41 protein-coding genes and 1 pseudogene are annotated in these 41,508 nt (G+C 33.6%); 14 read left to right on the top strand and 28 right to left on the bottom strand.

The window, feature by feature from the left end:
- Together C8N41_RS16920 and uvrB are read left to right on the top strand one after the other, a co-directional pair.
- Positions 1–687: T9SS type B sorting domain-containing protein (locus C8N41_RS16920; protein ID WP_170137102.1), on the top strand; the 687-nt coding region annotated here is incomplete at its 5' end.
- Positions 688–824: 137 nt separating this feature from the next.
- Positions 825–2,828 (top strand): excinuclease ABC subunit UvrB, encoded by a 2,004-nt coding sequence (uvrB, locus tag C8N41_RS07565; protein WP_115838839.1) that lies wholly within the window; start codon positions 825–827, stop codon positions 2,826–2,828.
- 89 nt (positions 2,829–2,917) lie between these two features.
- On the opposite strand, the gene C8N41_RS07560 is transcribed toward uvrB, so the two are convergent.
- On the bottom strand, positions 2,918–3,319 hold the full coding sequence (locus C8N41_RS07560; RefSeq protein WP_092444216.1) for a hypothetical protein: 402 nt from the start codon (positions 3,317–3,319) through the stop codon (positions 2,918–2,920).
- Between the two features lie 148 nt (positions 3,320–3,467).
- On the opposite strand from C8N41_RS07560, the gene C8N41_RS07555 reads away from it, so the two are divergent.
- Both C8N41_RS07555 and C8N41_RS07550 read left to right on the top strand, forming a co-directional pair.
- Positions 3,468–4,271 carry an alpha/beta hydrolase gene (locus C8N41_RS07555; RefSeq protein ID WP_317124571.1) on the top strand — a complete coding sequence of 268 codons (804 nt, stop codon included), beginning with the start codon at positions 3,468–3,470 and terminating at the stop codon, positions 4,269–4,271.
- Between the two features lie 57 nt (positions 4,272–4,328).
- A complete protein-coding gene (locus tag C8N41_RS07550) occupies positions 4,329–4,583 on the top strand; it encodes a DUF1456 family protein (protein ID WP_092444220.1) in 255 nt (84 codons plus the stop codon).
- A gap of 86 nt (positions 4,584–4,669) precedes the next feature.
- Here the strand turns inward: C8N41_RS07550 and sucC are convergent, their stop codons facing one another.
- Positions 4,670–5,860: an ADP-forming succinate--CoA ligase subunit beta gene (sucC, locus tag C8N41_RS07545; RefSeq protein ID WP_115838837.1), complete on the bottom strand. Its 1,191-nt coding sequence runs from the start codon at positions 5,858–5,860 to the stop codon at positions 4,670–4,672.
- Positions 5,861–6,000: 140 nt separating this feature from the next.
- The gene (locus C8N41_RS07540; RefSeq protein WP_115838836.1) at positions 6,001–6,657 is read right to left on the bottom strand and encodes a hypothetical protein; all 657 of its coding nucleotides are present in this window, start codon (positions 6,655–6,657) and stop codon (positions 6,001–6,003) included.
- Positions 6,658–6,861: 204 nt separating this feature from the next.
- Between C8N41_RS07540 and lysA the strand changes: the two genes are divergently transcribed.
- Together lysA and C8N41_RS07530 are read left to right on the top strand one after the other, a co-directional pair.
- Complete coding sequence (gene lysA, locus C8N41_RS07535; protein ID WP_115838835.1) at positions 6,862–8,067, top strand: diaminopimelate decarboxylase; 1,206 nt, start codon at positions 6,862–6,864, stop codon at positions 8,065–8,067.
- A 90-nt stretch (positions 8,068–8,157) separates the two neighbouring features.
- A complete protein-coding gene (locus tag C8N41_RS07530) occupies positions 8,158–9,168 on the top strand; it encodes an AI-2E family transporter (RefSeq protein ID WP_115838834.1) in 1,011 nt (336 codons plus the stop codon).
- Positions 9,169–9,442: 274 nt separating this feature from the next.
- Here the strand turns inward: C8N41_RS07530 and C8N41_RS07525 are convergent, their stop codons facing one another.
- From C8N41_RS07525 to C8N41_RS07495, 7 genes are all read right to left on the bottom strand, one after another.
- On the bottom strand, positions 9,443–10,321 hold the full coding sequence (locus C8N41_RS07525; protein WP_092444230.1) for a PPK2 family polyphosphate kinase: 879 nt from the start codon (positions 10,319–10,321) through the stop codon (positions 9,443–9,445).
- A gap of 11 nt (positions 10,322–10,332) precedes the next feature.
- Positions 10,333–11,496: a sigma-54-dependent transcriptional regulator gene (locus C8N41_RS07520; RefSeq protein ID WP_115838833.1), complete on the bottom strand. Its 1,164-nt coding sequence runs from the start codon at positions 11,494–11,496 to the stop codon at positions 10,333–10,335.
- Between the two features lie 82 nt (positions 11,497–11,578).
- On the bottom strand, positions 11,579–12,457 hold the full coding sequence (locus tag C8N41_RS07515) for a mechanosensitive ion channel family protein (protein ID WP_115838832.1): 879 nt from the start codon (positions 12,455–12,457) through the stop codon (positions 11,579–11,581).
- A 3-nt stretch (positions 12,458–12,460) separates the two neighbouring features.
- Positions 12,461–13,774, bottom strand: coding sequence for an ABC transporter permease (locus C8N41_RS07510; RefSeq protein WP_115838831.1), 1,314 nt, complete (start codon positions 13,772–13,774; stop codon positions 12,461–12,463).
- Positions 13,775–13,776: 2 nt separating this feature from the next.
- Entirely contained in the window at positions 13,777–14,703 is a 927-nt protein-coding gene (locus C8N41_RS07505) for an ABC transporter ATP-binding protein (protein WP_092444238.1), read from the bottom strand.
- A 394-nt stretch (positions 14,704–15,097) separates the two neighbouring features.
- Positions 15,098–16,219, bottom strand: coding sequence for a molecular chaperone DnaJ (gene dnaJ, locus C8N41_RS07500; RefSeq protein ID WP_092444240.1), 1,122 nt, complete (start codon positions 16,217–16,219; stop codon positions 15,098–15,100).
- A gap of 52 nt (positions 16,220–16,271) precedes the next feature.
- Positions 16,272–16,829 (bottom strand): nucleotide exchange factor GrpE, encoded by a 558-nt coding sequence (locus tag C8N41_RS07495; RefSeq protein WP_092444242.1) that lies wholly within the window; start codon positions 16,827–16,829, stop codon positions 16,272–16,274.
- A 148-nt stretch (positions 16,830–16,977) separates the two neighbouring features.
- Here C8N41_RS07495 and C8N41_RS07490 point away from each other — a divergent pair, with 148 nt between their 5' ends.
- Positions 16,978–17,634 (top strand): YceI family protein, encoded by a 657-nt coding sequence (locus C8N41_RS07490; protein WP_092444244.1) that lies wholly within the window; start codon positions 16,978–16,980, stop codon positions 17,632–17,634.
- Positions 17,635–17,735: 101 nt separating this feature from the next.
- Here C8N41_RS07490 and C8N41_RS07485 read toward each other — a convergent pair whose 3' ends face one another.
- The gene (locus C8N41_RS07485) at positions 17,736–19,058 is read right to left on the bottom strand and encodes a DUF5723 family protein (protein ID WP_115838830.1); all 1,323 of its coding nucleotides are present in this window, start codon (positions 19,056–19,058) and stop codon (positions 17,736–17,738) included.
- A 194-nt stretch (positions 19,059–19,252) separates the two neighbouring features.
- Positions 19,253–19,438: a hypothetical protein gene (locus C8N41_RS07480; protein WP_092444249.1), complete on the bottom strand. Its 186-nt coding sequence runs from the start codon at positions 19,436–19,438 to the stop codon at positions 19,253–19,255.
- A gap of 51 nt (positions 19,439–19,489) precedes the next feature.
- On the opposite strand from C8N41_RS07480, the gene C8N41_RS07475 reads away from it, so the two are divergent.
- A complete protein-coding gene (locus C8N41_RS07475) occupies positions 19,490–19,876 on the top strand; it encodes a pyrophosphohydrolase domain-containing protein (protein WP_092444251.1) in 387 nt (128 codons plus the stop codon).
- A 42-nt stretch (positions 19,877–19,918) separates the two neighbouring features.
- Here C8N41_RS07475 and C8N41_RS07470 read toward each other — a convergent pair whose 3' ends face one another.
- The gene (locus tag C8N41_RS07470; RefSeq protein WP_115838829.1) at positions 19,919–20,992 is read right to left on the bottom strand and encodes a branched-chain amino acid aminotransferase; all 1,074 of its coding nucleotides are present in this window, start codon (positions 20,990–20,992) and stop codon (positions 19,919–19,921) included.
- Positions 20,993–21,109: 117 nt separating this feature from the next.
- Between C8N41_RS07470 and C8N41_RS07465 the strand changes: the two genes are divergently transcribed.
- From C8N41_RS07465 to C8N41_RS07450, 4 genes are all read left to right on the top strand, one after another.
- A complete protein-coding gene (locus C8N41_RS07465; RefSeq protein WP_115838828.1) occupies positions 21,110–21,613 on the top strand; it encodes a DUF4920 domain-containing protein in 504 nt (167 codons plus the stop codon).
- Positions 21,591–22,049, top strand: coding sequence for a hypothetical protein (locus C8N41_RS07460; RefSeq protein ID WP_115838827.1), 459 nt, complete (start codon positions 21,591–21,593; stop codon positions 22,047–22,049). Before C8N41_RS07465 ends, C8N41_RS07460 begins: the two co-directional genes overlap by 23 nt.
- Before the next feature lie 4 nt (positions 22,050–22,053).
- Entirely contained in the window at positions 22,054–22,773 is a 720-nt protein-coding gene (gene mnmD / locus C8N41_RS07455; protein WP_115838826.1) for a tRNA (5-methylaminomethyl-2-thiouridine)(34)-methyltransferase MnmD, read from the top strand.
- A gap of 214 nt (positions 22,774–22,987) precedes the next feature.
- Positions 22,988–23,893, top strand: coding sequence for a TIGR01777 family oxidoreductase (locus C8N41_RS07450; protein ID WP_092444261.1), 906 nt, complete (start codon positions 22,988–22,990; stop codon positions 23,891–23,893).
- A 339-nt stretch (positions 23,894–24,232) separates the two neighbouring features.
- On the opposite strand, the gene C8N41_RS07445 is transcribed toward C8N41_RS07450, so the two are convergent.
- The 5 genes from C8N41_RS07445 to nfsB form a co-directional block, all read right to left on the bottom strand.
- Positions 24,233–28,426, bottom strand: coding sequence for a phosphodiester glycosidase family protein (locus C8N41_RS07445; protein ID WP_115838825.1), 4,194 nt, complete (start codon positions 28,424–28,426; stop codon positions 24,233–24,235).
- A gap of 11 nt (positions 28,427–28,437) precedes the next feature.
- Positions 28,438–29,682, bottom strand: coding sequence for a glycosyltransferase family 4 protein (locus C8N41_RS07440; protein WP_115838824.1), 1,245 nt, complete (start codon positions 29,680–29,682; stop codon positions 28,438–28,440).
- Between the two features lie 347 nt (positions 29,683–30,029).
- Positions 30,030–30,983: a 2OG-Fe(II) oxygenase gene (locus C8N41_RS07435; protein ID WP_115838823.1), complete on the bottom strand. Its 954-nt coding sequence runs from the start codon at positions 30,981–30,983 to the stop codon at positions 30,030–30,032.
- Positions 30,980–31,777: an SDR family NAD(P)-dependent oxidoreductase gene (locus C8N41_RS07430; protein ID WP_115838822.1), complete on the bottom strand. Its 798-nt coding sequence runs from the start codon at positions 31,775–31,777 to the stop codon at positions 30,980–30,982. Before C8N41_RS07430 ends, C8N41_RS07435 begins: the two co-directional genes overlap by 4 nt.
- Before the next feature lie 171 nt (positions 31,778–31,948).
- Positions 31,949–32,608, bottom strand: coding sequence for an oxygen-insensitive NAD(P)H nitroreductase (gene nfsB / locus C8N41_RS07425; protein WP_115838821.1), 660 nt, complete (start codon positions 32,606–32,608; stop codon positions 31,949–31,951).
- 166 nt (positions 32,609–32,774) lie between these two features.
- Here nfsB and C8N41_RS07420 point away from each other — a divergent pair.
- A pseudogene (locus tag C8N41_RS07420) lies at positions 32,775–33,067 on the top strand (winged helix-turn-helix transcriptional regulator).
- Positions 33,068–33,212: 145 nt separating this feature from the next.
- Here the strand turns inward: C8N41_RS07420 and C8N41_RS07415 are convergent.
- The 7 genes from C8N41_RS07415 to C8N41_RS07385 form a co-directional block, all read right to left on the bottom strand.
- A complete protein-coding gene (locus C8N41_RS07415) occupies positions 33,213–33,731 on the bottom strand; it encodes a hypothetical protein (protein WP_092444275.1) in 519 nt (172 codons plus the stop codon).
- A gap of 4 nt (positions 33,732–33,735) precedes the next feature.
- A complete protein-coding gene (locus C8N41_RS07410; RefSeq protein ID WP_115839519.1) occupies positions 33,736–34,647 on the bottom strand; it encodes a helix-turn-helix domain-containing protein in 912 nt (303 codons plus the stop codon).
- Between the two features lie 5 nt (positions 34,648–34,652).
- A complete protein-coding gene (locus tag C8N41_RS07405; RefSeq protein WP_249033252.1) occupies positions 34,653–35,777 on the bottom strand; it encodes an MBL fold metallo-hydrolase in 1,125 nt (374 codons plus the stop codon).
- Positions 35,778–35,785: 8 nt separating this feature from the next.
- The gene (locus C8N41_RS07400) at positions 35,786–36,736 is read right to left on the bottom strand and encodes an SDR family oxidoreductase (protein ID WP_115838819.1); all 951 of its coding nucleotides are present in this window, start codon (positions 36,734–36,736) and stop codon (positions 35,786–35,788) included.
- 133 nt (positions 36,737–36,869) lie between these two features.
- The gene (locus C8N41_RS07395) at positions 36,870–37,730 is read right to left on the bottom strand and encodes an SDR family oxidoreductase (RefSeq protein ID WP_115839518.1); all 861 of its coding nucleotides are present in this window, start codon (positions 37,728–37,730) and stop codon (positions 36,870–36,872) included.
- A gap of 52 nt (positions 37,731–37,782) precedes the next feature.
- A complete protein-coding gene (locus C8N41_RS17190) occupies positions 37,783–38,334 on the bottom strand; it encodes a TetR/AcrR family transcriptional regulator (protein ID WP_115839517.1) in 552 nt (183 codons plus the stop codon).
- Positions 38,335–38,485: 151 nt separating this feature from the next.
- The gene (locus C8N41_RS07385) at positions 38,486–39,358 is read right to left on the bottom strand and encodes an AraC family transcriptional regulator (RefSeq protein ID WP_092444283.1); all 873 of its coding nucleotides are present in this window, start codon (positions 39,356–39,358) and stop codon (positions 38,486–38,488) included.
- Between the two features lie 92 nt (positions 39,359–39,450).
- Here C8N41_RS07385 and C8N41_RS07380 point away from each other — a divergent pair, with 92 nt between their 5' ends.
- A complete protein-coding gene (locus C8N41_RS07380; protein WP_115838818.1) occupies positions 39,451–39,807 on the top strand; it encodes a DUF983 domain-containing protein in 357 nt (118 codons plus the stop codon).
- Between the two features lie 119 nt (positions 39,808–39,926).
- Here C8N41_RS07380 and C8N41_RS07375 read toward each other — a convergent pair whose 3' ends face one another.
- Genes C8N41_RS07375 through C8N41_RS07365 form a run of 3 tightly spaced genes read right to left on the bottom strand, consistent with a single transcriptional unit; the run spans position 39,927 to position 41,157 of the window.
- Positions 39,927–40,529, bottom strand: coding sequence for a short chain dehydrogenase (locus C8N41_RS07375; protein ID WP_092444287.1), 603 nt, complete (start codon positions 40,527–40,529; stop codon positions 39,927–39,929).
- A gap of 5 nt (positions 40,530–40,534) precedes the next feature.
- Positions 40,535–40,810 (bottom strand): hypothetical protein, encoded by a 276-nt coding sequence (locus C8N41_RS07370; protein ID WP_092444290.1) that lies wholly within the window; start codon positions 40,808–40,810, stop codon positions 40,535–40,537.
- Between the two features lie 44 nt (positions 40,811–40,854).
- Positions 40,855–41,157: an ArsR/SmtB family transcription factor gene (locus tag C8N41_RS07365; RefSeq protein WP_092444293.1), complete on the bottom strand. Its 303-nt coding sequence runs from the start codon at positions 41,155–41,157 to the stop codon at positions 40,855–40,857.
- Positions 41,158–41,508 lie beyond the last annotated feature (351 nt).

The following is a 41,508-nucleotide window of genomic DNA, read 5'->3' as shown; positions in this document are numbered from 1 at the left end:
GATACTTTAGCCAATCAAACCGTTTGTTCAGAATATACTTTACCGACACTAACCGATGGCAATTATTTTACAGGACCTAATGGCACTGGTAGTCCGTTGAGTGTTGGTGATGTAATTACAACTACACAAACCATTTATATTTATAATGAAACTGGAACAGCGCCTAATACATGTACTAACGAAAGTAGTTTTGAAGTTAATGTTAACGATGCTTTTGATTTTACTTTAGACGCTTCAAATATTTCTATCACGAACAATACTGTTACTGTAACAATGTCAGATCTAAGCATAGATTATGTTTATGCTGTTGACTTTTCAAGTGTGCAGAGCTCTAACATTTTTACTAATCTTTCTGAGGGCATTCACACCTTATATGTTAGTGATGCCAATAATTGTGTTATTAAGTCGCTCACTTTCGAAATTGAATTTGACCTTTTCATTCCAGTGTTTTTTACACCTAATAATGATACTTATAATGATTATTGGACCGTAATTGACCGCAACCACATTGTAAAAGAAATCCTAATTTTTAATAGATACGGAAAGTTGATTAAACAATTAATCCCTTCAAATTACTCTTGGGATGGCTATTACAACGGAAAAATGCTTGAGTCGAATGATTTCTGGTATCTTATTACATTAGTAAATGGTGAGGAACTTAGAGGTCATTTTGCTTTAAAGCACTAAACATCTAAAAAAATCACCTTAAAATTAATCTGTATAAATCGGACTTCAAAACTTAAATCTTGAAGTCCTTTTTATTTTAACGGAATTGTAACTTTCCACACAATTAAATTATAATCGCTTTATTGTAACTTTGCATTATGCGATTTAAAATTGAGTCCGAATTTAAACCTACTGGCGATCAGCCTCAAGCTATAAAAAAACTAGCTTCTGGAATTGAAAGCGATGAAAAATATCAAACCTTATTAGGTGTTACAGGTTCTGGTAAAACCTTTACTGTGGCCAATGTGATTGAAGAAGTACAACGCCCAACTTTGGTCTTGGCACATAATAAAACGTTGGCTGCACAACTCTATGCTGAGTTTAAACAGTTTTTTCCTGATAATGCGGTTGAGTATTTTGTATCTTATTACGACTATTATCAACCTGAAGCTTATATTCCTGTTTCTGGAGTTTATATAGAGAAAGATTTATCTATTAATGAGGAAATTGAAAAGATGCGTTTAAGCACCACCTCTTCTCTACTCTCTGGTCGTCGTGATGTTATTGTGGTAGCTTCTGTATCGTGTCTATACGGTATTGGAAACCCTGTAGAATTTCAAAAAAATGTAATTTCAATTGAGCGCGATCAGGTGATTTCTCGTACCAAATTATTACATCAATTAGTACAAAGTTTATATTCTAGAACAGAATCTGATTTCAAAAACGGAAACTTCAGAATAAAAGGAGATACCGTTGACATATTTCCTGGATACGCAGATCATGCGTTTCGAATTCACTTCTTTGGCGATGAAATTGAAGAAATTGAAGCCTTTGATGCTAGGACAAATGAAGTTATTGAGCGTTACGATAGGCTAAATATCTATCCTGCAAATATGTTTGTGACCTCACCAGATGTATTAAATGGTGCTATTAAAGATATACAAGATGATTTAGTTAAACAGTACGATTATTTTAAAGACATCGGAAAACATCTTGAAGCCAAAAGACTAAAGGAACGTACGGAATTCGATTTAGAAATGATTCGAGAATTGGGCTACTGCTCTGGTATTGAAAACTACTCAAGGTATTTAGACGGCCGATTACCAGGCACACGACCATTCTGCTTGTTAGATTATTTTCCGGATGATTTTTTAATGGTCGTGGATGAAAGTCACGTCACCATTTCGCAAGTTCACGCCATGTATGGAGGTGATAGGAGCCGAAAAGTAAATTTAGTAGACTATGGGTTTCGTTTGCCTGCAGCTATGGACAATAGGCCTTTAAAATTCGAAGAGTTTGAAGCACTGCAAAATCAAGTCATTTATGTCTCTGCAACTCCTGCTGATTACGAAATGCAAAAAACCGATGGTGTATACGTAGAACAAGTTATTAGGCCTACAGGTTTACTAGATCCTATTATTGAGGTTAGACCAAGTCTTAACCAGATAGATGATTTAATTGAAGAAATTCAAAATCGTGTTGAGAAAGACGAACGTACTTTGGTTACCACGTTAACGAAACGCATGGCTGAAGAACTCACCAAATACCTCACTCGAATTTCTGTAAGAACCCGATATATTCATAGTGATGTAGATACGTTAGAACGTGTTGAAATTATGCAAGATTTACGAAAAGGAGTCTTTGATGTTTTGGTTGGAGTTAACTTACTTAGAGAAGGCTTGGATTTACCAGAAGTTTCTCTGGTTGCCATATTAGATGCCGACAAAGAAGGTTTTTTACGTTCTACCCGCTCTTTAACCCAAACCGTTGGAAGAGCTGCAAGACACCTTAATGGAAAAGCGATTATGTATGCAGATAAAATTACCAAAAGCATGCAACAGACCATAGACGAAACTAATTATCGTCGTGAAAAGCAAATTGCGTACAATACTAAACACAATCTTGTGCCTAAAGCCTTAAATAAAAGTTTGGATAGTGCATTGACTAAAAATTCGGTGAGTACTTACCGTACAGAATTGGATGCTAAAATAGCCGCTGAACCAGAAAACGAATACTTAACAAAAGCGGAGCTTGAAAAGAATATTAGAGAACGAAGAAAATTAATGGAACAAGCTGCCAAAGCGTTAGATTTTTTAGAAGCAGCTCGGTTTAGAGATGAAATTGCAGCTTATCAGAGTAAGTTAGATAAGTTAAAAGTATAAAAATAGTAGTCCGCAAACAGTTTAAAACATAGATTGTGAATTAAATAATTTTTCACTACTAAAATGCATTCGTTACTTTTTTTATGTTACTAATTGTATTGCACCTTAAAAATATCTATTAAGAAATCTGGCGGTACAACTTTATTAGGAAAACTATCCATTAAATCTAATACTCTATTAATCGACTCATGACTTAATCCCATTCTTAATCCGAAGTTATGAATTTTCACCAATTGTTTAGGTGCCACCTTATGATCTAAATTCATTAGTAATACTAATCTATGGAACTGAACAATACGCTCGCTATGCGATTTTAAATGTACATAAGTAACAGGATGCTCAAAAAGGTATTGAAAATCTTCTTTAGAAATTTCTAACTGTTTTGCGATACTGGCCAAAAAGTTATATTCAATAGATTTGATATTTTCATCTGTTTGAGCGAATGCAATCATTTCAGAAAGTAAGCTCAGTTTTTCAACGCGATTAATCATGATTTAATGGGGATTAATTTATAGTGTAAAGTTACAGAGGTAGTTTATTTTATTGTCGTTGATATAATGTATCTTGTCGAAAAATTGACTGTATTTAGTCGAGTTTTTTAAACGTTTATCAAAATATTTTATTTATTACCGCATGAAAATGAAGCATTTACACCTGCTATTTATAGTATTAATTTCATACTATTCTACCGCACAAAGCACTGCTTCTGAACAGGTTACTACATTTAGAATCACAGCACCACAGCTAAAAACTGAAAAAACAATTTGGGTGTATTTACCTACAAATTATAAAAATTCAGAAAAATCATTTCCTGTGATTTATATGCATGATGCACAAAATTTATTTGATGTCGAAACTTCATATGTTGGAGAATGGAAAGTAGATGAATATATGGACACGCTAACGCAAAACGAAAGTATCATTATAGGCATAGCTCACGGAAACGAGAAACGCATAGACGAACTTACGCCTTATAAACATAAAAAATACGGTGGCGGCTATGGAGATGCTTATCTCACCTTTGTAAAAAACACATTAAAACCCTATATTGATGTCACTTATAGAACAAAACCAGAAGCTGAATATACAACCATTTTTGGTTCTTCATTAGGAGGTTTAATTTCGTTTTATGCGGTAATAAAATATCCTGGTACATTTGGTAAAGCAGGAGTATTCTCACCTGCATTTTGGATAAATCCAGAGATTTTTGAGCTTGTAAAAACGACTGATATACCGATGACATCCAAATTCTATTTTCTTGCTGGCACTGCTGAAGGAGAAACCATGGTTCCAAAATTAGAGAAAATGACGACCTTATTAAAATCTAAGGGAGTTCAAACAAATCAATTTAAAAGTCAGATAATAAAAGGTGGTCAACATAACGAAACATTTTGGTCTGCACACTTTGGAGATGCTTACCAATATCTAATAATTCAGAATTAACATAAAGAAAAGTAGACAAACATTAATCGACTATTACATATAAACCTATAATTAATTATGACAAACAACGACATATTTAAAAAGCTTAGAGTAGCACATAAACTAAGAGACCATGATATCGTAAAGATTTTAGAATTGGTAGATTTTAGAATTTCTAAAAGTGAACTGAATGCGATGTTTAGAAATGAAGACCATCCAAAATACATGGAATGTGGTGACCAAATATTACGAAATTTTCTAAATGGCTTAATTATTCATTTAAGAGGCCCAATGCCTAAAAAAGGTGAGAAAAACACCAAACCCTCTCAATAAAAAAAGAGCAACACATTTATGTTGCTCTTTTTTTTATAAGTAAGTTAAACGGTTAAGGTTTTTAAACCTTACACGCTATAGTAGTATTATGCTAAAACTTCTTGCACCTTATCAGCTGCTTCTTGGAATTCAGTAGCACTCATAACATCTAAACCAGAGTTGTCAATAAGTTCTTTTGCGATATCTGCATTAGTTCCTTGTAAGCGCACAATGATTGGTACGTTAATATTACCCATGTTTTTATAAGCATCGATAACACCTTGCGCTACTCTATCGCAACGTACAATACCACCAAATATATTAATTAAAATGGCTTTAACCGCAGGATCTTTTAATATAATTTTAAAAGCTGCTTCTACTCTAGCTGCATCAGCTGTACCACCAACATCTAAAAAGTTTGCTGGCTCACCACCTGCTTGCTTAATTAAATCCATTGTTGCCATTGCTAAACCAGCACCATTAACCATACACCCAACGTTTCCGTCTAAGTCTACATAATTTAAACCTAAAGCTCCCGCTTCAACTTCAATTTGGTTTTCTTCACGTAAGTCACGTAATTCAGCTAAATCTCTATGTCTGTATAAGGCGTTAGCATCTAAAGTTACTTTAGCATCTACAGCCATAATTTTGCTATCACTAGTTTTTAAAACAGGGTTGATTTCAAATAAAGAGGCATCCGATTTATCGTAAGCAGTATATAAGGCTGTAACAAATTTTGTCATTTCTTTAAATGCAGTGCCTGATAAACCTAAATTAAAAGCAATACGACGTGCTTGAAAAGGTAATATCCCTGTAGCAGGATCAATTTCTTCGTTATGTATTAATTCTGGAGTTTCTTCTGCAACAGTTTCAATATCCATTCCACCTTCCGTAGAATACACAATCATATTTCTTCCTGTAGCACGATTTAATAATACAGACATATAATATTCGTCTGGCTCATTTTCACCTGGATAATAAACATCTTCTGCAACTAAAACTTGGTGTACACGTTTACCTTCCGCAGAAGTTTGTGGTGTTACCAAATCCATTCCTATGATTTGTCCTGCAATTTCTTCTACTTCTTTAAGGTTTTTAGCTAATTTAACACCTCCACCTTTTCCACGTCCACCTGCATGAACCTGTGCTTTTATAACATGCCAACCTGTTTCAGTTTCTGCTGTTAATTGCTTTGCTGCCTCAACAGCTTCTTTAGCACTTTGAGCTACAATTCCACGTTGAATTCGTACTCCAAAACTGCTTAATAATTCTTTTCCTTGATATTCGTGTAAATTCATTTTTAATCAGAAATTTATTGGTCCAACAAAAATAAGCATACTAATAGTTTCTACCAATAGTTTTTAAAATTGATTTGAGCATAATAAATTATCATTCACAAATGAACTCACCGTAGTTTAGAATGCATTTTTAATTTTAATTAATCTATTAATCGTTTTATAGCTGAAAACGCCCTATCTACCAAATAATCTTCTACCACAATTGTAAATTCATTGGTTGTTGAAACCACTTCGTATAATGTAATATTTTCCCATGCTAAGCGTTTAAAAATCTGATAATACAGTCCTACAATTTTAGAATTACCCTTAGGTAAATAAATACTTATAGCCGATAATTTTTCTTGTAATCCTATCTGATTTTCATTCTTAAATGCTTTGAGAACATGCGCTTTTTCAGACGTTGATATAATGATGTTACTTTCAAACATACCACGTGTAAAGGCGTAAAACGTTTGATGATTTTTACTAATTTTCTCGAGAATTTGCGAATGACTATGTATTAAGGTTTTAGAATTCTCAAAAGTAAAATCACTAAGATTAGAGCGTACCGTAATATCGCCTAATGCGTTAAAAGCTTTTTTTAAACTTTTTGAATTTTCAAGATTTAAAGGCTGTTGGTAACGTCTTAAAGCCATCATTATCGCACCATCCTTTACAGGCTTGCGTAACATTTTTGAAATCGGTGCATTTAAATCTTTCGCTAAAGCTGAAAAGTTAATAATTTCTCTCGATAAGCCTTCTTCTAAAAAAGGACTTGCTACAATAATTTCTTGAACACAAGAAGCAATGGTTTTCACAAATAATAGTTTTAATTAGTTTCTAAAAGTATGCTCATAAAAGTCCTTATATAAATATTTATATAACGCTTATAGAGAGGATTAAATTTTGAAACACGTATTGTTAATTATTTAACATTTTGTGTAAATATAACAATATTTTGTCATTTTTATGTTTATCATTTGGAATACATATATTTTCGTCATCTAATTTATAACTATAAAATGAAAGAGCATACCTTATTAAAAATTGCAAAGGATTTTGGAAGTCCGGTTTATGTATACGACGCTGATAAAATAGAATTTCAGTACAAACGATTAACAAAAGCATTTAGTAAGGTAAAAAAACTAAAACTTAATTATGCCGTTAAAGCGTTATCAAATATCTCTGTTTTGAAACTTTTTAATAAGCTTGGTTCTGGTATTGACACGGTTTCTATCCAAGAATTGCGATTAGGCTTAAAAGCCGGTTTTAAGCCAGAAGACATCATCTTTACTCCTAATGGAGTATCTTTAGAAGAAATTGAAGAAGCGGCAAAATTAGGCGTACAGATTAATATTGATAACCTTTCTATATTAGAGCAATTTGGAACAAAGCATCCCAAAGTACCTGTTTGTATCAGAATTAATCCACATGTTATGGCTGGTGGCAATACTAATATTTCTGTGGGACATATAGATAGTAAATTTGGCATTTCAATTCATCAGATTCCGTTATTACTTCGTATTGTAGAAAACACTAAAATGAATATCAACGGGATTCATATGCATACAGGTAGTGACATTTTAGATATTGATGTTTTCTTGTATGCCAGTGAAATATTATTTGAAACCGCAAAGAACTTTAAAACCCTAGAATTTATAGATTTTGGATCAGGATTTAAAGTACCTTATAAGAAAGGAGATATAGAAACTAATATTGAAGAATTAGGTGAAAAATTAACGCAACGTTTCAACGAATTCTGCAAGGAATATGGCAAAGATTTAACCTTAGCCTTTGAGCCCGGAAAATTTCTAGTGAGTGAAGCTGGTGTGTTTTTGGCAAAAGTGAATGTGGTTAAGCAAACGACCTCAACCGTATTTGCTCAAATTGATTCTGGTTTTAATCATTTAATCCGACCAATGCTTTACGGCTCACAACATGATATTTTAAATATCTCAAACCCAAAAGGTCGCGAACGTTTTTACTCAGTAGTCGGTTATATATGTGAAACAGATACTTTTGCTAACAACAGGCGTATAGCGGAAATTAATGAAAATGATGTTCTGTGTTTTAAAAATGCCGGTGCGTATTGCTACTCTATGGCGAGCAACTACAACTCACGCTACAGACCTGCTGAAGTCTTAATTTATAAAGGTAAAGCGCAATTAATTAGAAAACGTGAAACTTTTGATGATATTCTAAATAACCAAGTAGAAATAGCCATCTAAATCCTTCTTTTAGAGTTAAACTTTTATTTGTTTAGGATACGTTTCCCTGAGGTTTGCGATTACCTTTGAGTTATCATAAAAAGATTATACATGACTCAAATTCCTCCTAAAATAATTCGACAGGTTTTCGTTTTACTTTTAATCTTACTCTTTGGGAGTTTGATTTTTCAAGAAATGTTACCTTACCTAAGCGGTGTTTTAGGAGCTATTACGTTTTACATATTGCTAAGAAAACCAATGAAAAAATTGGTTTTTGACTATAATTGGCGACCAACATTAGCAGCAGCATTGTTAATGTTGGGCTCTTTTATAGTCGTTATGATTCCGCTTACTGGTTTTGGCATTATGCTGGGAAATAAAATTTCGGATGTGGCCAAGAATAGTGAAAAAGTAATTGACGCCTTTAAAGACCAATTGAGTAAAATAAAAGTCGAAACTGGGATTGATGTTAATTCTCAAATTGATACACAAGGTATAACGACATGGCTTTCCGATAGTTTACAAAGCATGGCTGGCAACACATTTAATTTACTTATTGCCTTAGGCTTAATGTACTTTATGCTGTTCTTTATGTTAACCAACAGAAAAGAATTAAGAGAAACGCTACGCGATTACCTACCGCTTAACCACGAAAATTCTAATAAAGTTGGAAAAGAAGTGCAAGCCATGGTAAAATCTAACGCTATTGGAATTCCACTAGTCGCTATAGCCCAAGGTATTATTGCATTAATTGGATTTCTAATATTCGGAATTGAAGAGCCATTCTTTTGGTTTGTTATTGTAACCATAGGATCTATGATTCCTTTTATTGGAACGTTCATAGGAATTATTCCTGTATTTATCTTGTCCTTATCTTCTGGAGATACATTCCAAGCTTGGGGTATTCTAATTTATGGAGTTGTAGTTGTAGGTTTAACCGATAATATAATTAGACTATATGTATTAAAACGATTAGATGATGTACATCCTTTAATTACGCTAATAGGTGTTATGGTCGGTGCTCCATTATTTGGTTTTATCGGATTAATTTTTGGTCCTTTATTAATCAGTATTTTTATGGCTCTAGTTAAAATCTATAAAGAGGAATATACCAAATCCTAAAGTGTAAGCTTAAAGAATAATATCAGAATCTAGCGATGCAAAACGTATAATTTCTACCATTATCATAGAATCTAATCCTTATTTTTCACCAAATAGAAAGTAAATAGCACTTAGCTCTAACCGTAATTGTGCAAACCTCTTTTATATTATGTCTATTGATGAAAGTGAATCACCTCACCTTAGTAGTTCTTCTAAATTAACTTTTGAGATGAATTTTAAAGATATGACCTCAAAATTATAACGAAAGAGAACCTAAAAGCTAGCATCAGTTCTACTACTCATTTTCCAACTGTTCCCTATATAAATCTATATTGGCTTTTTGATGTGCTGGCAATTCTGGTTCTTTTATATCATCATATTTTTTTAGCGTATCATAAAGAATCTTGGCTACAATATATCTAGCGGTTGGTTTATCATCGGCAGGAATATTAAACCAAGGTGCATTCTCGTTAGAGGTTCTATTTATAGCATCTTCATAGCAGCTTTGGTAACTATCCCAATGAGCTCTCTCATCTAAATCATCTGGAGAGAATTTCCAATTTTTATTGGGTTTATTCAAACGTCTCAATAATCTATTTTTTTGTTCGTCCTTTGAGATATTTAAAAAGAACTTAAAGATTATAGTACCATTATCGGCAATGTGTTTTTCAAAGTTATTGATTTCATTAAAACGTCTCTCCCAAAAGGCATCATCAACATCATCTAAGCTATTCACATTTGGCATATTCTCGTACATTAAATATTCAGGATGTACTCTTGTAACCAATACATTTTCATAATGGGTTCTATTGAAGATCCCAAATTTCCCTCTGGCTGGCAGTGCTTTAATATGTCTCCATAAATAGTCGTGTTTTAACTCTAAGTCTGTCGGCTTTTTAAAACTATGAGCCACAATTCCTCTTACATTAAATTCTTTAAACACTTCGCGAATTAAACTATCTTTCCCAGCTGTGTCCATACCTTGAATACAAAAGAGTACAGCATATTTACCGTGAGCATACATCTTGTTTTGAATCTCTGCCAAATCCCGACTCACTTTTCGCAGTTCTTTTTCTATCTTCTTTTCACTTTCATCTAAATCATAAGAGGTTGGTAAATCTTCAATATTGATTTGAGATGAAATTTTAAACGTGTCTACTTTGATATCTTTCATATGCACTATTTTTATTTTGAAGCAAAGGCTTTTACATCTTTTTCACTAACTTCTGTACCTCCTAGAATTATAAGGCGTTCCACTACATTTCGCAATTCGCGAATATTACCTGTCCAATCATAATTTTGAAGTAATTTAATGGCTTTATCTGAAAATGTCTTTTTAGCCGTACCGTGTTCATTAGAAATTTTTTCAGAAAAATAATTAATTAATAAAGGAATATCGACTCTTCGATTATTTAAAGCAGGTACTTCTATTAAAATCACGGCTAATCGATGATATAAATCTTCTCTAAATTTACCGTCTTCAATTTCCTTTTTTAAATTTTTATTGGTTGCTGCCACAACTCTTACGTTCACCTTGATGTCCTTATCACTTCCAACACGCTGAATACGACTTTCTTGTAAAGCACGTAAAACTTTGGCTTGTGCGGATAAACTCATATCTCCAATTTCATCTAAAAATATAGTACCACCATTAGCCGCTTCAAATTTACCAGCACGATCCTTAGCGGCTGAAGTAAAAGCGCCTTTAACATGTCCAAATAATTCACTCTCTATTAATTCTGAAGGAATTGCAGCACAATTCACCTCAATCATAGGGCCTTTAGAGCGCTCACTTTTTTGGTGTAACCAATGTGCAACCAGTTCTTTTCCCGTTCCATTTGGTCCTGTAATTAATACCCGTGCATCAGTTGGCGCAACTTTATCAATCATATCTTTAATACGTTTTACACCATCACTCTCCCCTACCATCTCATAGTTTTTGCTTACTTTCTTCTTAAGCATTTTATTTTCTACCACAAGTTCTTTTCTATCTAGAGCGATACGAACCGTATTTAAAAGTCTATTTAAATCTGGTGGCTTGGATATATAATCGAAAGCTCCCAAACGCATTGTGTTTACTGCTGTATCCAAATCACCGTGACCAGAAATCATAACCATTGGTGTTTCTGGTTTAATTTTTTTAACCGCTTCTAGGACTTCAACACCATCCATTTTAGGCATTTTAATATCACAAAGCACTAAATCATAATCCTCTTTTTTTATTTTTTCAGTGCCGACTAGACCATCTTCTGCTTCATCAACTTGGTAACTATTATTTTCTTCAGAAAGTATTTTTACCAGCACACGTCGTATAGCAGCTTCATCTTCAATAATTAATATTTTTGGCATGATTTTGTTTATTTTTTTTATGTTAACAAGACATTGACCTCTTAAAATTACTTATTTGTAATTAAGACTGAAAATCAAATCTTTATTTATTATTAATGATATGAATATCGCGTTGTGGAAATGGTATGGACACGTTATGTTCTCTAAACAAACGGTCTATTGTAAACCGAATTTCACTTTTAGGAAACTGAGCTTTAAAACTATCAGCCAAGGTAAAAATGACTTTAAAATCTAGCGAGCTATCTCCAAAATTTGTAAAAACTACTGTCGGTTCGGGGTTTGGTAATACATTCTCATTAGAACTAGCAGCTTCTAACAACAGTTTTTTAACGAGCTGCACATCACTACCGTAAGCCACACCAACAGAAACACTCTCTCGTGTTGTAGTCCCATTTTGTGTCCAATTATATAAACTATTTTCTAAATACAAATGGTTGGGTATCACTAACACTTTATTATCTAATGTAACCGCTCTTGTTGTTCTTAACTTAATTTCTTCGACACGTCCAACCTTACCGTCAATTTCTATAATATCTCCAACGTACACAGATTGGTCGATTAAAATAAAAACTCCCGATATAATATCTTGAAATAAGGTCTGTAAAGCTAAACCAACACCAATTAATAATGCTGCGGAAGCGGCAAACACAGCTGTAATATTAACACCAACACTGTCTAGCGTTATTAAAAGTATAATAAGATAAATAAGCCATCTAAAATAACCATATACCACTCCAAATTTCCCTTTGTTATCTTCCGTTAAATTTCGTGTTAGAAATTTTAAGGCCACTCTAAGGATTACTGTAGTAATAAATATTACAATAGAAACAATGATTACATCTAATATAGAAATACTAATACCTTCTCCAATATTAATATGCCAATCTAAGAAGTCACTAGCAGTTTCCCAAGCACTGCTTTCGGTAATTTCATTTTCAATATCCTCTAAGGTTTGGATCATCTTTTAATATTTCAACCATTTAAATAGTTCCTTATACGTTGGTTTTTTACCATACATTAATATACCTACACGGTAAATTTTGGCTGCAAACCATACAGTAAAAATAAATGTTCCGATAAGTAATAACAAAGATAAGCCTTGTTGCCACAAAGGCACACCAAAAGGAATACGCATTAGCATTACCACAGGCGAGGTGAACGGTATAAATGAAAACACTGTAGAGACCGTGCCATGCGGATCTTCGATAACAGTAAATACACCTACATAAACTGCCAAAATTAATGGCATTAAAATAGGCAACATAAATTGTTGTGTATCAGTCTCGTTATCTACTGCTGCACCAATCGCAGCATAAAGTGAACTGTATAACAAATATCCTCCAATAAAAAAGAATAAAAAGGCTATAATAAGATTAGTCATTGGCAAATTACTTATGGCTCCCAATAAGTTTTCGGCCACTGCTTGAGTTCCATCTGCTTGCATAGCTTGGTTCATTATTTCTTGTTGTGGTGATTGTACTTGTGCTAAATCGATACCAAATATGGCAGAAACGATAAACAATAAGACACCTCCTAGAATTACCCAAATCGCAAATTGTGTTACTCCAGCTAATGAAGTTCCTATAATTTTTCCCATCATTAACTGAATCGGTTTTACAGAAGAAATAATAACCTCAATAATTCTACTGGTTTTTTCTTCTATAACACTACGCATTATCATGTTACCGTAGATAATGATAAACATAAACAATAAGTAACCGGCTGCTCCTCCAAAAGCAAGCTTTACCACATTATCTATTTTAGAGCTTTTTTCTCCTTCAAAACTTTCTTGTTCGATTTCAATATTAGTTTGAGAGGCTTCTATTTGCGCTATAGATACTCCGTCTTTTTCAAGCTTCTTTTCTTTTAATCGCTTTTCTATTTGTTGTTCTAATCCAGAAATAACACTTATGGATGGAGAATCTTCAGAATAAAATTTTACATTTCCTGAAACGTCATCTAACGAATTAGCCTTACCAATATACAATAATCCGTAGTCTTCCTTTTCTTTCACTAAAGCAATAGCGTCATCAAGACTTAATCCGTTAAGGTGCGTATAGGTAGTATTTTCTGTATTCTGAAATACACCTTCGAGATAACCTGTTTCATCCAACACAGAAAGCGTGCGTTCCTTATCATTATTTAATTGAGATAAATAAGCCACGACAGCTATAAGTGCAATCATTATTAAAGGACTCAAAAACGTCATTACAATAAATGATTTGTTCTTCACTTTTGTAAAATATTCGCGTTTTATAATTAGGGGTAAATGATTCATTCTTAGTTATTTTTTACAGTTTGAATAAAAATATCACTAGCCGAAGGAATTACTTCTACAAAATGATGCACTTCTGCTTTTGAGGTTAAAAATGACAATAAATCATTAGGTGAATCTTGCTCACGAAGCTTAATATTCAGTTTAATATCATCGTTAAGGTTTTTAAAAGTGGCTGGCAGCACTTCAAATTTATCCTGAATTTCAGAAAATACTTTGTCTTTATTTAAGGATTCTAGTCCTACTTCAAAGGTGTTCGTTTTATACTGACGCTTTATATCATTCAATTTTCCATCTAACACTTTATTCGATTTATGAATTAAAGCAATATGATCGCATAATTCTTCTACGGACTCCATGCGATGGGTAGAAAAAATCACTGTTGCTCCTTCATCTCTTAGTTGTAAAATTTCGTCTTTAATTAAATTTGCGTTAATAGGATCGAAACCTGAAAAAGGTTCATCAAAAATCAATAGTTTAGGTTGGTGAAGTACCGTAACGATAAACTGTATTTTTTGCGCCTGACCTTTACTTAACTCTTGAATTTTCTTGTTCCACCAATCTCCTATTTCTAGTTTATCAAACCAGTACTTTAGTCTTATTTTAGCCTCAGTTTTTGTTAAGCCCTTAAGCTGTGCGAGATACAAACATTGCTCACCGACCTTCATAGACTTGTATAAGCCGCGTTCTTCTGGAAGATAGCCTATATCTCTAATATGCTCTGGTTTTAAAGACTGTCCATCTAAAAGAACAGCACCTTCATCTGGCATTGTAATTTGATTAATTATACGGATTAGGGTGGTTTTACCTGCGCCATTTGGTCCAAGTAAACCAAAGATGCTACCTTTAGGCACAGCAATAGATACTTGATTTAGTGCTTTAAAACTTCCGAATTGTTTTGAAACGGAATTAGCAACTAATAAGTCATTCATATGAAACTAAATTTTTAGGATATGGTTATTACGTAAATATATTAAATGTTATAGATTTTAAAATAAGAATAGTGTACTATTTATATAAATATCAGATTATTTCTATCAGTTACCTCAAAAGGAAGATTATTATACTTTAAAGTTGAGATACATGTTACGGATTTTAGTGGATTTTAAGTTTGTGGTATGGACGTTAAACTGATTTCCCTTTAGTTCTCTTAGAACGCAACAAACACTATAACACACTTATAATAAAAACTTTAATGGCATAAAAAACAAAACCCACCCTTATGGTTAGACAAGGATGGGAAAAAATTGCTATGAAAAAGAAAAATTACCGCTAATAAAATTAGCGATGAATCAAATATACTAAATTTTATTAAATAGGCAGCTTTTATGAAAACATATCTTTTACCTTTTCAAAAAAAGATTTATCCGAACTTTCTGGTTTAGGCTCAAAATGTTCATCATCTTTCATGCTTTCAAAAAATGCTTTTTGCTTTTTACTTAAAGTCTTTGGCGTCCAAACATTTACATGCACTAATAAATCTCCTTTACCGTAACCATTAATACTTGGAATACCTTTACCTCGTAATCTTAAAATCTTACCAGACTGAACTCCTGGCTCTATTTTAATTCTAACTTTACCGGTTACAGTATCTATTTCTTTAGAATTTCCTAAAACGGCATCTGGCAAACTAACATACATATCATAATGTAGATTATCACCTTCGCGTTTTAGAGTAGCATGTTCTTCTTCTTGGATGGCAACTAATAGGTCTCCGGCAATACCATTTCCTGGTGCATCATTACCTTTACCTGTTACTTTTAGTTGCATACCATCAACAACACCTGCAGGTATTTTAACTGTTACAGTTTCTTCAGACACCTTTAATCCGTTAGCATCTGCATCCGCAGGTTTCTTATCAATGGATTGGCCGGCACCTCCGCAAGTCGGACATGCAGAAGCCGTTTGCATACGCCCCAAAATGGTATTTGTTACTCTCGTAACCTGACCAGTACCATTACATGTACTACACGTTTTGTAAGTGGTACCTGGTGCTTGTATTTTTCGTTTTACTTTAATCTTCTTTTCAACACCATTTGCAACATCTTCTAGAGATAAAGTGACACGAATACGCAAGTTACTACCTTTAACAACGCGTTGTCTTCCGCCTCCGCCTCCAAAGCCACTGAATCCGCCTCCGCCTCCAAAGCCTCCGCCAAAGATATCACCAAACTGACTGAATATATCATCCATATTCATGCCGCCTCCGCCAAAACCACCATTGCCATCAAAGGCTTGGTGACCAAATTGATCGTAACGTGCTTTTTTGTCAGCATTGCTTAAAACCTCATAGGCTTCTGCAGCTTTTTTAAACTTCTCCTCGGCAGTGGAATCATCTGGATTTTTATCGGGATGATATTTTAATGCCATTTTACGGTAAGCCTTTTTAATTTCGGCTTCAGACGCTCCTTTACTTAATCCTAATATCTCGTAATAATCTTCTTTCATCAACTAATTAATTCTTGATTTTCACAGAAATGTGCAAATTCGTATTTCAATATTATTGTCCGATAACCACTTTTGGAAAACGAATAACCTTGTCTCCTAACTTGTAACCACGTTCAACAACATCAATGATTTTCCCTTTAAGATCTTCCGATGGTGCAGGAATTTGAGTTACGGCTTCATGGTGATCCGCATCAAAAGGATCCCCTTGACCTACTTCTATTTTAGATAGTCCTTTTTGTTCTAAAGTGTTTACTAATTTATTATAGATTAGCAACACTCCCTTTCTTAATTCTTCGGCTTCTTTGTCATCTTCTATATGCAGTAAAGCACGTTCAAAATCATCTAAAACAGGTAACATTGCGACCATAACATCTTGACTCGCCGTTTTAAATAATTCTATGCGCTCCTTAGTGGTTCGTTTTTTATAGTTTTCAAACTCAGCAAATAAACGCATAAATTTATCCTTTTCAGCAGCCAATTGATCTTGCAATTGTTCTTCTGGAGATTTTTGCTCTTCTTGTTGCGTTTCAACATCAGCTTCTGCAGTCGTTGTTGCTTGATCCTCAACTTGTGGATCTTCAACTTTATTGTTTTTATCTTTCTTACTCATTTTGAGTTCTTTTTTTACTTTCCATTAGATTGGCAAAAGTACTGCCATTATTATTAAAATGTCAAAATGTCATTAACATTTTTTTATCACACTTTATGGGTTCAATTTTATATCTTTGTTTTTAACAATCCAAACAAAAAACACTCTTATGAAATCTAATTTTTTTAAATTTTTTACGCTAATTGCTTTCATTACATTTTCAAGCTGTGGTGATAAAGCCAAAGAAGCTAACACTACGGAAACTAAAGATGCTGCTGTTGCAAAATCTAGTTCTACGAGTTATAATGTAAATACAGAAAAATCTACTATAGAATGGCAAGGTTCTAAACCAACAGGAACGCATAATGGTATCATTAGCTTATCTGCTGGAAAACTAAATACAAGCGATGGATCTATTGTTGGTGGAAAATTTATCATCGATATGTCTAGCATCGTGGTTCAAGATATACCTGCAGAAGAGGAAGGAAATCAAAAATTAACGACGCATCTTAAAAGTGATGATTTTTTTGATGTAGAATCTTTTCCTAATGCTATTTTTGAAGTTACTGATGCGAAAGATGTTGAAGGAAAATTAATGCTTTCTGGTAATTTAACAATTAAAGACAAAACCAATAATATTAGTATTCCTGTAAAATTATCTTCTACGGATGATAGTACAATAACGTTAACTAGTGAAAAATTCACTATAGACCGATCTAAATGGCACGTTAAATACGGTTCTAAATCGTTCTTTGAAGATTTAGGAGATAAATTCATTAGCAATGACATTGAATTAAAAATTAATGTTGTAGCTAATAAAATTTAAAAAATCAATATTTTACTTATTAAGCATTTTATATCTTAACAAAAAAACACCCTAATCGGGTGTTTTTTTTGTTAATAAATGCTATCAATTATAAAATATATCTATCTATATAAAGGTATTTTAAGCCCAAGATAAACATCAGTTGTTTTTGAACTATCCGATAAAAGATTTGTAAAAACGGAACCAGATCCTACAGTTAATGGTCCTAAACGAATACCACCTCCAAAAGAGGTATCTCCGTACTGTCTAAAACTGAGTGGAGCGTAGAAACTAAACCATTTGGTTTCTAATCGTGGAGCCACGGTCACCGTATTTAAAATTGAAGTGCTCATTTCTGAATCATTTTTTACCATCGATAAATTAGCTTGTGCACTTACATACCATTTTTTAGCAAATCTATAATCTACTAATAAATGCATTGCTGTAGGCAATTTAATTTCTGCTGTTTGTTCTGTTTCTACTGCATTATAATTATTCTCTAAAAACTCTTCAATATCCTCTTCTGGATTTGAGGTATCTACCGAAGCATTTAAATCGTAATTACTTACTGTGGCATCATCGTAACTAATAGATCCAATATCGGTAATAGAAACTCCTACTTTTAATTTATATGGTGTATTATAGGTCGGTAAACTGTCATTATCGCGATTAGCATACCATTGGTATGTAAAACCAACATCGAGCCCAAAACCTGCGGTAAGGTTGCTAAATTCTATATCATCAGATTCAAAATCTTGACTTGTACCATAAATCAACCTTCCTTGGGTTGTTAATGTCTCTGTAGGTTCTGAATAATAACCTTGCAACTCAGGGCTACTCATAAACGCACTACCTGCTCCTTGTAAATATTTTAAAGTTACACCACCTTTTAATACGTGATTAGGTTTTTCCATAAGTATTCTGGCATACGCGAGCCCTACTTCTGCCCAAGCATGCATCGTTCCATTGAGGTGTTTAGAATCAAAGTCAAAGCTCTCGTCAGAATCAAAATCGTTTGAAATCGTTTCATAGAGCTCACCATTAATGTTATTAACATTTAAATGAACACGACCTCTAGTTATAACTCCAATACTGCTTTTCTTATTTAAATTAAACATAAAAGAAGGTCCAACTACATCTGCATTGACGAAAAAACTATTTGCATTACTAGGAAATTTTTCAGCATCATCTTCAATATCAAAATCACCATCGGAATTGAGGATATCACTGATATTAATTCCGAAATAATCACTTCCACCAAATACACTGGCAGAAATCAAGTTAACATCTCCTCTTAATTTAGTACCCACAATATAAGAAGGATTATAAATAGCTCCTTGGACACCTGCGTAATTATCGATAGAATGGCCAACATAGCTCTGACCGAAAGCAAGATGTAATGGGATTAAAAAAATAAATAGGTTAAAAAGTTTAGCGGTTTTCATAAAAATAAAATTAGGTTGTAACGAATTTAAAAACAATAAAAAGTTTACACTTTCTTAACTGATAATAACATTTTACAAGATTAAAAAAATAACACTTGTAGGTATTTCTATAAATCTAAAAATATTTTTTAAAGAAAGTTATAAAATTTGAATTGCAAACTAATCTTTAGATAAAAAGACTAAATAACAGACGATTACATAAAAATAAACTTAATTGCGGCAATCATACCAATAAAGGCAATAAATCCGATAAGCACCCAAACGGTACCTTTGTAATATTTCTTATGAAGTTGAAGATCCTTACGATATTGAAAGGCAATAACGATAACGAAGGCAATAAAAAATAATATTCCAAAAATCCATTGACCAGTACTAAACATCTTCTTATTTTTATGCAAAAATAAGGATTAAGCAATTAATATACCACAACTATGCAAGACAAAATTGATGCTGTAAAAGCATTTCATACGGCTTTTAAAATTGGGCATCGCGAAACCCCAAAAGCAGACTTAGGAATTGACAAAAACATGCTACGCTACAAGCTGATGCGCGAAGAAAATGAAGAATACTTAGAAGCAGCCAATGCTAATGATTTAGTAGAAGTTGCAGATGCTTTAGGGGATATGCTTTACATTTTGTGTGGTACCATAATTGAACACGGTATGCAACACAAAATCGAAGAGGTTTTTGAAGAAATACAACGTAGTAACATGAGTAAATTAGGAGATGATGGCGAACCTATTTATCGAGAAGATGGCAAAGTTTTAAAAGGACCAAATTACTTTAAACCAAATATTCTAGATATTTTAGAATCATAAAAAAAGCAGCCAATTGGCTGCTTTATTTATCTAATGTTTACTTTATTTTACTTCGTATCTCCATCCATGCTTATCATCCGATAAGTTATGTTGGATATTTAATAATGCTTGTTTAAATAATTTGGCATAAGAATCTACAGCATCGACTCCAGAGATTTCAAACAACTCGTCTTGATGCTGAAATGCTGAAATTGGACTAATAACAGCGGCTGTTCCAGCTCCAAAAATTTCTTTAAGACTACCATCTTTTGCAGCTTCTTTTATTTCTGCTACAGACACAGGTCTTACGTCGCAAGTAATTCCTAAATCTTCAGCAAGCTGAATAATACTCTTACGTGTAACACCATCTAAAATTCGATCGCTAGTAGGCGCTGTAATTAATTTATCATTAACTCTAAAAAACACATTCATGGTTCCTGCTTCTTCTAAAAGCGTATGCGAATCTGCATCAGTCCAAACCACTTGCTGAAACCCTCTTTCTAAAGCCAAACTCGTTGGATAAAACTGTGCTGCATAATTCCCTGCAGCTTTAGCAGCACCAACTCCACCATTTGCAGAACGACTGTAATGGTCAGCGATTAACACTCTAACAGCAGAGTTATAATAAGATTTGGCCGGTGAACAAATAATCATAAAACGATACGAATTTGCCGGAGACGCTGATATTGCTGGCTCTGTCGCAATGACAAATGGTCTCAAATACAATGAGTTTCCTACACCAGGTTTAATCCAATCATTATCTAATTTTAATAACATCTCTAATCCTTCAAAGAAATAATCTTCAGGGAACGCTGGTATTGCCAAACGCGCAGAAGACTTATTAATTCTTTCAAAATTTAGTTTTGGTCTAAATAGAAAAACCTTTCCCTCGTCATCCTTATAGGCTTTCATGCCTTCAAATACTGCTTGACCATAATGAAAAACACGTGCAGACGGATCAAAAGTCATGGCTTGGTAAGGCATAACTTTAGGGTTTTGCCATTTACCATCTTCATAATCACACACAAACATGTGATCTGTAAACACACGACCAAAGTCTAAGTTATTAAAATCTACAGTATCGATTTTAGACGTTTCAGATGTTTCAACACTGATTTTATCGGTATGTAAAGCCATAATTTAATGCGGTTTTGCAACAAAAATACATAATCGGCACCGTTAAAAAAAGGTTATATTCCGTTAAATTGTTTAAATTCGCAATTCAATACTAATTCAATTCAAAATCTATAAATAATGAAAAAAATCATTCTACTTTTAGCTCTTAACTTTGTTGTTTTTTCGTGTAAAAATGAAACCAAAACAACAGAAGAAAAAGTTGAAGATGTAAAACAAGAGATGGCTTATGCTTCTTTTGGAAAAGAGATTAATGACACGGATGCGCTTAGTTCTGAGCGTATGATGGAAGCATATAAAACATTAAAAGTTGGTGATACCATTACCTCTAAAGTGAAAGGAAAAATTATTGAAGTCTGCTCTAAAAAAGGATGTTGGATGACTTTGGATATGGGTAATGACGAGGAAGTGATGGTAAAATTTAAAGATTATGGTTTTTTTATGCCTTTAAATGCTGAAGGTGAAGTGGTAATGACTGGTAAAGCGTTTGTTTCTGAAACTTCTGTAGAAGAATTAAGACATTATGCCGAAGATGCAGGGAAGACTACGGAAGAAGTTGCTGCGATTACAGATCCTAAGTTTGAATATGGTTTTGAAGCTGATGGAGTTTTACTTAAACAATAAATATTTTGGTATTGCTTTTCTTTTATTCTTAACGGTTTTTAGTTGTAAAGATAAAGAAGACACCTCTAAAGAACCGTTAAAGAAGGCTGTAGTCTACGAGATGTACCAGCCTTCTGAAATGGCAGGTTTTATGAATGCCATGTACGCTTACAACCAACAATTAAAATCACAAATTGTGGCTGGTGGAACACCTACCAGCTTACCCTTAGATTTATTAAAATTACACTCCGCAGAAATGACTGCTGGAAAATCTAGAACTGAAAATTGGCAAAGCTTTGTAAATGTTTTTATTGCATCGCAAAAAGCAATCGTAGACACGCTAGGGAAAACGGAACTAAAAGAGCGTTATAATACAGCCATTAACAATTGCTTAAATTGCCATAAAACAGAATGCACAGGACCAATTCCTAAGATAAAAAAACTACTGATTCAATAATTTTTTGAAACGCAATATAATTACCACATCAGATGGTTCTAAAACCATCCAAATAGAAGACTGGAACGAGCAATACCATTCCATTCATGGTGCTATACAAGAAGCAAATCACGTTTTTATGAAACATGGTTTGCTTTTTTATTATGAAAACAAACTTGCCCATTTAACTGAAGATCGTAAAAGTACCTCTGCAAAAACTACTATAAACATTTTAGAAATAGGATTTGGCACTGGTCTCAATGCTTTTTTAACGGTTATTGAAGGGGAAAAGCACAATTTAAACCTCAATTATACAGGTATTGAAGCGTACCCAGTACAACCAGAAGAAATCAATCAATTAAATTATGTTGAACTCATTTCGGACTCCCATAAAACTGTTTTCAAAAAGCTACATGAGACTCCATGGGAAGGCGCATTTGCTATCACACCTAATTTTCAACTAGAAAAACAAGAAAAATTCTTTAAAGATATTCGTTCTAAAAACACCTATAATATTATTTATTTTGATGCATTTGGTGCTCGAGTTCAACCTGACTTATGGACTGAGGATATTTTCAAAATTATGTTCAACGCACTTAAGCCCAATGGTATTTTAGTAACGTATTCAGCAAAAGGCAGTGTGAGACGCGCTATGCAAGCTGTTGGCTTTACAGTAGAGCGATTACCAGGACCACCAGGAAAACGTGAAATGTTGAGAGCAACAAAACATTCAGCCACCGTATAGTGTAGTAAATGTTGAGAGTTTAAATATTTTATATAAGCTCTTGTACAACGTAGACTTCATATGCGTTTATCTTTTACTTCAAACAATTTCTATATTGTAATATTCTAATTTTAAAATGATAACTGAATAAAGGCCTATATTCCCAAACGTTAAATCATATCTAAATCTCATACGCACACTTTATACCTTTCGTATCTTTACATAAAAAAGAAAAATGACCGTTTTAATAACTGGCGCGACTGGATTAATAGGACAAGAAATTGTAAAAAAATGTCATGCTGAAGGCATCAACGTACATTATTTAACAACATCGAAATCCAAATTGAGTACGGCACCAAATTATAAAGGATTTTATTGGAACCCAAATACGAAAGCAATAGATCACAACTGCTTTGAAGGAGTATCTGCCATTATCAATATGGTTGGAGCTACGATTTCTAAACGCTGGACAGACACTTATAAAGAGGTCATTTTAAAAAGCAGAACTGAAACAGCACAACTTTTACAAGACACCATAAAAAAGCATAATTATAAGATAAACCAAATAGTGTCTGCGAGTGCAATTGGTATTTATCCAACGAGTTTAATAAACTATTACGAAGAGACGAACAACGAAATTTCAGAAACATTTTTAGGAAAAGTTGTACACCAATGGGAAGCTGCCGTAGATGGTTTTAGTGCCTTAGAGATTAAGGTTGCAAAAATTAGAATTGGGTTAGTATTAGCTAAAGATGGTGGTGCATTGCCAGAAATAGCAAAACCTATAAAATATGGTGCAGGTGCCGCTTTTGGAACTGGTAAACAATGGCAAAGCTGGATTCATGTTAAAGATTTAGCGTCGCTATTTGTCTTTGCTGTTCAAAATGATTTTGAAGGGATTTACAATGGTGTGGCTCCAAATCCGGTAACTAATAAAGAGCTCACCAAAGCTGCAGCAAAGATTTTACATAGACCGTTGATTTTACCAAACATTCCAAAATTTGCTATGAAACTCGTGTTAGGCGACATGCATATCCTTTTGTTTGAGAGTCAACGCGTCAGTTCTCAGAAGGTAGAAGCTGAAGGTTTTAATTTTCAGTTTGTGAATTTAAAACCTGCTTTAGAGGATTTGTTGGGCTAAGTCTTTCTAAGTGAATAGAGTTCTTAAAATTGAATTTCACTCAAAGTGACGTAACGCCATAATAGAAGTTTTCAACCCTAATTAACTAAACAGTTTGATTTAAATTACTTGATAAAACGTTAGTTCTAATGATTTTGAAGCACGAAGAAATCATATCGAAAACCTTGGTTAGATATAAGCCTTCACGTTACAAAATTTCTAAAAAACGAAATTTTACTCGAAATGCCGTAATAGTATAAAAGTGGTTTCGACTGCGTTCAACCTGATATTCAGGAATACGTTGAATAAAAAAAGAAGCAAATATCACTGTTTGCCTCTTTTTTTAATCAATGTTTTGAGCTAGTCTTCAATCCATCCCATAATGGCATTCGCCACAAATCTCGGTTCAGGAGGCAAAGCATAGATATCTTTTTCGTAGTTTTTATTGTATGGTGAAATATTCATGATGTTACCATCAACGACCAATGTGCTACTTCCTCCAGGATCAAAGCCCATTGCTTTGTCCATTCCGTATTTTAGAAGAATGTCAACCATATCAAAATGTGTAGCTCCAACAGATTCCCTAATTCTACCATTCACCATAAGGACCATTAGTTTACCTTCCTTTGTAATACCAACAGCAATTTTTGGTCCACGCATATCTGTAAAATCTAACCTTGCTGCTTGCGTTTTAATGGAGTTGGCGGTTTTCCAACCTTCCTCTTCCATATTTAAGACTTGTTGTCCTTCATTTATAAGCATAGGTCCAGCTTCAATTGCGTAAGAAATCTCATCCCATTTATAAGGATTTTGCTCTGGTTCTAATAATTGAATCGATAAAGGCTTACCTACCTTAAACATTGTTTCAGAAAATATTGCTAAAGGAATTGATAAGGTTATCCCAACCGGAATCACACTTACCGTCTCCTTAGGCTTTGTTTTTATAATTTCCTTTACCGTATGACCTGCAATTCTAACAATAACATTACCATTACCTTCAAAGCTGTCCTCTGCATAAGATAGATCATAAAAGCATGGTTCTGTACTACTGTGATTATTGTAGTTATGACTAGAAAATGTTAGCGCAGACGATTTTCCCGAGATCGTAAAACCGGCTTTACTATTCACTTTTCTTATATCGACGTCACCATTTTTATAGATAATAAAAGCGGGTTTATTAAAAAGTGGAGGACAATACACCTGATTATTCATAATTAGTAAACCTAAAGGCGAACCAATATAGGTTTCTGGTAAGCCTAATTTACCTACCAATTCTGGATTGAGGATGTAACCACCATTCCACGCTAATTCAATTTTATTAGGGTTACCACTTTTCTTTTTATACTCTTTTACAAGTGCGGGTACATTTTTAGGTTCTTTATTAGCAATATGTGCTGCAAATTTCCAATGGTGTTTTTTAGTATCAATTTTTGCTAAAACTCCACTCCAAGGTAAACCATCGCTATAGACACCACCTGCATAAGAAGATTTTACGCTTTCTTCTGTTTTAGAAGGCTTAAGATTGTCTTTAATTTGAGTCAATAATTTTTTAATCGGAGTTCCGTTTTCAATCGCATCTTTAGTCACCATTTCTAATAAGGCTTTTTCACCTAACAGCGCTTTTAACTCTTGATATAATTCACTTTTTAGCACGTTATCAAAGTCCTTGGCTGTTTGTATAGGTGTTGGATATGCTAACGTTGTTCGTACACCTGCAGGTACAAATTGAATAAAACCACTTCCCTTAGGAATACCCATAATTTTTGCTGTCATTTCGTACAGCACTTTACCAATATGAAAATGATCTATTTCAATAATGTCCGTCATCATAGCAGCATACTCGCCATTGGTGATTAAGAAACCGTTTGCTTCCTTAATGGCTCTTAATATTTTAATAGCCTTTGCTCCCATTTGTGGAAAATGTACCCCTTCAGACCACTGTTTGGTTTCAATAATTTGAACGACTCCTGCTTTATACAATAATCCTAATTCGGGTTCTTTACCACTTTCTAAATATTCTTTAATATCTGCACTAGAAAACCATTTAGTGATTCTCGGTTCATGTATAAAAATGTAGATTTTTTCTAACTTATTAACGTTAGTATCAAGAATTTCTGATGTTAACTCCTGCTCTATGGTTAATTTTAACTGTGACCTAATTGGTTGTAGCACAAAATACTCTAATTCATGCTTAATATAACGTCCTGGAAAATAGCCTTTAGGTACATTTTTCTTTAAATTTTTAGTTAAGATTTTACGATCATCAATACCTAAATATTTACTGTTTGTAAGTTGAAAAAGCGCCAATTCCCAATCTGCAAAAAATTGAGGAGCTAAAGTTAAATCTGGTAGGTTTTTAGGTTTAAAAACATCTGTATAAATCATGTTGACCAAACCGGTTACTTCTTGGTATGTAAACGCTTGGTAAGCATAAGATTTTTTATTTCGGTGACGGTAAGCCAACGCATGGTCGTGGCGGATTGAAATTTCTCCATCTACATATTTAAAAATATCATCAATGGCATTATAATATTTATGGATAAGTTCTAAATTGGTATTTACTAAATCTGGAATATCATTTTCCATCATTCTAGCATACCGCATCACTCTCCCTTTCACCAATTGCTCTTCGACTCTAAAAAAACTTGGATCAATTAATGATTTTAGATAATGCATAAATGATAAACGACCATAACCCGGTAAATAATGTCTGGTTGTTTTATTGAGTATAGCATTGAGATCTTCATTTTCAAAATTTACAGAAGATTTATACGCTTTTAACAGGTTTACGACCTGCGGATTGTCATCTATAGATACAGAGACCAATTGGTAATACAAACGTTGTAAAATATAACGCATATTTTTTTCTAAAGCTTCTAAGCTGTAACGCTTTTTTATAACACTCCTATTATGAGTAACGTCTACCATTCTATTTTGAGGATAGAATACATGGTCGCAGATTTTTTCTGCCAATTTTTTAGGCACTTTAGACCCTTTAAACTCTAATACGTTAAGTCGAAGAGACTCGTCTAAATGACGACCTATTACCTCATCATAGACTTCTCTAGGTTCGTATTGCCTGCAAAATATTGGAGTGCCACAAGCAGCAGCTTCTATTATTGGTAAACCTCTACCTTCTGTTTGACTTGGTAATAATATTAGAGAAGCGACATCGAAAAGCTGTTCTATATCGAGTGGTTTTTTATGCTTTTTCTTGAAGTCATTTTTATCAAATTCACTAAATAAAAATCCGAGAAGCACTCTTGATTTGAATGCTTTAGGAAGCTCTTTTAAAAAATTTGAAAAGTCCTTTTTTAAATCACGATAATAATGCTGTTGACCGTGAGGGATTGGGCCAGAAACAATTAAAGACAACTTTAATTGTGGATTGGTCAGAAATTTTTCGGCAAAAGAATCATATGAGAACAAGCGCTTAATCAGTTTAAAATTAAGCTCTATAGACTTTCTACTAATCACTCTAGTGGGTTGTAAAAAAACAATATTATTATTTACAAAATCAAAGTTTTTAATATGTTTATATCCTAATAATATAGGTTTTAAAGACCGCTTACTTTCTGTATGGTGCGCAGCGGTATGCACTGTAATCGTGTCCTTTTTATTAGCAAAAATTGAGGATACTTGCATAAACGCTTTAATGATATCGCGTTTACTCATTTGGTGCAATTTAGTATCTACAGCTGTACCTATTAATGCAACGTTAGCAGGATTATGACCATTAATATTAATAAGATGGTCTTGTTGAATTCTGTTAATATTAACGTTCATCCACGAGCGACTTTCCCATGGATAGATTGTCTCTATTATTGAGAAGAATTCACCGACATGTGCATTATGAAAAAAGAAATCTCTTGGACCTTTTTTAAGTCCTTTTTTCTTGACCTCAACGGCTCTATTTCCACCTTCCCAATAAAAATCGTGATTATTATTAATAACAGGAATCCCTAAATATTCAGAAACCAATACTGTTGCTAAAGCTAAAGAGACATTCCCTGGATTTGAGCAGACATTAATAAGGTATAGTAACGAAATATTTTGGGTTTCAATATAGGTCCCTAATTTTTCTACGAGCACTAAGACTTCGTCCCAAAATTTCCCGATAAGGTTATTATAAGCTTCGCTTCCACGTTCCATTTTTATCTGAAAGAAGTCTTTATACAAAGGCCATGCATCAAAAGCTTCCATCTCTGGTATGACTTTTCTAAAGGCTGTTTTTGGAATAAGCTCGTCTGCTTCTTGTTTTATTTCACCCGCAATAAAATGAATAGGAATATCGGGATAAATATTTTTGAACGTTTTAGCGTACTTTTCTGCTTCAACTGTAATACCGTCTATGGTAAAATAAAAGGTTAAAAATGCGATACCTCCATCCTCTAAATGCGTATCAAAAGTAGAAGCGTTTCCTTTAAAGGCTGAAGGTAATTTTTTCTCTTTAAATTTATCCATAAATAAACCAAGGTCAAACCAAGTATTTATGTTTTCATTTTTAAGTTCATGTAATATCGTAGAGATTTTGTTCGTTTTTTTATCAGTCATATTATAAATTCTTAAAATGTAAATAATTGGCTTAACTTTTCTTCTAAAACTTCATACGAAAAGTATTTTTTACCAATATTAAAATTGTATTCTCCGATTTCTTTACATCGTTTTGGGTTATAAATAATATCTGACATTTGTTGTATGCTTTCGGGTGTAAGGTTACTGTCTTCAATCATTACAGTTTCAAACCCTTTGTTGCCAATATCTTGCATATATACTGGTTTGTAGTTATTAACGAAGATGGGTTTTTTAGCGAGAACCGTTTCTACAAAGGCATTACCAAAACCTTCATAAGTACTAAAATATGTTGCGGCTCTGCCATGCGCATACACATCAGATAAATCTTTATGGTCTAAAACTTTGTGCGCAGCAAAAATGACTTGACGTGATAAGTTTAAATCGTGAATTTGGTCAATTAACTCATTATAGTATTCCTTGTTTTCGTCATCATTATTATTTCCGGTGATGACTAACTTGAGCTTTTTATCATTTAATTGATCAATTAAGGAGATGGCTGTTTCTATTCCTTTACGCCTTACAATTCGTGTTACTTGTAATAGGGCAATTTCATCTTTTAAAACACCGACATCTCTTAAAAAAAATTCATTTTCGGGTGTTGGCACTCCATACACTCTATTAAAATCCATAACATTAGGAACTAACAAGGCATCGATATCAAACCTATTTTTAAAGGTTTCAACTCCAAACGTATTTATAACTGCATGTTTAACATTTGGGAGTAATAGCGGAAAGTGTTTATCTACAAAGTGATTAACTTCTGGATGTACAGACACATAACGCTCACCACGCTCCCAATGAAAATCATGATCATGTGTTACAATAGGTATTCCGGTGGTTTCAACAAGTTTTTTAATTGCAACACCCATAGATAGGTGACATGGTAAGGCTGAAGCATTTTCAGAAAGAATCACATCAATTTTCTTTTTGGTGACCCATTGTCGCATCGCTAAGTGAATTCTGTTGGAAGCTTTCTCTACATGCTCTAATAATGCATCTGGTTGTTTATCTGGTTCAAAAAATGCTTTACGTTGTCCCCATTCCGCTTCTACGGAAAAAAATGATAACGCAGGAAACAGATAGTCGCGATCATAATCCATAGTCCAGGATTCAAATTCACCTGACATGATGAAGACCTTATGACCTATTTTTTCTAATACATCTATCCATTTTTCGGTTTCGAGAGCCACACCGTCGACTCCACCAATTCGTCCAATAATAATACCAATACGCATGTTATATCTAAAGTTTTGTGTTCTTTAAATATATATCAACTAATTGCGTTTTAAAAGATTTTAAAAGTCTGAATCGACGGAATTATGACTTCTAAAATTTAAACAAGAATAAATTATGTGTAATGAAATTAAGACCGTAAATCTTAACAAAATGATAATCTTAAAATTCTAAATTTTTGAAAAATGATAAGATTTTTAACAATATAACTTCAGATTAAACACCTTTTTAAGAGCTATAATTGCAATTATTTTAAATGAAGTTAAAGCTTGGAAGGTAATTTATAGACTACATCCTGTGTACACATCTGCTTAAAAGAGTGAACACAGGATTTTGGATTTATCGTTTCTTAAAACGGTGCAAAAGTATCTTTAGGTCCATCAGGAATACTCCATCGTTGTTGAGCAGTAATATTTTCTGTAGAATCCACAACGGAAGATGTATTATTAAAATTACCATAGCTATTAGTCCCACCGCGTGGTATTTGCATACGGTCACCATAAAGCCAAACGACTAAGTTGTTGCGTTGACCACTGGTAATAGGATGTGTAGCATGAGGCACATTACCTCTATGAATAATAGCTTTACCAGGCTCAAAAATTGTTTGCACTGTTTCACCAGTAGATTTATCATGAAAATCAACTTGAGATCCTGTAAATACTTCATCAGGTAAGTTAATATTAATATTTAAGGTCGCTGCTGAAGCATCTGTATGTGCATGTAAATCCTTGTCTTTATCTGGATTATACTGAATAGAAAAACCAAAAGTTTGGTTGTCGTAACCATACGTTCCAAGCAACAAACGCGCAATCGGTCTCATGTAGCGATCCATTATGTCATTATAAAACGCCTGAAAACTAGGTGCTGCAAGATGTCCTTCAGAACGTGGATCTAACATCATCCCATAGCGATTTAGTTGAATACCATAAGGTGCACGTCTAGGGATTTGTGAATTTACAACAGCTTCTAAATAATTGCGAAAATCCGCTAAGCGTTTCACATCAAAAAATTGTGCTACATAAACACCAGGAATAATTTCGTCCCATAAATCAGCCACAGCAAATTCTTTCTCAGGGTTTTCCCAAGCCTCATTGATGGCTTTTCGCAAACGTGGATCTAATAACGATTCGTCTGGAATTAATAAATTGTCTTTGTTTTCTATTTCCCATTCTGCCCATGCCTCTTCTAATAATGTTCTGTTATTGTTCCAAAACTGGGAGACCGAAGCTTCACGTTGAAGTGATGCTTGACGAGAAGGTACATCTAATGTACGCGCTTGTTCTAGTATACGAATCGTTGTCATTTGTTTAAAATTTTGTTTGTTATAGATAGCAATTGATTGACTTTTTCTTCACTATAAACATCATTATGTGCATTTGAAAAAGCACCTTTGTCATTATCAAAATATGTTCCTGTATGGTTGGCATGCTTTTCTGATAAGGCTAATTCTATTAATATATCAGCACCTTTATCTGCAGAAGACCAATGTTGACCATAAGCCTCTTGTGCCATTTTGGTATTTAATAACGAACCAGGATTTACTGCAATAGTGATTATTTCTGGATGAAGTTTTGCAAACCTAAAACTCCACATTGTTAATGCTAATTTACTTTGTGCATACGATGCGTTAGTAGAGATTAGTTCTGTTCCTTCTAAGGCCTCCATGGATACCGTAGATTGTGCCGCTGAACTTAAATTTATAACTATTGGAGACAAACTGTTTTCTAATACAGGTAGTAAGCCATAAGTAAGTAGGTATGGTGCCAGATAATTGACTGCAAAACGCAAATCTAAACCATTTTGATTTTGATCGATACCACTCATAAATACTCCAGCGTTATTAATTAACACATCAATTGAAGAAAAGTCGGTAGTCATATCAGTAATCATTTGTTTAACACTAACAAAATCTGATAAATCTGAAACATATCCGCTGATACGCTGATTATTAGTTTTTTGGTTAATTTCTGAAATGGTATTTTCTAATTTCTTTGCATTTCGTCCATGAACAATAATTTCATGACCTTCTTTAGCCAACTTTGTTGCGGTTAATTTACCAACACCATCTGTACTACCTGTAATTAAAATACGTTTCATAAGTTTAAATTTTTATATTTCCGTTGGTTCTGTTTCTATGGTTTCCTTTACGGAAGTGGTTAATTTTACACTTTTGTCTGTTTCACTGATTTGGGCTGTAGTGTTCTTACAAGCACTTAAACAAATGCTACAAACCATTAATTTAAAGTGTATTTTTCATAACCTATACCATTATATGATTGTGAAAATTTCGCTTTCAGGTAATCTAGCTTTTGGATTTTTATCCGTAGCATTAAAATCTGTTTCTGTTCTATACCCTAAAGACACAGCGACAACCGCTGTATACCCCTTTTCTCTTAATCCAAATTCTTCATCTAATGCTTTTACATCAATACCTTCCATTGGTGTTGCATCAATTTTTAAACTAGCCACACCTAATAAAAAGCTACCGATATTTAAATACACTTGTTTTTCAACCCAATGTTGTAGATCCTTTAAGTCGTATTTATGAATATTAATAAAAGCATTCATGGCACCATGAAATCCGTTTTTGATCTCTTCATTTGGAAAACGACCCGCTTTATCTTCTGTATCAACAATGTGTTTAACATATTCTTCATCTACTGAAGTCTTAGCACAGAATAATACAACGGCAGATGCGTTGGTAATTTTAGGTTCGTTAAAATGGAAAAAACCTTGTGTACCTTTTGCCATTCTTTCTTTGCCTTCTTTTGTTTCAGCAATAATAAATTGCCAAGGTTGTAAATTGATACTGGATGCACTCATTCGTAATAAATTCTTTACTTGATCTATATCAGCTTCTGATATTTTTTTTGTCGGATCAAATTCTTTAGTCGTGTATCTCCAGTTTAGTGTTTCGTTTAAATCCATAATGTATTGATTACTAATTACTATAAAAATTATAGTTGCAAACTTAAGTATAGTGATCTATATTTGCAATAACGGTCAAAAAGGATAGTATACATTTATGAAAAAAGAAGCACAGAAAATGTTGAAGTTTTGATATAAGGAATATCCTAGCTGTGCGAGCTTAACAATGGGAATATTGGCGGAAAATGGAAAGCAGTCACCTTATACAAATTAACAGATAAAACACTTGGATACAAAGAATTAAGAAAAGAAACACCAACAGTTACAGAACACACTTTAAGCTTACAGCTCAAAGCCTTAGAAGAGGATAGTTTAATAAAAAGAACGGTCTACACATCTAAACGACCTTTAAAAGTTGAATATTCTTTAACAGATTTTGGTAAAACTTTAACTCCTCTGATTCATTCTATTGCAGTATGGAGAGATTTTGTAGTAGAAACTTATCCTAGTTACATTTGATACCTTACTCGTTTTCAACAACTTCAAATTTATATCATCGATAAATTATAGCATCATAAAACTATAAACTGTCTTTTCTATTATCTCAAAAACGGTTTGAGCATCCACTCAAACCGTTATTATTTAAGAATGTTATTCTGTAGCTTCACACCTTTAAGTGACGTTCACTATTCACTAATTTCAAAGTTTTATGGTAAGCCTCCATTCTGGCATAAGCTGTGCCATCCACTAATAAAATGACTACAAGCATTGCAATTGTAGTGATACTAATGGCACGCCACATAGGTGTATTTATAAAAATAATGAATAAAGCTGCCACAATAATTATAACCGGTATAGCTTTAAAAACAATGGTATTATATTCTTTAAGTGTAGCTTCAGCACGCGCAGTTTCTGAGGCTACAAAAGCAGAAGCATCGGTATGGAAGTCCGTTTCAAATTGTGAAATTCTCGACTTATTGGTGTAAAATAACCCAATTCCTATTGTAATAAGTAATAAACCTGCGACCAATGTTGGAATAATGTATGCTCTAGCCATTTCAGTTTTTCCTAACTGCCAAAACCCGATACTCGCGGCTACAAAAACAAGCCCGAAAAGCACAAAAAAAGGTGTTGAGAAAAGTTCGGCTTTAGCCCAATCTATTGCTGTTTTTAATATATCCATAATTTTAATTCATTTTATACAATGCTCTGTAGTCAGTTGGACTGATACCTTCCTTCTTTTTAAATAATCTCGAAAAATATGGTGGATACTCAAAGCCTAATTCATAAGCTACCTCAGACACACTTTTATTGGGTTGCAATAAGATATTTTTTGCCTCATCGATTAAAAGAAGATGTAGATGTTCGGTAGTGGTTTTACCGGTTTCTTTTTTCAATGTGTCACTCAAGTAACGTTGCGAAACCGATAGGTTTTCGGCAATTTGCTCAATACTTGGTATGCCTTGTTCTTGTAGCTGTCCGGATTCAAAATAAGAATTTAAATAGCTCTTAAATTGATCTAACAAGTCGTTCGATATTGCTTTTCGGTTTAGAAATTGTCGTTCATAAAAACGATTAGCGTATTTTAATAAGGTTGTTAATTGAGAAATGATAATATCTTTACTGAAACTATCTTGGTTATTTTGATATTCGATTTCAATATTCTCTACAATCGATTCTATTTGACGTTCTTCTTTTGGCGAAAGGTGTAGGGCTTCATTTACAGAATACGAAAAGAAACCATATTTTTTTATTTGATGCCCTAATGGAGTTCCTTTAAAAAAGTCTTCGTGAATAGTTAAGGAGAAGCCTTTTTGTTCAAAAACCATGCTGTTATCCCATTGTAACACTTGTCTTGGTGCAATGAAAACTAAAGCTCCATTTGTAAAATCATATTCTGTTCGACCATAATTTAAATTTCCCTCCACATACTTTTTAAAACTGATTGCATAGCAATCATTGGTAATTGGTGGAGAGCTTTCTCTAGGACAAGGTAAATAGCCCTCTCCTTTAGAGTTAAAAACACTCAACATAGGGTGCTCTGGTCGTGGCAAACCTATATAATCGAGATATGATGTCAGTGTTTTAAAGTGTTTCATATATTCTATTTCGGTGTAGTTTTTAGATTCCACCAAGGTTTAAACTGCTGTAAACTATCGTTGATATTAACCTGTTCTCCAATCATAGGTGTTGTTACCTTAATGCTAGATTGCTGAGCATAATCATTTATTTTTTTGAAGGGCTCATCCCAGTCATGATTGGCCAATGTAAATTTCCCTGAATGCACAGGTAAAATATTTTTTGCTTTTAAATCTTTGGCTGCTTTAAACTGTTCGCCTGGTAACATATGTATATATTTCCATTTCAAGTCATACTGTCCATTCTCTAAAATAGCGAGGTCAAAAGGACCATATTTTTCTCCAATAGCTTTAAAATGCATATCGTAACCACTATCTCCTCCAATATAAATTGACGTGTTTGGTGATTTTAATACGAAAGATGCCCAAAGTGTTTTTGCACTCGTAAATCCCCTTCCGGAAAAGTGTCGGGCTGGTGTGACATTCACTTCAAATCCATCTTCAAAGGTAAATGTATCATACCAATCGCCTTCTAAAATGACGTCGGAATCAAAACCCCAGTATTCTAAATGCGCACCATTGCCAAGGCCTGTAATCACTTTATTAATTTTAGGCTTTAATTGTTTTAGAGTCTTGTAATCCATATGATCCCAATGGTCATGTGATAAAAACAAAAAATCAATTTCAGGCAGATCATCCGCTGTATAAATGTCCGTGCCTTTATAGGCTTTGGTTGTAAAAGACAATGGAGATGCATTGCCACTAAAAACAGGGTCTACTAAAACCGTCTTACCATCCACCTGCATAAAATAAGAAGAATGTCCCATCCAAACTAATACATTTTCAAGAGGGTTGAGGGTTTTCAAATCCGTTTTAACTGACGGCAGAGTTGTGGTAGGAGTTTTAGGCTTAGCCGAAAATAGAAATTCGTACATCACCTTACCATAACTTACACCTTCGGTAAGTGTTGGTGTAGGGTTTAAATTTTGAAAACTTCCGTTTTTATAATGAGGTGACTGTTCTATTTTTAATAAACGATCTCCCGACGGATGCTTACCAAAGCGTTCGGTGTTTAAGAAAAAAAATGTTCCCACTCCAATGGTGAAGATTATTATAAGTAGTCCTAGCATTATTCTTTTTATGATACGCATTGTTAAATTTACAAATTCCAAACCACACCAGTTTCCTTTTCAGAAAGTTCCCATAATCTTTTGGAAACCGCTTTATCTTTAGCGTGTGGTTCTATGTGATGTGCTCCTACAGGTCCAACCCAATTACTTTTTCCTGTTGGTCCGTAAAACGCTGTTTGGTCTAAGTCGGATTCAGTAGCGCACATTAATTGTGGATAGGCGCCTTTTTCCGCCGATTGCACTAAGGGTGAAAGTTTCATAAGTCTAAAAGTTAACTTGGTCAAAAAACTACCACTGGTATTAATTAAGTTGGTATTAGACGCACCAGGATGACAAGCATAAGCTTTTACCGTTGTTTTATCTGCGGCTTTAAATCGGTCTTGCAATTCGTAAATAGACATTATTTGTGCCAGCTTACTTTGACTGTACGCCTTATTTGGCGTGTAACCGTTATCCCAATTTAAATCATCGAAATTAATGGTTTTTATACCCATATTGTAACCCATACTTCCCACAGTAATAATACGTCCTTTTGATTTTTCAATCAACGGATATAATAGCGCTTGAAGTGTAAAATTCCCAAAATAATTGGTTCCCATTTGACTTTCCCAGCCGTCAATGGTTAGCCTACGGTGTGGGACTTGAGCAATGGCTGCATTACATATTAAAGCATCAATTTTAGAAATGGTATGTATCACCTCCTCAGCTGCTTTTTTCACAGAAGCTTGAAGGGATAAATCCATTTTTATAGCCACTACATCTATTTGGTTACCTAAATCTTGCTTTAATATATTAATCGTGTCTTTTACTTTTTGAGGGTTTCTATTTAGCATTACCACTTTAGCACCTTTTGAAAGTAATATTTTTGCAGCTTCAAATCCCGTTCCGCTTGTGGTTCCTGTAATGACGAATGTCTTTCCTTTTAAATTTCCTATTCTATCTGGTGTCCAACCCTTATCGCCAAATTGATTTGTATTCATAATATCACTATTTATTCACGTTAAAAACTATAGGACAAAGGTCGGATAGAACGAGGCTTACTTTCTTATACAGAATTTCGAATGTTGTATACTATTTGGTGATAATCGGTATATTTCATCATAGATATTCAATTTACAAAAAGCTATCTTGAATTTGCTTCACTAATTTAAGACCATCAGGATCTGCTTTTGTTTTTAACTGGCAGAAATCCTCAGCCCATTGTGAAGTTCGTATTCTTAAGGGAGGATTTTCATTTTGAGCAATATTTAAAGCCACATTTGCTACTTCAATTGCTGTTTGGTACACTTGGACTTCACTCTCGTTAGCTCTTTTTTGATTACCGGCCATATACTTTTCAAAAATTGGCGCATATTCACCAGTTGCAAATTGGCCATCAACAGCTGTTTTTTCAATAGCAGATGTCATAAATTCCGTAGTAATACCACCAGGCTCTACACAGGTAATTTTAATATTAAAGGGCTCACTCACATAGGTGGCAAGTCCTTCCATAAAGCCCTCTACAGCGAATTTAGCACCGCAATACAGTTCGTTAAATGGTTGCCCTACCAATCCACCAACAGAAGTGACACTAATGATTTGACCCGATTTTTGTTTTCTCATATAAGGTAAAACAGCTTGTGTGCAAAAAACAACACCAAGGTAATTAACATCAGTTACCCATTTGATTTCTGCTTCTGTGGCTTGTTCTGTGGTTTTCGCAAAACCAGCACCTGCATTATTTACTAATACATCTATTTTGCCATCGCGCTCTATAATGGTTTTTACAGCGGATTGAATGGAATCTATTTTAGTGACATCTAAAGGCAGGAGGTTTATATCGAGGTTTTCTTCCTGAATTTTCTGTTTCAGTTTTTCGGATTTTTTGAGATTACGCATCGTGGCATACACCTTATAATTGTTTTTAGCGAATAACATAGCGCTTTCCAATCCGACTCCGGTTGATGTTCCTGTGATTAATACATTTTTTTTCATATCTGTTATTTTTCGGAATGAATATTCATTCCAAATTATGGTTAAATTTTTTTTATGCTTTAATAGCATCCCAAACCATCATTACTTGGTTGTTAAGGGAGCTTGATTCTTTTACCGTTTGATTAAAATACCATCTTAAGTAGGCTAAAATTGATCCACCAATAAACATTAAAATTTCTTCGGTATTAATGTCTTTAATAATGCGTTGTTGTTTACCTAGTGCTAATAGTTCGAAAACTGGGATTATGGATTGCCTACCCACTTCTCTGCTTTTTTCAGTAATTATAGGAGACGCTTGTAATTGCTCCATAAATTTAAAATAATTAGGGTGATCAATAAAAAAGTTTACCGCAATATTGAAGTAATTTTCAAATTGTGTTTTAATAGGTTGGTTCAATTCAAAACTTTCAAAAAGCAGTTTCTCTTGTTTCTTTATATCTGTATAGATTTCATTGATTAAGGCTTCTTTGTTAGGGAAGTAATTATAAATAGTGCCCATACCCGTTTTGGCGGCTTTTCCTATAGCCGACATGGGTGTATTATGGACTCCTTTTTCTGCTAAAATATCTAGTGCAGAAGCTAATATGTCTTGTTTCTTATTCACGCTACAAATATACATAAAATGGAATGAGTATTCCAAATATTAAGAAATTTTTATAAAACGTAATAATATTATGCATTTGGATTACTTGTTTCTTTGACGCAACTCACGTCTTGTTATATCTCAATTTTGGTAGGCTACGGCTCTCAATATATCAAAAATATTTTTTCCTAAACTCTAAAGGCGTCATTCCTGTTTTAGATTTAAAAAACTTCGAGAAATAAGCATAGTCTGAGAACTCGAGTGTATAGGCAATATTCGCTAAATTACCGTGTGAGTGCACCATTAGTCGTTTTGCTTCTAAAATTATCCGTTCGGAAATTAGCTGGCTGGTAGTCTTCTGTATGGTTTGTTTGACCACCCTATTGAGATGTTTAGTGGATATGTTTAACTTATCCGCATAAAACTTAGGGAATTTTTCTTTGTAAAAGTGGGTATTTATCAAGCGCTCTAAGGTTTCGAGCGTGTTAGAATAATTGGACGAATTAAGCTTTTCTAAGTTGACATTAACAGTATACGCTCTTGCCAATTCTATATAAATTTGACTTATTGCATTGACAATTTTCAACTCCCTAAAAAGATGTGTTTTTGAGTACTCGGAATACGCGTCTTGAAATTTTTGGTTTAATTCGTTAAGCTTTTTGGGAGGTAATTCTACAAACGGAGGATTTTGATTGGAATAAAAAAAGGGAAAAGTATGGAGCTTATGTTCTAAAAACTTTAATTCATAAAATTCTTGAGAGTGAAAAAATATAAATCCTTGAGGTTCTGTATCAAATTTCCAAAAATGGGTTTGACCTGGTTTTAGAAAAAACACTTTTCCAGGATTAATATCATACGAATTAAAATCAATTTCATGCGTACCTGTACCTTCTGTAAACAGTACGCATAGATAGAAATTATGACTATGTGGTTTGTTTATTAAGTTTTTATTGCGCTGTATATGGTTTGAAAAAGCGTTTATATACACATCATTGAGCGGTGTAGATGCCTTAAACTGACTAATATTTAAAACTGGGATTTTCATATAATATGTCCTAAAAGTACAAAAAATGGAGCACATCTTATATGAATCAAAATAATTAATCACCATAATTTTGTGCAACAAAACACCATGTGATGAGTAAAGTGATTAATGCATTGAATTGTAAATGTCCGAATTGTAAAAAAGGTAAAATTTTTATAAAAGGAGGACACCTATTATTGTTTAAAATTCCGAAAATGCACAATAGATGTCCTGAGTGTCATTATAAATTTGAAAGAGAAACAGGTTTCTTTTTTGGCGCCATGTTTGTGAGTTATGCGCTTGCTGCCGCTCAGATGATTGCAAGTCTTGTGGTATTTTGGTATTTTATTGACTTGTCTCCTTTAAACGTTTATCTCATTATCTGTGGAATCGCATTTCTATTAAGCACTTTCAATTTTAAATTGTCTAGAACGATTTGGATCTATATGTTCCATTCAGATAAGCATTGAGAACGCTTCTATTAGTCACTATACCATTAGGTACGCTATCCTTATGTTCTTCAACATTGAACTTAGTACATAAAAAGAGATAAAATACTTAAAACGGTGTCCGTAAAAAACCATTTATTTTAGTCGTAGATTCTAATTACTTCTCCATTTCCTTTTCCATTTACACTTCTAACATAAGCATTCACTACTTTCGTCATTGGTATCGGATTATGTCCTGGAAAAAAGTCTTTATACTTGTCATAAGCATCTTCCACCATTCCTGAAGAAACAACATTTACTCTAATTCCGTTTTCAATTTCAAGCGCAACAGCTTGCACAAAACTATGAATTCCGCCATTTACCATAGCAGCACTCGCTGTTTTAACAACTGGGTCGTCTGCTAAAATTCCTGTGGATAAAGTAATTGAACCATTTGAATTTAAATAATGCTGCCCGATACGTACAAGATTAACTTGTCCCATTAATTTACTTTTCAGTCCGATATAATAATCGTCTTCAGTAAGTTCATTAAAATCGGCCCATTTAGCTTCACCAGCGATACAAATGATGGCATCCATTTTTCCAATATTTTCAAACATAGATTTTATAGATTTACTATCAGCAATATCTACAGTAACATCTCCACTGGTACGACCAGCTATTAAAACGTCGTTATTTTGGTTAAAATGTGTAGCCACAGTTGTTCCTATGGTGCCGTTTCCTCCTATTATTAAAATTTTCATGATTCTTAATTTTTAGTTAAACATTGTGTTTTGCTGCAATTCTTTTTTCGATGTCTCGACTTATAGATCGTTAAAGTTGCAATGATACTCCAGAGCAGATTGGTTACAAAAGGCGGAATTGCATTATAGTAATAACAGTTTATGGCTATTAAAAGTCCACCACATAAATTTAAGTATTTACCATACACTACATAGGTCTTATTCTCAATAAGCGTAAGTGCATAAGCCAAGATTATTAAGCCTGAACCTGACCAACCTAATATGTCTATTACCAATCTCATAGTTTGTTATATTGCGAATTATAGATATGTATTACTATTTTTTTTTATGATAGAAAATCTGTAAACTGTTTAATAACTGTTTCATTCCTTTTTAAATAAGACCATTTGCCGTGTCTTGTTGAAATTAAAAGTCCGCATTTCTCCATATTAGTTAGATAGGTTGAAATAGTGGATTGCGATAAGCCTGCTTTTTCTTGAATATAAGTAACACAAACTCCATCATTAAAATGCTTTAAGGTCTCGTGTGGTGGGAAATGCTTTTCTGGAGCCTTCAACCATTCTAAAATTTGAAACCTAGTTTGGTTAGATAAACATTTACCTATTTCTGTCGCCGTTTTTATATTCATACAACAAATATATCTATAATTCTAGATATATAAAAATAAAATACATCTTAATCCGTAGTTTTTCTTTCTACTTTACAGATTTTAATCATGCAGTATAGGGATTAAATCTAACAGTTTAATGAATAAAAATTAGAAAAGGAAGTCTTTGAGGACTTTCGTAACTAGGCTAGAGCTAGCAATGAATTATACACATCTTAAGTTTACAATTCATTAAATTTAAGGATAAATTAGAAAGAACAAAAGAGAGGAGTAAGGTTAATATATACGCAGAAGCTTTAGACTTCGTCAACATTGAAAATCCCCTCTCTTTTCTACACAGATTTCGTACAGTTCTATGAGGCTTTTAGACCT

The sequence above is a fragment of the Winogradskyella sediminis genome, from assembly GCF_003387355.1.
Lineage (GTDB): Bacteria > Bacteroidota > Bacteroidia > Flavobacteriales > Flavobacteriaceae > Winogradskyella > Winogradskyella sediminis.
Note: the sequence above shows the minus strand (reverse complement) of the source record. Positions and strands in the feature narration are given on the sequence as shown.

Excerpts from the sequence above, each read along its gene's own strand:
- uvrB (WP_115838839.1), top strand. The coding sequence starts at position 825 with ATGCGATTTAAAATTGAGTCCGAATTTAAACCTACTGGCGATCAGCCT.
- C8N41_RS07560 (WP_092444216.1), bottom strand. The coding sequence starts at position 3,319 with ATGATTAATCGCGTTGAAAAACTGAGCTTACTTTCTGAAATGATTGCA.
- C8N41_RS07555 (WP_317124571.1), top strand. The coding sequence starts at position 3,468 with ATGAAGCATTTACACCTGCTATTTATAGTATTAATTTCATACTATTCT.
- C8N41_RS07550 (WP_092444220.1), top strand. The coding sequence starts at position 4,329 with ATGACAAACAACGACATATTTAAAAAGCTTAGAGTAGCACATAAACTA.
- sucC (WP_115838837.1), bottom strand. The coding sequence starts at position 5,860 with ATGAATTTACACGAATATCAAGGAAAAGAATTATTAAGCAGTTTTGGA.
- lysA (WP_115838835.1), top strand. The coding sequence starts at position 6,862 with ATGAAAGAGCATACCTTATTAAAAATTGCAAAGGATTTTGGAAGTCCG.
- C8N41_RS07530 (WP_115838834.1), top strand. The coding sequence starts at position 8,158 with ATGACTCAAATTCCTCCTAAAATAATTCGACAGGTTTTCGTTTTACTT.
- C8N41_RS07525 (WP_092444230.1), bottom strand. The coding sequence starts at position 10,321 with ATGAAAGATATCAAAGTAGACACGTTTAAAATTTCATCTCAAATCAAT.
- C8N41_RS07520 (WP_115838833.1), bottom strand. The coding sequence starts at position 11,496 with ATGCCAAAAATATTAATTATTGAAGATGAAGCTGCTATACGACGTGTG.
- C8N41_RS07515 (WP_115838832.1), bottom strand. The coding sequence starts at position 12,457 with ATGATCCAAACCTTAGAGGATATTGAAAATGAAATTACCGAAAGCAGT.
- C8N41_RS07510 (WP_115838831.1), bottom strand. The coding sequence starts at position 13,774 with ATGAATCATTTACCCCTAATTATAAAACGCGAATATTTTACAAAAGTG.
- C8N41_RS07505 (WP_092444238.1), bottom strand. The coding sequence starts at position 14,703 with ATGAATGACTTATTAGTTGCTAATTCCGTTTCAAAACAATTCGGAAGT.
- dnaJ (WP_092444240.1), bottom strand. The coding sequence starts at position 16,219 with ATGAAAGAAGATTATTACGAGATATTAGGATTAAGTAAAGGAGCGTCT.
- C8N41_RS07495 (WP_092444242.1), bottom strand. The coding sequence starts at position 16,829 with ATGAGTAAGAAAGATAAAAACAATAAAGTTGAAGATCCACAAGTTGAG.
- C8N41_RS07490 (WP_092444244.1), top strand. The coding sequence starts at position 16,978 with ATGAAATCTAATTTTTTTAAATTTTTTACGCTAATTGCTTTCATTACA.
- C8N41_RS07485 (WP_115838830.1), bottom strand. The coding sequence starts at position 19,058 with ATGAAAACCGCTAAACTTTTTAACCTATTTATTTTTTTAATCCCATTA.
- C8N41_RS07480 (WP_092444249.1), bottom strand. The coding sequence starts at position 19,438 with ATGTTTAGTACTGGTCAATGGATTTTTGGAATATTATTTTTTATTGCC.
- C8N41_RS07475 (WP_092444251.1), top strand. The coding sequence starts at position 19,490 with ATGCAAGACAAAATTGATGCTGTAAAAGCATTTCATACGGCTTTTAAA.
- C8N41_RS07470 (WP_115838829.1), bottom strand. The coding sequence starts at position 20,992 with ATGGCTTTACATACCGATAAAATCAGTGTTGAAACATCTGAAACGTCT.
- C8N41_RS07465 (WP_115838828.1), top strand. The coding sequence starts at position 21,110 with ATGAAAAAAATCATTCTACTTTTAGCTCTTAACTTTGTTGTTTTTTCG.
- C8N41_RS07460 (WP_115838827.1), top strand. The coding sequence starts at position 21,591 with ATGGAGTTTTACTTAAACAATAAATATTTTGGTATTGCTTTTCTTTTA.
- C8N41_RS07450 (WP_092444261.1), top strand. The coding sequence starts at position 22,988 with ATGACCGTTTTAATAACTGGCGCGACTGGATTAATAGGACAAGAAATT.
- C8N41_RS07445 (WP_115838825.1), bottom strand. The coding sequence starts at position 28,426 with ATGACTGATAAAAAAACGAACAAAATCTCTACGATATTACATGAACTT.
- C8N41_RS07440 (WP_115838824.1), bottom strand. The coding sequence starts at position 29,682 with ATGCGTATTGGTATTATTATTGGACGAATTGGTGGAGTCGACGGTGTG.
- C8N41_RS07435 (WP_115838823.1), bottom strand. The coding sequence starts at position 30,983 with ATGACAACGATTCGTATACTAGAACAAGCGCGTACATTAGATGTACCT.
- C8N41_RS07430 (WP_115838822.1), bottom strand. The coding sequence starts at position 31,777 with ATGAAACGTATTTTAATTACAGGTAGTACAGATGGTGTTGGTAAATTA.
- nfsB (WP_115838821.1), bottom strand. The coding sequence starts at position 32,608 with ATGGATTTAAACGAAACACTAAACTGGAGATACACGACTAAAGAATTT.
- C8N41_RS07415 (WP_092444275.1), bottom strand. The coding sequence starts at position 33,731 with ATGGATATATTAAAAACAGCAATAGATTGGGCTAAAGCCGAACTTTTC.
- C8N41_RS07410 (WP_115839519.1), bottom strand. The coding sequence starts at position 34,647 with ATGAAACACTTTAAAACACTGACATCATATCTCGATTATATAGGTTTG.
- C8N41_RS07405 (WP_249033252.1), bottom strand. The coding sequence starts at position 35,777 with ATGCGTATCATAAAAAGAATAATGCTAGGACTACTTATAATAATCTTC.
- C8N41_RS07400 (WP_115838819.1), bottom strand. The coding sequence starts at position 36,736 with ATGAATACAAATCAATTTGGCGATAAGGGTTGGACACCAGATAGAATA.
- C8N41_RS07395 (WP_115839518.1), bottom strand. The coding sequence starts at position 37,730 with ATGAAAAAAAATGTATTAATCACAGGAACATCAACCGGAGTCGGATTG.
- C8N41_RS07385 (WP_092444283.1), bottom strand. The coding sequence starts at position 39,358 with ATGAAAATCCCAGTTTTAAATATTAGTCAGTTTAAGGCATCTACACCG.
- C8N41_RS07380 (WP_115838818.1), top strand. The coding sequence starts at position 39,451 with ATGAGTAAAGTGATTAATGCATTGAATTGTAAATGTCCGAATTGTAAA.
- C8N41_RS07375 (WP_092444287.1), bottom strand. The coding sequence starts at position 40,529 with ATGAAAATTTTAATAATAGGAGGAAACGGCACCATAGGAACAACTGTG.
- C8N41_RS07370 (WP_092444290.1), bottom strand. The coding sequence starts at position 40,810 with ATGAGATTGGTAATAGACATATTAGGTTGGTCAGGTTCAGGCTTAATA.
- C8N41_RS07365 (WP_092444293.1), bottom strand. The coding sequence starts at position 41,157 with ATGAATATAAAAACGGCGACAGAAATAGGTAAATGTTTATCTAACCAA.